This is a genomic window from Arthrobacter sp. efr-133-TYG-104, from assembly GCF_030208915.1.
In the GTDB taxonomy this organism is placed as follows: Bacteria; Actinomycetota; Actinomycetes; order Actinomycetales; family Micrococcaceae; genus Arthrobacter.
Genome location: NZ_JARVTA010000005.1, coordinates 1 through 56,961, shown reverse-complemented (window position 1 = coordinate 56,961; position 56,961 = coordinate 1). Strand labels below are relative to the sequence as shown.

51 protein-coding genes and 1 pseudogene (1 of these 52 only partly in view) are annotated in these 56,961 nt (G+C 62.7%); 28 read left to right on the top strand and 24 right to left on the bottom strand.

Annotation, left to right across the window (positions count from 1 at the left end; genetic code table 11):
• The 14 genes from mpaM to QRN04_RS05250 form a co-directional block, all read left to right on the top strand.
• Positions 1-811 carry the 3' portion of a daptide-type RiPP biosynthesis methyltransferase gene (gene mpaM / locus QRN04_RS05315; protein WP_284975117.1) on the top strand. Its footprint begins 17 nt before the window's first position, so only the last 811 of its 828 coding nucleotides appear in the window; the start codon falls outside the window, past its left edge; the stop codon is at positions 809-811.
• Entirely contained in the window at positions 811-1,956 is a 1,146-nt protein-coding gene (locus tag QRN04_RS05310) for a YcaO-like family protein (protein WP_284975116.1), read from the top strand. Before mpaM ends, QRN04_RS05310 begins: the two co-directional genes overlap by 1 nt.
• Positions 1,953-3,638, top strand: coding sequence for a daptide biosynthesis intramembrane metalloprotease (gene mpaP / locus QRN04_RS05305; protein WP_284975115.1), 1,686 nt, complete (start codon positions 1,953-1,955; stop codon positions 3,636-3,638). The genes QRN04_RS05310 and mpaP overlap by 4 nt, the downstream gene beginning before the upstream one ends.
• The gene (locus QRN04_RS05300; RefSeq protein ID WP_284975114.1) at positions 3,635-4,345 is read left to right on the top strand and encodes an ABC transporter ATP-binding protein; all 711 of its coding nucleotides are present in this window, start codon (positions 3,635-3,637) and stop codon (positions 4,343-4,345) included. Before mpaP ends, QRN04_RS05300 begins: the two co-directional genes overlap by 4 nt.
• Positions 4,342-5,118 carry a hypothetical protein gene (locus tag QRN04_RS05295; protein ID WP_284975113.1) on the top strand — a complete coding sequence of 259 codons (777 nt, stop codon included), beginning with the start codon at positions 4,342-4,344 and terminating at the stop codon, positions 5,116-5,118. The genes QRN04_RS05300 and QRN04_RS05295 overlap by 4 nt, the downstream gene beginning before the upstream one ends.
• On the top strand, positions 5,119-5,823 hold the full coding sequence (locus QRN04_RS05290) for a DUF1129 domain-containing protein (protein WP_284975112.1): 705 nt from the start codon (positions 5,119-5,121) through the stop codon (positions 5,821-5,823).
• A gap of 30 nt (positions 5,824-5,853) precedes the next feature.
• Positions 5,854-6,039 (top strand): hypothetical protein, encoded by a 186-nt coding sequence (locus tag QRN04_RS05285; protein WP_284975111.1) that lies wholly within the window; start codon positions 5,854-5,856, stop codon positions 6,037-6,039.
• 422 nt (positions 6,040-6,461) lie between these two features.
• Positions 6,462-6,620: a hypothetical protein gene (locus tag QRN04_RS05280; protein WP_284975110.1), complete on the top strand. Its 159-nt coding sequence runs from the start codon at positions 6,462-6,464 to the stop codon at positions 6,618-6,620.
• Positions 6,617-6,880 (top strand): hypothetical protein, encoded by a 264-nt coding sequence (locus tag QRN04_RS05275; RefSeq protein ID WP_284975109.1) that lies wholly within the window; start codon positions 6,617-6,619, stop codon positions 6,878-6,880. The genes QRN04_RS05280 and QRN04_RS05275 overlap by 4 nt, the downstream gene beginning before the upstream one ends.
• 127 nt (positions 6,881-7,007) lie before the next feature.
• The gene (locus QRN04_RS05270) at positions 7,008-7,358 is read left to right on the top strand and encodes a hypothetical protein (protein WP_284975108.1); all 351 of its coding nucleotides are present in this window, start codon (positions 7,008-7,010) and stop codon (positions 7,356-7,358) included.
• Positions 7,359-7,492: 134 nt separating this feature from the next.
• Positions 7,493-8,113, top strand: coding sequence for an SRPBCC family protein (locus QRN04_RS05265; protein ID WP_284975107.1), 621 nt, complete (start codon positions 7,493-7,495; stop codon positions 8,111-8,113).
• Positions 8,114-8,255: 142 nt separating this feature from the next.
• Positions 8,256-9,812 (top strand): CYTH and CHAD domain-containing protein, encoded by a 1,557-nt coding sequence (locus QRN04_RS05260; RefSeq protein WP_284975106.1) that lies wholly within the window; start codon positions 8,256-8,258, stop codon positions 9,810-9,812.
• A gap of 97 nt (positions 9,813-9,909) precedes the next feature.
• Positions 9,910-11,646 carry an ABC transporter ATP-binding protein gene (locus tag QRN04_RS05255; protein ID WP_284975105.1) on the top strand — a complete coding sequence of 579 codons (1,737 nt, stop codon included), beginning with the start codon at positions 9,910-9,912 and terminating at the stop codon, positions 11,644-11,646.
• Positions 11,643-13,613: an ABC transporter ATP-binding protein gene (locus QRN04_RS05250; protein ID WP_284975104.1), complete on the top strand. Its 1,971-nt coding sequence runs from the start codon at positions 11,643-11,645 to the stop codon at positions 13,611-13,613. Before QRN04_RS05255 ends, QRN04_RS05250 begins: the two co-directional genes overlap by 4 nt.
• A gap of 56 nt (positions 13,614-13,669) precedes the next feature.
• Here QRN04_RS05250 and QRN04_RS05245 read toward each other — a convergent pair whose 3' ends face one another.
• Together QRN04_RS05245 and QRN04_RS05240 are read right to left on the bottom strand one after the other, a co-directional pair.
• Positions 13,670-14,242 (bottom strand): MOSC domain-containing protein, encoded by a 573-nt coding sequence (locus QRN04_RS05245; protein ID WP_284975103.1) that lies wholly within the window; start codon positions 14,240-14,242, stop codon positions 13,670-13,672.
• Between the two features lie 81 nt (positions 14,243-14,323).
• The gene (locus QRN04_RS05240) at positions 14,324-14,806 is read right to left on the bottom strand and encodes an NUDIX hydrolase (protein ID WP_284975190.1); all 483 of its coding nucleotides are present in this window, start codon (positions 14,804-14,806) and stop codon (positions 14,324-14,326) included.
• Positions 14,807-15,044: 238 nt separating this feature from the next.
• Between QRN04_RS05240 and QRN04_RS05235 the strand changes: the two genes are divergently transcribed.
• Positions 15,045-16,415 (top strand): hypothetical protein, encoded by a 1,371-nt coding sequence (locus QRN04_RS05235; RefSeq protein ID WP_284975102.1) that lies wholly within the window; start codon positions 15,045-15,047, stop codon positions 16,413-16,415.
• Between the two features lie 6 nt (positions 16,416-16,421).
• On the opposite strand, the gene QRN04_RS05230 is transcribed toward QRN04_RS05235, so the two are convergent.
• The 5 genes from QRN04_RS05230 to QRN04_RS05210 all read right to left on the bottom strand — a co-directional run bounded on the left by QRN04_RS05230 (position 16,422) and on the right by QRN04_RS05210 (position 20,729).
• Complete coding sequence (locus QRN04_RS05230) at positions 16,422-16,592, bottom strand: hypothetical protein (RefSeq protein WP_284975101.1); 171 nt, start codon at positions 16,590-16,592, stop codon at positions 16,422-16,424.
• Positions 16,593-16,599: 7 nt separating this feature from the next.
• The gene (locus QRN04_RS05225) at positions 16,600-17,766 is read right to left on the bottom strand and encodes a glycosyltransferase family 2 protein (protein ID WP_284975100.1); all 1,167 of its coding nucleotides are present in this window, start codon (positions 17,764-17,766) and stop codon (positions 16,600-16,602) included.
• A gap of 149 nt (positions 17,767-17,915) precedes the next feature.
• Entirely contained in the window at positions 17,916-18,086 is a 171-nt protein-coding gene (locus QRN04_RS05220; RefSeq protein ID WP_198318270.1) for a hypothetical protein, read from the bottom strand.
• A gap of 201 nt (positions 18,087-18,287) precedes the next feature.
• On the bottom strand, positions 18,288-20,264 hold the full coding sequence (locus tag QRN04_RS05215) for an APC family permease (RefSeq protein ID WP_284975099.1): 1,977 nt from the start codon (positions 20,262-20,264) through the stop codon (positions 18,288-18,290).
• A 216-nt stretch (positions 20,265-20,480) separates the two neighbouring features.
• A complete protein-coding gene (locus QRN04_RS05210; RefSeq protein WP_284975098.1) occupies positions 20,481-20,729 on the bottom strand; it encodes a hypothetical protein in 249 nt (82 codons plus the stop codon).
• A 182-nt stretch (positions 20,730-20,911) separates the two neighbouring features.
• On the opposite strand from QRN04_RS05210, the gene QRN04_RS05205 reads away from it, so the two are divergent.
• Positions 20,912-21,508, top strand: a complete 597-nt coding sequence (locus tag QRN04_RS05205) for a DnaJ family domain-containing protein (protein WP_284975097.1) — start codon at positions 20,912-20,914, stop codon at positions 21,506-21,508.
• Between the two features lie 27 nt (positions 21,509-21,535).
• Here QRN04_RS05205 and QRN04_RS05200 read toward each other — a convergent pair whose 3' ends face one another.
• Together QRN04_RS05200 and QRN04_RS05195 are read right to left on the bottom strand one after the other, a co-directional pair.
• A complete protein-coding gene (locus QRN04_RS05200) occupies positions 21,536-22,873 on the bottom strand; it encodes an ammonium transporter (protein WP_284975096.1) in 1,338 nt (445 codons plus the stop codon).
• Between the two features lie 171 nt (positions 22,874-23,044).
• On the bottom strand, positions 23,045-24,325 hold the full coding sequence (locus QRN04_RS05195) for an MFS transporter (RefSeq protein ID WP_284975095.1): 1,281 nt from the start codon (positions 24,323-24,325) through the stop codon (positions 23,045-23,047).
• A gap of 148 nt (positions 24,326-24,473) precedes the next feature.
• On the opposite strand from QRN04_RS05195, the gene QRN04_RS05190 reads away from it, so the two are divergent.
• Positions 24,474-25,205 carry a glutamine amidotransferase gene (locus QRN04_RS05190; protein ID WP_284975094.1) on the top strand — a complete coding sequence of 244 codons (732 nt, stop codon included), beginning with the start codon at positions 24,474-24,476 and terminating at the stop codon, positions 25,203-25,205.
• 66 nt (positions 25,206-25,271) lie between these two features.
• Here the strand turns inward: QRN04_RS05190 and QRN04_RS05185 are convergent, their stop codons facing one another.
• The 7 genes from QRN04_RS05185 to QRN04_RS05155 all read right to left on the bottom strand — a co-directional run bounded on the left by QRN04_RS05185 (position 25,272) and on the right by QRN04_RS05155 (position 33,781).
• A complete protein-coding gene (locus QRN04_RS05185; RefSeq protein ID WP_284975093.1) occupies positions 25,272-27,461 on the bottom strand; it encodes a transglycosylase domain-containing protein in 2,190 nt (729 codons plus the stop codon).
• 105 nt (positions 27,462-27,566) lie between these two features.
• Complete coding sequence (locus tag QRN04_RS05180) at positions 27,567-28,067, bottom strand: sensor histidine kinase (protein ID WP_284975092.1); 501 nt, start codon at positions 28,065-28,067, stop codon at positions 27,567-27,569.
• A 139-nt stretch (positions 28,068-28,206) separates the two neighbouring features.
• On the bottom strand, positions 28,207-28,527 hold the full coding sequence (locus tag QRN04_RS05175) for a hypothetical protein (protein ID WP_284975091.1): 321 nt from the start codon (positions 28,525-28,527) through the stop codon (positions 28,207-28,209).
• 118 nt (positions 28,528-28,645) lie between these two features.
• A complete protein-coding gene (locus tag QRN04_RS05170) occupies positions 28,646-29,458 on the bottom strand; it encodes a bifunctional allantoicase/(S)-ureidoglycine aminohydrolase (RefSeq protein WP_284975090.1) in 813 nt (270 codons plus the stop codon).
• Positions 29,459-29,472: 14 nt separating this feature from the next.
• Positions 29,473-30,735: a DUF6986 family protein gene (locus QRN04_RS05165; RefSeq protein ID WP_284975089.1), complete on the bottom strand. Its 1,263-nt coding sequence runs from the start codon at positions 30,733-30,735 to the stop codon at positions 29,473-29,475.
• Positions 30,735-32,348, bottom strand: coding sequence for a malate synthase A (gene aceB, locus QRN04_RS05160; RefSeq protein ID WP_284975088.1), 1,614 nt, complete (start codon positions 32,346-32,348; stop codon positions 30,735-30,737). The genes QRN04_RS05165 and aceB overlap by 1 nt, the downstream gene beginning before the upstream one ends.
• A gap of 32 nt (positions 32,349-32,380) precedes the next feature.
• Entirely contained in the window at positions 32,381-33,781 is a 1,401-nt protein-coding gene (locus tag QRN04_RS05155; RefSeq protein WP_284975087.1) for an NAD-dependent malic enzyme, read from the bottom strand.
• 220 nt (positions 33,782-34,001) lie between these two features.
• Between QRN04_RS05155 and QRN04_RS05150 the strand changes: the two genes are divergently transcribed.
• Complete coding sequence (locus QRN04_RS05150; protein WP_284975086.1) at positions 34,002-34,757, top strand: IclR family transcriptional regulator; 756 nt, start codon at positions 34,002-34,004, stop codon at positions 34,755-34,757.
• 128 nt (positions 34,758-34,885) lie between these two features.
• Here the strand turns inward: QRN04_RS05150 and QRN04_RS05145 are convergent, their stop codons facing one another.
• Together QRN04_RS05145 and pucL are read right to left on the bottom strand one after the other, a co-directional pair.
• A complete protein-coding gene (locus QRN04_RS05145) occupies positions 34,886-36,394 on the bottom strand; it encodes a nucleobase:cation symporter-2 family protein (protein WP_284975085.1) in 1,509 nt (502 codons plus the stop codon).
• A gap of 180 nt (positions 36,395-36,574) precedes the next feature.
• Entirely contained in the window at positions 36,575-37,489 is a 915-nt protein-coding gene (pucL, locus tag QRN04_RS05140; RefSeq protein WP_284975084.1) for a factor-independent urate hydroxylase, read from the bottom strand.
• A 362-nt stretch (positions 37,490-37,851) separates the two neighbouring features.
• On the opposite strand from pucL, the gene QRN04_RS05135 reads away from it, so the two are divergent.
• On the top strand, positions 37,852-38,052 hold the full coding sequence (locus QRN04_RS05135; protein ID WP_284975194.1) for a hypothetical protein: 201 nt from the start codon (positions 37,852-37,854) through the stop codon (positions 38,050-38,052).
• Positions 38,053-38,226: 174 nt separating this feature from the next.
• Here the strand turns inward: QRN04_RS05135 and QRN04_RS05130 are convergent.
• A pseudogene (locus tag QRN04_RS05130) lies at positions 38,227-39,191 on the bottom strand (type IV toxin-antitoxin system AbiEi family antitoxin domain-containing protein).
• 385 nt (positions 39,192-39,576) lie between these two features.
• Between QRN04_RS05130 and QRN04_RS05125 the strand changes: the two are divergent.
• Positions 39,577-41,028, top strand: coding sequence for a hypothetical protein (locus QRN04_RS05125; protein WP_284975083.1), 1,452 nt, complete (start codon positions 39,577-39,579; stop codon positions 41,026-41,028).
• A gap of 94 nt (positions 41,029-41,122) precedes the next feature.
• Here the strand turns inward: QRN04_RS05125 and QRN04_RS05120 are convergent, their stop codons facing one another.
• Positions 41,123-42,460, bottom strand: coding sequence for an 8-oxoguanine deaminase (locus QRN04_RS05120; RefSeq protein ID WP_284975082.1), 1,338 nt, complete (start codon positions 42,458-42,460; stop codon positions 41,123-41,125).
• 409 nt (positions 42,461-42,869) lie between these two features.
• Here QRN04_RS05120 and QRN04_RS05115 point away from each other — a divergent pair, with 409 nt between their 5' ends.
• From QRN04_RS05115 to QRN04_RS05095, 5 genes are all read left to right on the top strand, one after another.
• Positions 42,870-43,364, top strand: coding sequence for a nucleoside deaminase (locus QRN04_RS05115; RefSeq protein WP_284975081.1), 495 nt, complete (start codon positions 42,870-42,872; stop codon positions 43,362-43,364).
• 15 nt (positions 43,365-43,379) lie between these two features.
• A complete protein-coding gene (locus QRN04_RS05110; RefSeq protein WP_284975189.1) occupies positions 43,380-44,888 on the top strand; it encodes an NCS2 family permease in 1,509 nt (502 codons plus the stop codon).
• Positions 44,889-45,221: 333 nt separating this feature from the next.
• Positions 45,222-46,469, top strand: a complete 1,248-nt coding sequence (locus QRN04_RS05105) for an XdhC family protein (RefSeq protein ID WP_284975080.1) — start codon at positions 45,222-45,224, stop codon at positions 46,467-46,469.
• On the top strand, positions 46,460-47,395 hold the full coding sequence (locus QRN04_RS05100; RefSeq protein WP_284975079.1) for an FAD binding domain-containing protein: 936 nt from the start codon (positions 46,460-46,462) through the stop codon (positions 47,393-47,395). Before QRN04_RS05105 ends, QRN04_RS05100 begins: the two co-directional genes overlap by 10 nt.
• Positions 47,385-50,192, top strand: coding sequence for a molybdopterin-dependent oxidoreductase (locus QRN04_RS05095; RefSeq protein ID WP_284975078.1), 2,808 nt, complete (start codon positions 47,385-47,387; stop codon positions 50,190-50,192). The genes QRN04_RS05100 and QRN04_RS05095 overlap by 11 nt, the downstream gene beginning before the upstream one ends.
• Before the next feature lie 18 nt (positions 50,193-50,210).
• On the opposite strand, the gene nboR is transcribed toward QRN04_RS05095, so the two are convergent.
• Positions 50,211-50,822 (bottom strand): nicotine blue oxidoreductase, encoded by a 612-nt coding sequence (gene nboR / locus QRN04_RS05090; protein WP_284975077.1) that lies wholly within the window; start codon positions 50,820-50,822, stop codon positions 50,211-50,213.
• Positions 50,823-51,021: 199 nt separating this feature from the next.
• Here nboR and QRN04_RS05085 point away from each other — a divergent pair, with 199 nt between their 5' ends.
• Positions 51,022-51,216: a YegP family protein gene (locus QRN04_RS05085; RefSeq protein WP_284975076.1), complete on the top strand. Its 195-nt coding sequence runs from the start codon at positions 51,022-51,024 to the stop codon at positions 51,214-51,216.
• Positions 51,217-51,295: 79 nt separating this feature from the next.
• On the opposite strand, the gene QRN04_RS05080 is transcribed toward QRN04_RS05085, so the two are convergent.
• The 3 genes from QRN04_RS05080 to QRN04_RS05070 form a co-directional block, all read right to left on the bottom strand.
• Positions 51,296-52,408, bottom strand: a complete 1,113-nt coding sequence (locus QRN04_RS05080; RefSeq protein WP_284975075.1) for an ABC transporter substrate-binding protein — start codon at positions 52,406-52,408, stop codon at positions 51,296-51,298.
• Positions 52,409-52,495: 87 nt separating this feature from the next.
• The gene (locus QRN04_RS05075; RefSeq protein ID WP_284975074.1) at positions 52,496-53,380 is read right to left on the bottom strand and encodes an ABC transporter permease; all 885 of its coding nucleotides are present in this window, start codon (positions 53,378-53,380) and stop codon (positions 52,496-52,498) included.
• On the bottom strand, positions 53,377-54,231 hold the full coding sequence (locus QRN04_RS05070) for an ABC transporter ATP-binding protein (protein WP_284975073.1): 855 nt from the start codon (positions 54,229-54,231) through the stop codon (positions 53,377-53,379). Before QRN04_RS05070 ends, QRN04_RS05075 begins: the two co-directional genes overlap by 4 nt.
• Before the next feature lie 188 nt (positions 54,232-54,419).
• Here QRN04_RS05070 and QRN04_RS05065 point away from each other — a divergent pair, with 188 nt between their 5' ends.
• Together QRN04_RS05065 and QRN04_RS05060 are read left to right on the top strand one after the other, a co-directional pair.
• On the top strand, positions 54,420-56,048 hold the full coding sequence (locus QRN04_RS05065) for an ATP-binding protein (RefSeq protein WP_284975072.1): 1,629 nt from the start codon (positions 54,420-54,422) through the stop codon (positions 56,046-56,048).
• A complete protein-coding gene (locus QRN04_RS05060; protein WP_284975071.1) occupies positions 56,041-56,709 on the top strand; it encodes a response regulator in 669 nt (222 codons plus the stop codon). The genes QRN04_RS05065 and QRN04_RS05060 overlap by 8 nt, the downstream gene beginning before the upstream one ends.
• The last annotated feature ends 252 nt before the right edge of the window (positions 56,710-56,961 follow it).

Sequence of the window (56,961 nt, the reverse complement as noted above, 5' to 3'; positions counted from 1 at the left end):
TAAGACCGCCGACGCCATCCTGCGGGTCCTGGGCCACGTCGATCCGCCCGAGGACCTGTACAGCGTCTCAGGATCACGCCTCTACGACCAAGTCACAGCCAACGACCTCACCGAACTCCCCGAGATACTCGCCGCCGCGCAAAGAACCAGTGGCCCCATCCTCGAACTGGCTGCGGGCTCGGGCCGGATCACTCGTCCGTTGCTGGCGCTGGGGCGCCCCGTGACCGCCGTCGACTCTTCGCCGGAGATGCTCTCCTTGTTGCGCGAAAGAGGAGCTACGCGCGCCTTCAATCCGCGCGCTGCGGCAGTTCGACTGGTTGAGGCCGACATGTCCCGCTTCGAGCCCGACGACGCCTACGGTTGCGTCGTTCTCGGCGCCAGTTCCATCACGCTCCTGGATCCCGTCGGGCGGCATGAACTCTTCCACCGCGTCCGGAAATGCCTGACGCCGGAGGGTCGCTTCCTGCTGACAGTACTTAACGCGGACGGCAATGAAGGCTACGGCGAGGACGGCGGATGGAACGACGGAGGGACCACCGTTTCGACCATCGGCGAGGACTCATTCCTGATCACCGTGGAGAACCGGGATCCGGTCAACGGCGCGCGCAGGGTGACCATGATCCACGTGTGCTTCAACGTGGGAGGCACGTACCGGTCCTCGGCATATACCAGCGAGGTTGCCTTTGTCAGCAATGAACTCATCGAGGAGGAGATCGCCTCCGCGGGGCTCAGGATTTTTGAACGGCGGCCGGTGCGGATCACCAGCCGTGTACCCGGTCAGTACGACGTCGAACTGTGGGTGTGTGGCTGATGAACGCTGATCCTCTCCCCACCCTCGATCCTCTCCGCACTCTTGATCCTGCGCTGGGCCTCGTGTCCGAGTCCACGGTTTACCTTCCCAATGACGTGGGCCTGTGGCGAACGGTTGGGCTGCTCGCAAATACTGAGTCCCGCAGTCTCGCGTCCGCCGTCGGCGCTTTCGACGTCAACCGGCGAGCCTCCCTGACCAGGGGAGCCGGGGAAGCAGTGGAGCGGTTCGCGCTGGTGCCGACGCGGGGGGACTCCGCCCCGTTGGCGGCGTCCGACGGTGTCCCTTGGTATTCGGCTATCGACTTAATCACCGGGGAAACGTCGCGGGTTCCGGCGCCAATGGTGGACTATGCGCCCGCAGCAACTGAGCAGACCACTTGGGGTGCGTCCTTCGATCCCTCGCCGAACGGCGCTGCGTCGGGCCCGTCACAGACGTTCGCGCAAATATCGGGGCTCTCGGAAGTATTGGAGCGGGACGCCTTCCTTGGAGCTTGGCATCAGCAATGCTCACTGAACCGCGTAGACGTTGCGGTCATTCGCGCGGAAGCTCGGCAGGAACCCGGTGCACGAACTCTTGTGTCGTTGCTGGACGCGGCGAACCGGGCCGGCGTCGAACCGATCCTGGCCTTCGTTCCGAATAGCGGGCGTCCGCTGGAAACGGCCGTGTGCATCATCATCGGGGAAGCCGATCACGGACGCTTTGGCGCCGTGGGCATCAAAGCATCGTCGGACCCGATCGCCGCGCTGCGCGGCGCCTTGCAGGAGGGGCTCCAGATCCGCGAATTGTTCCTGGCAAGGAAACAGCCACCAGCTCCCGTCTCCGCAGTGTCCGACGACGAATCACGCGCCGCCTTCTGGACCACCGAGCCGGCGATTGAGCACTTGCGTGGTTGGGCGGAATCGTTCCGGTCGGCGTCGCTTCCGAAAGGTGGCACCGCGCCCGACGTCGAAACGCTGGTGAGCTACCTTACGTCCAGAAAGATTCGCCCGCAGTGGGTGGACCTGACGCACAGGCTTCCGGTGCAGATCCAGCGACTCGGCTGGATTACAGGAAAGGCCGTGTGCTCCGGGGCCATTCCCCTGACTATGGACGAGTCCAAACGTCCGGACCAACCCATCCGCTCCATGCCTCATCCGCTGATATGAAGGCGGCAAAGAATGGTCGCACCGGGGAGAGGGCGAAGCTCGGTGCTGCGCAGTGGCCGGTGCAATTGGCTTCCGCTGCCTCCATTGATGAGCCCCTCCAGGACGGCGGTCCCTGGATAGTTTCCATCAATAGCGTGCCGAAAGCCCGCGTCTCAGCCGACGTCGCGGCCGTTCTGAAGGCCGTGGACGGACGCAAAGATCCCGCACACGTGGCCCAACAGTTGGGCCAGCCGTGGACAGCGGCTGACGTCATGGGTGTGGTTCGCCACTTGGCACACACCGGAATTTTCGACGTCGGCGCTCACCAAGGGACCACGCGGCGGCTCCAGTTCAAAGCACCCTTGACGCTACAGCTGACACTCTTCAACCCTGCTCCCTTTCTGCATTTCCTCCGACCCGGGGCCGCAGCTCTGATTCGCCCGAGTTCAGCAGTCCTCCTCGTAGCGCTCCTGTGTGGCGGCGTCGTCGGAGCTGCAGGTGCAAGCCAGAACATCTGGCGCGTTCTCTCCGAACCGCTTCCCCTTGAGGCGTACATGATGGTGGCCGTGGCAATGTTCGTCTCCACGCTCCTTCACGAACTCGGCCACGGCATGGCTCTCACGTACTTCGGTGGGACCCCGCGGCGCATCGGAATCATGCTGTTCTACTTCTCGCCGGCCTTCTTCTGCGATGTCACTGACGGATGGCGGCTGCGTTCCCGGAGGCAGCGAGTCCTCGTTGCCTTGGCCGGACCTTTTGTCCATCTCTTGCTGGGGAGCGTCGCGCTCGCAGCCCAAGCCCTCCTTGCAGCGTCTTCCGTCAAGGACGCCACCATCCTGTACGGAGTGATCTGTTACGCCGTGGCCATCCTCAACCTGTTCCCGTTCATCAAGCTGGACGGATATGTGGCCCTCATGTCGGCCGTGGACATCCCCCACCTCCGGCAAAAGTCCGTAGAGGCACTCGCTGAACTGGTCAGCCACCGGGTCTTGGGTTCAGCCCCGAGCTTCCGGAGCAAGGGAATCCTTCCGTGGTTCGGGCTGGCAAGTTTCATCTCCGGGATCGCCTTCATGGTTGTTGGCTTCCAACGGCTCGTACCGATCTTCCTCCAACTGGGACTTGCCGGGTATGTGGCCGTGTTCTTGGCCCTGGGCCTGATGGTGGTGCTGGTAGTGAAAGCTGCTGCCCGGTTCTTCCTCTCGGCGGCCAGGCAAGGCAGTCCTCGGTGGCGGCGCTGGGGCGTTCTGGCAGGCACTTTAGCCGTCGGGGCGCTGTTGCTCTTGATCCCTGTCAAACCGGAAACCGTTGCCGGATACACCCTGGTGCATGGCGAACTCCGGATCGTGGTGCCGCTGGAAGCAAGCAATCAGCAGTTAGCTCCCGGGGACCATGTGACCCTGCAATCCCAAGGGATGATCATCCACCGCAACCTCGGCACGGCCACCGTTGGCGACCAGCCGCCGTCGAACTCTACGGCCCCGCTGGAGACGGTGGTGCCCGTCCACTTCGGCAGGACGAGCCTGGCCGTGGCGGCGTACCCGGGCATCCTCACAAATGCTGCGAATCTTCCTGCGTCCGGACGGGCGGTAGTGGCGAACCAGCGGCAAACCACCTTGGCTCAATGGCTCTGGGAGACCGCGGCGGATTCGCCACTGTGGCCGCGCACCGGACAGACGCACCAACCGACGAAAGGGCAGCCATGACCTTCCATGCCACATTCGAGGGGTTCAGTAAGAAGAGAGGGGGACGGTTCGCCGTCGAAAACCTGACCTTCGATGTACTGGCCGGGCAAGTGGTGGGGCTTATCGGCCCCAATGGTGCCGGGAAAAGTACCGCACTCGCGGGTCTGACGGGGCTGCTTGAGGCTACTTCAGGGAGCGCAACCGTTTTTGGAAGCCCATACGGGGCACTCCGCCGGCCGGCCACTAAGGTAGGCGTCAACCTCGACGGAATGGATATTGAGCCAGGGCTTACGGGCCGCCGGCACCTGCGCGTCTGCCAGCTTGCTGCCGGTGTGGACCGAGGAAATGTTGACCGCGTGTTGGAGCAGGTGGGCCTGACGCGCCAAGCACATAAGAAGGTCAAGAATTATTCACTGGGTATGCGCCAGCGGCTCGGAATTGCTTCGGCCATCATTGGTGATCCGCAGCTTTTGGTCCTCGACGAACCCGCCAACGGCCTTGATCCGGAGGGTATCCAGTGGCTCCGGACCTTCCTGAAATCCTTTGCCGCAGCGGGAGGGAGCGTGTTGGTTTCCAGCCACCAACTCATGGAACTTGAGCAGATCGCTGACCACGTGGTCATCCTCAAGCAGAAAACCCTCTTCATGGGATCGCTGGAAGAAGCCGAACTGCTCGGGGGCGGCAGCTTGGAATCCGCATACTTCAAGATCTTGGCGGCCGCCCAGTGAACGCGGACAGTTCATCCCTGTCCGGAGGTGTCCTGACCGAGGGTGTCCTGTCCCGGGGTGTCCGTTCAGAGCTCCTCCGTTATGTCAGCGGGTATTCGGTCCTCGGGGTCCTGGCCTTCAGCGGCTTGGTTCCGTGGTTCGTGGCCAATCTCCTGGGTTGGCCGGACAACTCGGGGGCACTCTCAAGCGCGACCAACGTCCAGACATTCTGGGCGTTGGCGGCGAGTAACGCACCTGTGGCAGGTTTCGCCGGAAGCTACCTGGTGGCGCGGGAGGCTTATTACGGGACCCTCCGGCGGAGCGTGGTGATGTCCGGACTGACACAAGTGTTCGTTGCGAAATACGCTGCCGCGGCGGTGGTAGGACTGACCACGGCCGCAACAGGAGTTCTCCTCTGGGGTGGGAGCATCTTCTTGGCCGTGCCCAGCGAAACGAGCGCCCAGCTCCTGTCTTCCGAGTCTTTGAGTGCAGTGCCCGGATTGCTGGTGGCCTCGCTTTTGAGCTCACTGTGGGGGTGCTCGCTGGGCTGGATCGTCCGGAACTACTACGCGACGGCGTTACTCACCTTGGTGGTTCCGTTCGCCCTTGAGTTGCCGCTGATCGTGAACGAGCCGGGCATTGGCCGGTGGCTCCCCTCCGGGGCGCTGGCGGGCATCTTGTCGCTGCCGCTGGACCACTTGCTGCCGCCGTTCCCGGCTCTCCTGGTTTCTGTTGCCTGGGTGGCCGTTTTGGCAACCTGCGCGGCCCTGGTTGTGAAGGGCAGGGAGGGCTGAATGGGTACAGGAGCCTCGGCCCTTCTTTCGGACCTGCAACGGCCGTGGTTGTGGAAAAGCTCCGTTCTCGGGGTCCTTGTGGTGGCCGCGTTCATGGCACTGCTGGTTGTTGCCTCCGGTTTCGAGGCGAATAATCCGACGCCGGGAACGGTGACGATCCTGCTCGACTCAGCGTTCTCACTCACACTGACCGGAGCCGCCGTCGTAGGCTCTTTCTCCTTTACCCGGGATTTCGGTGCCGGGTGCATCGCCCGGCGGGTGCTCCTGTTTCAACGTGGCGCGGTGTTCACCGGGCGGGCAGCCACAGCAACGCTCGCAACAGGGCTCGGCGGCGGAGCAATTGGTGGCGGTGTTTGGCTGTTCCTATCGGCCACGTCCAAACCAACAGGGCAGGGGATGGGCACCGTGCTGGCGTTCGTATCGATCGCCTGCATCGGCGGCCTCTGGGGATTCTCCTTCGGGTCACTCATTCGCAACCACCTTGTAAGCCTGTTCGTGGTACCGGCCACGCTGGTGCTTCCGGGTTTGCTGCCGGACTCGCTGGAACAGATCCGGCCACTGCTTTTCCCGGTCGAGTCCCTTGCCTGGGCGAAGCAACTGGCCCTCCACATACCGGCGTCGGGGTCTTTGCTGGGAGCTGTGGATTGGCTTCTAATGATCACCACGGCGGCTTGTCTCGTGTTTTCCAAGCGCGACCTCACCTGACAAACTGCCCAACAAATAAAGGAAGTAACTGTGAATCGTAAACCCTTGGTATGGCTTCTGCTGGCGCTGATTTTCGTTTTCTATGCGGCCTACCTGTTTCTCTCAAACACCAACGGGTCACTCTGGTCCACCGTCTCGGGGATTATCTGCATTGTTGCGGCCATTGTTGTGTTTTGGAAATACCTCGTTGAGCAAAAGGCCGATCGAAGTGAGTAGTGGTGGGCCTCGCGTTGCCCAACCGGGAGGCGCAGCGCTACATGTCAGACGGCGGCAATCATGTTAAACCCGGCTGCTCCCGGCCCAGATACGGTTCACTCATGTCGCCGCTCTCCCGCATCGCCCCATGCGGGTTGCCAGGTCTCCTCGAGTTCGATGGGGTCTTGGGAGCCTATTCCGCCAAGGCCACCTAAAATTACTGTCAAATAGGGCTGTGCTACGTTCGAACGCGCTCTTATCATGAAGCTGTGAACGTATTTTTTCCGAAAATGGGAGGTTTGAACCTTATTCGGAGGGGTACGTAAGCAATATGGAGAATAATTTCTCCGATCGGTGCCCGTTGGCATGGGTGGCGCTCCGTGAGGGGTACCAGCGGACGCCTTCCTGAATAGGCAAAATTCAATGAAGGGATGCGTGGCTCAATGAACACACTACTGGTGATTGCCGGTGTCATTGCAATCGTCCTCTTGCTTGTTGGCGGACTCAACCAAGCCCTGAGTTTCCTGCTGTGGGTAGGAATCATCCTGCTTGTGCTGGCCCTCCTTGGCTGGGTTCTGGGACGGGGCCGGTCGCGCGTATGACAACTGATCCAGGCGAGTTAGCTGGCACCGACCAAGTGCACGACGGTATCAAGACGCCGGGACACCCCCTTACGAGGGACTCGGCGACGCCCGAGGTTGGCGGTCAGGTGCCGCCGGTGGGCGGATCCGACGACGACAATTCGGACGCCGTTGACGCCGGACAGAGCACGTCGGCCAGCCCGCCTGGGCCTGCCGAAGAAAAAGACGAACAGACCACGGATGATCGTGGATTGACCACCGAAACCAATCCCACGGATTGACGGTGGGCGGGGAGGCCGCGGCGGGAATTTCCCGGCCGCGGCCTTGCTCTTTGGTGAAACGCCAGTTTGTCAGTATGCTTACTAATATCCATATACACGTTCACCACTTTTGGAAGGGACAGGTCACATGGACGAGAAAAATTCCACACCCGAAGAGGAAGTGGGAGGCTACGGCACCCCCACAGCTGAACAGGAATCAGGCGGGGGCCAAGCACAGCCACGTGTTGAGGAGGATCTCTCCGAAGCAGGCCTGAGCCAAGACAGCCCCGACGGCGAAACCTACCAAACGGGGGCGCCGAACCTGAGCCACCTGGATCCGGAAGACGCTGACAGCGCAGGAGAGCCGGGGGCAGGACGCTTGGGCGGTATTGACGAGCAGACCCAGAGCGAACAAGCATCGCTGCCGGACGGCAGCGGCAACGACCTTCCCGAGGAAAAATCGCCTAACGATGACGGCGAGGATTTCGACGCAGGATAAGGCTGAAAAGCCCTTCGCACCGGCGCGCCACCGGTTAAGCAGCCAGCCGCCTGGCGGGCCCCTTAGAAGCACTGCCGCCAAGAGCAGTGCCGCTAGATATCAGCACCCGAGACTCGATCGAAGGAGCACCCAATATGGCTACGGTCAATAAGTCAATCGAAGTAGACGTCCCTGTATCTGTCGCCTACAACCAGTGGACGCAGTTCGAAACCTTCCCTGAGTTCATGAACGGCGTTGAGTCCGTGGAGCAGATCGATGAGACTGCACTGCATTTCTCAACCAACGTGGGCGGCGTGAAGCGCGAGTACAACGCCCAGATCGTTGAGCAGGTCCCGGACTCCTTGGTGAGTTGGGCAAGCGTGGACGGCCCTCGAAACGGTGGCACCGTGAGCTTCGAACCCCTGGACGGGGGTAGGACGCGGGTCAACGTGGAGATCATTTGGGAGCCTGAGACGCTCACCGAAAAGGCCGGTTCCGCTCTCGGCGTCGACGGCATGCGCGTGGGCGCCGACCTCGATAAGTTCAAGAAGTTCATTGAGGTACAAGGCCGCGAAACCGGTGCTTGGCGCGGCACGGTGTCCGGCGGCGACGTCGAAGATACCGGCGTGGAGGTCAACCACATGCAGGCTGTCGACGGCGACTTCGGCCCCAGCGGCGTGCCCACCGCCATTGGGATGCCTTCGACGGATCCGGACCTCGCCGCGCCTGCAGCCGAGGACGGATTCGTAGACCCTGCCCGGCCCCACGACTTGTAAGGTCTTGCAGACCTGATCGCAGTGATTCACCGAGGTAGACGTCAGGGCCGGCCACCACTATTGGGGGCTGGCCCTGACTGCTTTAACAGAGGAAATTAACAGGTAGACAACTGCAGTACTGCACCAAGGAGGGCCCACTGCCATGGCAACGTCCAGCCACGTGGAAACTGAGCAGAAGTTCGACGTCGACGCGGCTACGCCGCTTCCGGCGCTTGGAAGGATCGACGGCGTCGAGCGAGTGGGTGATCCGGCCGTCCACACCTTGGAAGCGATCTACTTTGACACGCGGGACATGGCGCTTGCCCGACGCCGGATCACGCTGCGGCGGCGCACCGGCGGGCCCGACTCCGGTTGGCACCTCAAGCTCCCGTTACCTTCAGGGGATCGTCGGGAAGTCCACGCCCCATTAGGCCGCGCGGACGCCGTGCCGGAAGAACTTGCCCATCGGGTCCTCGCATACACGCGGGGCAAGGAGTTGGCGCCGATTGCAACCCTCACCACACAACGCACCACCTATGCCCTGTACGGAGCCGACGGCCACCGCGTTGCCGACTTTATGGACGACCACGTCCGCGCAGGCGTTCCCAATGGCGCTCACGATCACCAACCCGGAGCTAAGATTTCCTGGCGGGAATGGGAAGTCGAGCTGGCCGCCGACGGCACGGGCAAGAAGGCCGCCCGGGCATTCCTCGACGCCGTTACCGGACCCCTCGCCGAGGCGGGCGCGATTCCAAGTGCCAGAACGTCCAAGCTCGCAACCACATTGGGACAGTCATGGCCCCGGCCACAAGGCGCGGGGCGGGAGGTTCCCAGCCCGGCCGGTCCCGCGGTCGTTCCCGTCCTCCACTACCTGGAAGCCCAAGTTGCGCAGCTGCTCACCCAGGACGTGGACGTACGGCAGGGCCGCGACGACTCCGTGCACCAGATGCGATCGCTGACCCGGCGCATTCGCTCGGTCCTTCAAACGTACAACAAGCTTTTCCTCCCTTCCCCGGTGAGCGATCTCGAGGCCGAGCTGAAGTCCCTGGCTAAAGTCCTGGGCCGTTTCCGCGACGCGGAGGTACTCCACGAGCGGTTCCAGCGGGACATCGACGCACTTCCAGGCGAGCTGCTGCTGGGCCCGGTGCGGGATGACCTGAATGAGCGCATGGCCGTCCGAACTGACACGGCCATGGCGGGAATCCGCGCACGCTTGGACAGCCACCGCTACTTCAAGCTTTTGGATGACCTTGACGCGTTCCTGGATACGCCGCCGGTTGCTCCCAAAGGCGCGACGCCGGCCCGCAAGACTACTGCGGCGCGCGTCAACAAGGCCGCCAAACGGCTTGCTAAACGGCACCGGGCAGCGGTGGGGGCCGCCGTCGGGCCTGAACGCGATAAGGCCTTCCACAACGTCCGCAAGGCGGCGAAAAAGCTGAGGTTTGCCGCTGCCGCCGCTGAAAGCGTTCATGGAAAACGTGCAGGGAAAATGGCCAAGACTGCGCACACTGTCCAGTCGATCCTGGGCCAACACCAAGACAGCGCGATGTTGCGGGCCGAACTGCTCGCGCTGGGTTCGGCACCAGACGCCGGGGCCAGTGCATTCACCTACGGTGTGCTTCACGGCGTCGAACGCAGGGCCGCTGATGCCGCCCAACAGGACTACTTGCGCCGTGGAAAGAAAGCTCGGAAACTCAGGTTGAAGAAGTCCAAAGGCTAGCTGGCAAGGTTCAATCTCCCGTTGGGCAACTTCCCTAGTTGCCCACAGCAACCAGACGTAAACTGGCCTTCGGTCCACACACGCTATGGGAGATCCGATGCTTTGGAATGTTCTTGTCCGCTTCCTCAGGCCACACCAACGGCTCCTGATCGCGGTGGTCGTTTTCCAGTTGGCGCAGTCGATCGCGTCCCTGTACTTGCCCACGCTTAATGCCGACATCATCGATCACGGCGTTGCCACCGGAGACACGGACTACATCCTCCGCACAGGTGGCCTCATGCTGCTCATCACGTTGCTTCAGGTTGCCTGCGCTGTGGTGGCTGTTTACTTCGGAGCGAAGGCCGCCATGGGGATGGGCCGCGATCTCCGGGACGCCATCTTTACCCGGGTAGGCGAGTTCTCCGAGCAGGAGGTCACCAAGTTCGGGGCCGCATCCCTGATAACCCGCTCCACCAACGATGTTCAGCAAGTCCAGCAGCTCGTGCTGATGTCCTGCACCTTGATGGTCGCCGCCCCGATGCTCAGCATTGGCGGGGTCATCATGGCGGTCCGGCAGGACGCCCAACTGTCGTGGCTTATTGCGGTATGCGTACCGGTCCTTTTGGTTGCGGTGGGGCTGATCGTCACCCGGATGGTCCCCCTCTTCCGCAAAATGCAGGTCAGGATCGACGCCGTGAACCGCGTCCTGCGCGAGCAACTGACCGGTATCCGCGTGGTCCGGGCGTTCGTCCGGGAAGACATGGAAACTGAACGCTTCGCCGGCGCCAACCGTGACGTCACCGACGTCGCCTTGCGGGCCGGGCGGTTGATGTCATTGATGTTCCCGGTGGTCATGTTGGTGATGAACGTTTCCAGCGTGGCGGTGATTTGGTTCGGTTCCTTCCGGATCGAGGACGGCTCCATGCAAGTGGGCACCCTGATCGCGTTCCTGAGCTACCTGATGCAGATCCTTATGTCGGTCATGATGGCAACGTTCATGGCCGTCATGATCCCGCGCGCATCCGTGTCCGCCGACCGCATCGGCGAGGTGCTCAACACCAGCTCCAGCGTGCAACCGCCGTCGAACCCCGTTATCTTCCCCGGCGCCCGGCGTGGCGAACTGCGGATGCACGACGTCGGTTTCGCCTACCCGGGGGCCGAGCAGCCGGTGCTCAGCGGGGTGTCCTTCACCGCCGCCGCCGGCCAGACGACGGCGATCATCGGCAGCACCGGAGCGGGCAAAACAACCCTCGTGAACCTGATGCCACGCTTATTCGACGCCACGTCAGGCTCGGTACAGATGGACGGTGTGGATATCCGTGAACTGAAGCCTGACTTGCTGTGGGGGCACATCGGGTTGGTCCCGCAAAAGCCCTACCTCTTCTCCGGAACGGTGCGGAGCAACCTTCAGTACGGCAAGCCCGACGCCACTGAGGACGAGCTTTGGCAAGCACTGCGGGTAGCCCAGGCCGAAGATTTCGTGCGGGAAATGGAGGGCGGCCTGGATGCCCCCATCGCCCAAGGCGGCACCAACGTCTCGGGAGGCCAGCGGCAACGGTTGGCGATCGCGCGGGCGTTGGTAAAGCGGCCTGAGCTCTACATCTTCGACGACTCGTTCTCGTCCTTGGACACCGCGACGGACGCACGGCTCCGCCAAGCCCTCAAACACCACATCAACGGTGCCACCATGGTGATCATCGCCCAGCGCGTCTCCAGTATTGCGGACGCCGACCAGATATTAGTGCTCGACGGCGGCAGGATCGTTGGGCAAGGAACGCACGACGAGTTGCTGGATACGTCAGGGACGTACCGGGAAATCGTCTCCTCACAACTTGCAGCGGAGGAAGCAGCATGAGCGGCGTTGCAGCAGGTTCCCGGGGCCCCGGCCGGCCGCCAATGGGTCCGGGCCGCGGCGGACCATTTGCCGGTATGAACATCCCGGCGGAGAAGGCCTCGAACTTCGGCGCGTCCGCCCGTAGGTTGCTCGGCACGTTGCGGCCCGAGCGCATGTGGTTGACCTTGGTGCTCCTCTTTGCCCTGGTCAGTGTGACGCTGTCCGTGATAGGGCCACGGATGCTCGGCCAAGGCACCAACCTGATCTTCGCCGGCATTGTGTCCAAGCAACTGCCCGCCGGTGTCACCAAAGAACAAGTGGTGGCGGGACTTCGCGCATCCGGGGACAACAGCAAGGCCGATATGTTGAACGCCATGACGCTGACCCCCGGCGCCGGCATCGATTTTGGTGCTTTGTCCTCGGTGCTTCTGTGGGTGTTGTGCCTGTACATTCTGGCCGCAGCGTTCGGTTGGCTGCAGGCATACGTGCTCAACGGCGTCGTGCAGCGGACCGTCTACCGCCTGCGTGAGCGGATCGAAGCGAAGATCCACCGCCTCCCGTTGCGTTACTTCGACTCCATCCAGCGCGGTGAGCTGTTGAGCCGCGTCACCAATGATGTGGACAACATTTCGCAAAGCCTCCAGCAATCAATCAGCCAGGCGGTTTCGTCGCTGCTGACGGTGCTCGGGGTGTTGGTGATGATGCTGGTGCTATCGCCCTTGCTGGCTGTGATCGCTTTGGTCACCATTCCCTTGACCCTGGGCACCACGTTGCTGATTGCCAAGCGCTCCCAGAAAATGTTCGTTGCGCAATGGAAAAACACCGGGCAACTCAACGGGCAAATTGAAGAAACATATACCGGGCATGCCCTCGTGAAGGTTTTTGGCCGCCAAAATGAGGTGCAGGAAAAGTTCCGGACCAAGAACGAAGAACTGTACCAAGCGAGCTTCGGGGCGCAATTCGTCAGCGGGCTGATTATGCCCGCCATGACATTCATCGGGAACCTGGTTTATGTCGGAATCGCGGTGGTGGGCGGCCTGCAAGTGGCCTCCGGCGCGATGCAGTTGGGTGATGTCCAAGCTTTCATCCAGTACTCGCGGCAATTCACCCAGCCGTTGGCGCAGCTCGGCTCCATGGCTAACATGCTGCAGTCCGGGGTTGCCTCGGCCGAGCGCGTCTTTGAACTGCTCGACGAGGAAGAAGAATCCACCGAGCCGGCCCCGGTACAGCGTTCGGGTGCGGCGCGTGGACGGCTGGTCTTTGAGAACGTGTCATTCCGGTACTCGCCGGACAAGCCCCTGATCTCGGACCTCAGCTTGGTCGCCGAGCCAGGGCAGAGCATTGCGATCGTGGGCCCTACCGGTGCCGGCAAGACCACCCTGGTGAATCTCATGATGCGTTTTTACGATCTGGACGGCGGCCGGATAACGCTCGACGGCGTGGATATCGCCACGATGTCCCGGCAGGAGTTGCGTTCCCGGATGGGCATGGTCCTGCAGGACACCTGGCTCTTCGGCGGGACTATCCGCGACAACATTGCGTACGGTCGTCCCACCGCGTCCGGGGCGGAGATCCTCGAGGCCGCAGAGGCCACGTACGTTGACCGTTTTGTGCGGTCCCTTCCCGAAGGCTACGACACAGTGCTCGACGACGAGGGCGGGAACGTCTCTGCGGGCGAGAAGCAGTTGCTTACCATTGCCCGGGCGTTCCTGTCCCAGCCGTCCGTGTTGATCCTGGACGAGGCGACCAGCTCGGTGGACACCCGGACGGAGGTCTTGGTGCAGAAAGCCATGAACGCGTTGCGCTCGGACAGGACCAGCTTCGTCATCGCGCACCGGCTCTCCACCATCCGGGACGCCGATCTCATCCTGGTCATTGAGGCGGGGCAGATCGTTGAGCAGGGGACCCACTCGGAGTTGCTGGCAGCGGGCGGGGCGTACTCCCGGCTGTACGAGGCCCAGTTCGCGGCGCCGGCTGCGGAGGTCTGAGCAGGTCCTAGCGGGTGAGCAGGTCTGAGCAGGCTTTAGTGTGCCCGCAGGATCCGCTAGGGGAGCCGCGAGGGCCTTAGCACCTTCGCCTCGCCAGCTTTCCCGGGGTCCAGGGGGACCGGGCTGACCAACACAGCGGGTCCCCGATGGAGCAGCCCGCCGGAAACCACTTGGCAGCGCACGCCTCCACGCCCACGCATCGCCTTGTGGGCGCCCGGTGCGAGCATCTGGTCCATCCATGCGCAAGGATGGGCCGGGCGTCCTGCTTTGAGCCGCACGACGTCCCCGCCGCACTCCAGTGTGAACTCAAGCCCCAGCAGTGGGGTCAGCTCGGCACCTCGCAGGACCACATTGCGGCGCGTTATTAGCGGATCGAAAGGGCCAGCCCCGAGCTCAGCGGCAAGGGCTTCGAGCGATTCGACGGCGAACACTGTCACCGCTGCGTCCATGTGAGCGGCTTTCCCGAAGAACCGGTCACCAACGATCCCCTTGCCTGAGACCAATTGCGCGCTTTCGGCATCAGTGGTGGGGACGTTGGCCGCCCCTTTCTTGGCGCGTCCAAAGTAAGCGTGTGCCGGGGAGACCAGGAGGTGCAGCACCTCGACGTCGTACCTGTAGTCAGTGGTCATCCTTCAACGCTAGCCCCCAGCAGCCCGGTGCCGGTACCGGTGGCCCGTCCTATTAGGAACCTTAGCGTCCTGTTAGGAACCTTAGCCAGACGATCCTTCACCGAGGCGTCGGATCAGGGCGTCCACAATGGGCAGTTGGCCTTTGACGAGCTTGGTCCGTGCCACACTCTCTTCAACCCATCTGGCGTCGTCGATCTCGGGGAAGTCCTTAATGGCCCCGGATCCCTTGGGCCATTCCATAGGGAAAGTGTTGCTGACGATCTTTTGCGGTTGGAAGTCTCCGGCTTCAGCCGCGAACGCAGTAATGAGCTTTCCTGAGGGCTGCCGGAAAACACCCAGCAACTCGTAGTTGGCCGGTGGGGGAGGAGAGCCTATTTCTTCCGTGAATTCGCGGTGCGCGGCAGCCAACGCGTCTTCGTCCTCAGTAAATTCACCTTTGGGGATGGACCAGGCATGGTCATCCTTACGGGCCCAGAAAGGGCCGCCCATGTGGGCTATCCAGAGCTCCAATTGCCCGGACGCATTGTGCCGGAACAGGAGTATGCCAGCGCTGCGAATAGTGATGTGCCCTCCCGGATAAAAGTGTGTCGTGCGCCAGAGCCTGCACACGTCAAGGCTACTCCCGGGCAGGGGGCCGTTATCGAATTGATGATGTAAAAGTGAGTTTCCTTTCTCATTTTGCTTCCGGCGGCTCCCTGCCTCATTCATAATCGAGGGGTTGTACGTTCTGTGGGGGGGAACGTCGTTGCGGACTCCGGCAACTGCTGGGGACGTTTCCGGGCACGTCAGCAGGAGGACAGCTATGGCGTTATCAGTGGGCCGCCATTCACGTGGTGGAAGAAAAGCCATGGGTCTGGCCGTCATGATGGCCGTAGGTTTATCAATGTTCGCAGGGATAGCCCCGTCGAACGCTGCGGGCAACCTCCCTATGGTTCAAGATCCCGGCCCAGTAGGTAGCTTCGCCTGGAAAGGGTTCAACTGGCAGAAGCGTTTTTGGGGCGGGGCGCCCATGTACAACGGCAGCTGGGATGCAAACAACGTCACCGCTCCGGATTCCAATGGGTACGTGAAGCTCGGCATCAGCAACCCCACCGGAAATGCCCCGGTAGGGGCGGAGCTCCAGTCCACGCGTCAGGGCTTCGGCTACGGCACGTACAGCACAACGGTGGAGAAGGACATCAGCTCGCTTCAGAAGGAGGCGGTCTGGGGTTGCCTGTTTACCTACGATCCGGCAGCCGCGCCCGGATATACCGAGATCGACCTTTGCGAAGCCTCCGCATGGGGTGGCGGAGCTGCCTACGGGCAGAGCTGGCCGGTCACCCAAGGCCACGGATATTGGTTCGATGCCACGCTGCCCCCGGGGCAGGGAAACAACACCGTGACGTTTGGTGTTACCAGCGCTCCGATCCTGACGCACCGGATGGTGTGGGAACCGGGCAAGCTGACCTTCGAGACCTATGCCGGCGAGGGCTATAGCGGACCGCTTCTGAAAAGGACTGTCCTCGAAGGCTCCACGGTTCCGGTTCCGGCCAAGGAACAGATCCACTTCAACCTATGGGTAACCGGTGGTGGCGGGGGAGACCCGGCCCACGTTGCTCCTGAGTCGGTCACCGTCCGTGATTTCTCCTTTGTTCCCGGCATTCCGTTGACCGCGCCGAACCCCACCGTTTCCGGAACGGCCGCCGTCGGATCGACCCTGACGGCGACACCAGGGACCTGGACCTCCGGAACCACCCTGAGCTACCAGTGGTTCCGGAACGGCACCGCTATTTCCGGAGCCACCGCCTCCACTCGCGTCCTGGCTGCCGCGGACCAAGGCGCTACCCTCACCGTCCAGGTGACCGGCACCCAAACGGGCTACGCAACCACCACCAAGGAATCGAGTCCGACTGCCACTATCGCAGCAGGCACCCTGGTGGCGCCCGTTCCAACCATCACCGGAACACCCACCGTAGGATCGACGCTCACAGCCAACCCGGGCACGTGGACCTCCGGTGCCGCGCTGACCTATCAGTGGTACCGGTCCGGAGTGGCCATCACCGGGGCAACAGCAAAGACGTACACGCTGGTGGCCGCCGATCAGGCAAACGCCATGAGCGTCAGAGTGACGGGCACCAAAGCCGGGTACACGACAGTTTCAAGGACATCGGCGAGCACGGGGCCCGTCTCGTAGCCGCGGTTAGTCTCTCCGGGCCCGGACGGGAACAATGCGCTTGATGGCAAGGCCAAGGGCCAGCATGGCGAAGGCTGCGAGGGCCAACCAGAAGAGGCTTCCTGCCCCGGTCATGGCGAGTGTGCCGGTTCCGGCGGCGATGGTTGCTGAGAAGGGGGCTACTGGATTGCTGTACATGAATCGATTACCAGGTTTTCTTTCGGTTGAGTGCTGAGTCCAGGTACGCCTTGGCGTGGACTGCTTGGAGAAAAGTGTCGATGACGGTTTCGAACATGGTGGCGGCCAGCAGCATGTACCTCCAGCCGCGGAGCCGCACGGTGACGATGCGTTCCACGATGAAGACGCCGGTGACTGCCATCCAGAAGGGCCGGAGGTTCAATCCCATTCCGGTCACCAAGGCAAAGATGATGGAACCGAAATAGGCCAACGTCACCAGGACGCCGATCATGGAGAGGAACTGCCGCCCCCAGTAGGGCCGGGTGACTTTGGTCCATCCGTACTGCACGCAGTTCTCCACCGCGCCGCGCTTCCAACGGAGCCGTTGGGCCCACAGTTCACGCCAGGTGGGCATGACCTCGGTGACGAGCGTGCAGTTGGAAGGTGACGCAATCCTGTACCCCAGGGTCAGCAGGGCGAAGGATAGTTCGTTGTCTTCGGTCAGTACGGAGGTGTCGTAAACGCCGCCCTTGCCGTTGCCCGGGGGGAGTGTTCCCGCCAACCGGGCGGCAACGACGGCGCGCAGGGTCTTAACCCGGAAGAGGGCCGCGGTTCCGGTCACTACCAAGCACCTGCCGTGGAGGCGCTTGACGTCGCGTGCGTAGCGGGCGTACTCGTTGCGTTGCAGGTGGCCTACGAAACCGCCGCCGGGACCGCCGCTGAATACCCCGCCCACTGCGCCAAGCAGGTCGTCGGCGAGCAGGTGGGCGGTTGCGTTGTGGATGAAGTCGACGGCGAGCTGGGAGTCGGCGTCCTGTACCAGGATCAACTCTTCGGGGTCGGCGTCGGGTAGCAAGGCGCTGAGGGCGAAGTTCAAGGCGCCGGCCTTCTTATCCTTGTTGCCGACGGTGCGGATGACCTCAGCGCCCTGCGCAACGGCCAGCTCCTCGGTGTCGTCCGTGCAGTTGTCCGCCACCACGATGACCCTGTCCGGGCGCCGGGTTTGGTTGTTCAAGGAAACGAGTGTCTCGGTGATACCCGCGGATTCATTGTGTGCCGGGACCAGGACTGTGACTACTCCGCCGGGGGCACAGTGGGATCCCCGGGGCACTGCGGACGTGTCGGAGTCCGGTGGCTGCGGCGTGATGAGCGCGGAGATCGGATCCTCCCTTCGAGTCTTGAAGTGTTGTCTCACTTAGACTCGCAACGCGACCGCAAGGAATACGCGAGGAAACCGTCAAGGAACACTCAAGGTTGGCTCAGGACTGGAGGAATGCCGCTTAACTGCAAGAGGACGACGCCGGTTGGTTACGGCGTCGTCCTCTTGGGTGTGGTCTGGGCTGCTTAGCGGCTCAAGCTGACCGTGAAGGTCTTCGGCCCGCTGAGGGTCACTGCGATGCCGCAGTTTTCCGCCGCTGCGCGGTGGGATAGGGACTGGACGGCGGCATCGATGGTGTGGTCGATGGCAGACTTGTCCCAGATTTTTAGCGTGATGGAGTCAGTATGTGTCGTCATTGTCAGTACTTTCACTCAGGCCGTTATCAGCCCCAAGCTTCTTTGCAGGGGCTGCATCCTCGTCGGTGAGGACTGCTGATTCAGCTTGTACGGGAACAAGTTCCCTCATTCATGGTTCATGCTGCCCACCATCATTGACAAGCCAAATCGGTCAAGTGTGACCTATTGCACGCTCCTGGTTACTCCATGTAACCCATCGAACTAGCCCACGTGGACCCACGGACGCCGGCTGAGTTCCGGTTCGGCTTCCCGCAGGACCTCGCGGGTCACCGGCGCAATCTCGCCCTCGCCCAGGAAAAGGAACCGGAGGAGATTGGTGATGGGATTCCCTTCAGTCCAACGGAAGTAGACGTGCGGCATCAAGCCGGTGACGTCCCTGATATGCAACAGGACCGAGGCGATGGTGTTCGGTATGACAGGACCGTGGACTTCCAAGATGCGATAGCCGTGGCGCTCGATGCCGCGCACCTGGAGCTCGGTTTCAAAGTCCGAAGTGTCATCAAGCACCACCTCGAGGAACAGAGCCCGGTAGTTCAAGGGCAGATGGCTGACCTCGATCGCTGAGGTGAGCTTCTCCCGGTAGGCCTCTGCCGTCAGCCGGCGCGGTTCGTGGGCGATGATGCGGATGGGACCGTCGTCGTCGTCGAACATGAACTCAAGGGCCGCACTGTCCATGTGCACGTGCGTGGCGTGAAGTTCGAACGAACGCCGCACCCGCGAAAGCAGGGAAATGGCGATAATGCCTGCGATGAAGATGGCCGCGATCCTGATCCCCTCGGGCCGCTCGATGATGTTCGCAACCGTGGTGTAGCCGAACACAGCCGTAATGACGCCGAAGGCGACAGCGCGCTTCTGCTGGTGGTGACGCCGCGCCGAGAGCGTGACGGCCAGCGCTGCGGAGGTCATGAGCACCAGCACGCCCGTTGCGTAGGCGCCACCTTGGGCGTCGACGTCGGCATTGAACAGGAACGTGATGGTGAAGCCAACCAAAGTGAAGACCAACACCAGGGGCCGTACTGCCCTGGCCCACGCCGGAGCCATCCCGTAACGGGGAAGGTACCGGGGGACGAGGTTGAGCAGGCCTGCCATCGCTGAGGCACCTGCAAACCAGAGGATGCCAATGGAACTGATATCGTATGCCGTGCCGAACCCGAGTCCCAGATACTGATGGGCGAGGAACGCAAGAGCCCTGCCGTTGGCCTGGCCGCCGGCCTCGAACTCCTGCTGGGGGATCAGCACCACTGTGGTGAAGCTGGACGTGATCAGGAAGCTGCTCATGATGACCGCAGCCGTGGTCAGCATGCGCCGCGTCCCTTTGATGCGACCGGTGGGGCGTTCTTCGGTGTCGTCATCCGCGCCGCGCACCTGCGGCATCACGGCAACACCTGTCTCGAAACCGGAGAGGCCCAACGCCAGCTTGGGGAAAACGAGGAGGGCAATCGCCACAGCCATTAACGGGTTGCCGTGGGAGGTCCACAAGAGTTGCCACCAGTTTGCCACCGCGATGGGATGCCCGATGACTTCCAGTAGGGCCGTGCCCACCACCACAACGTTCAAGCTGAGGTAGAGGACCACCAGGACCACGGCCACGCCCATGGCTTCTTTGAATCCGCGCAGGAACACCGCGGCCAATAGCGCTAGGAGGATCAGGGTGACGGTGACGTTTTGCCCCTGCATCCACGAGGGCATGACCGGATTCTGGATCAGGTGGGCGGTGGCGTCGGCGGCCGACAGCGTCATGGTGATCATGAAATCGGTGGCCGCGAAACCGAGGAGGACGAGCACCAGCAGCTTGCCGCCCCAGCGGGGAAGCAGCCGCTCGAGCATGGCGATGGAACCCTCGCCGCGGGGGGACTCCCCGGCCACACGGCGATACACAGGCAAAGCCCCAAGGAGGGTGACGGCGACTAGCACGATCGTGGCCAGCGGGGAGATCACCCCGGCTGCCAGTGCCGCGATGGCAGGTTGATAACCAAGGGTTGAAAAGTAGTCCACGCCGGTCAGGCACATCACCTGCCACCAGGCGTGCTTCTTCTCATGGGTGGCGCTGACACCACCTGGTCCTTGATGGCGGCCTTTGCTGTCCTGGAGGCCGAAGAGCAGCCACGTCCGGAAGGAACTTGATCCCTTGGGCTTGGGGGCCGACGGGTCTGCCGGCGTTCTGCTGAGGGTGGTCATGGCGTCCTCCTTGGATGAGGCTCATCACTGTGAGCTGAACATAGCACCGGCGCCGCTGTTGGCAGCCTGCCTCGGGCAATTTTTGACGATTCCTTTACGCGGTCTGAGGGTCGACGGCGGTGCGGCGGGGTTGGGCTGGGCGGTGAGGCGGGGTTAGTGCGGGGCAGACGAGAGCCGTCCGGCCCCGGTGGGGCCGGACGGAAGATGTTGCGTGACTTAGTGCTGCCCGAGAGTGCCGCCCAAAGGAGGTATCGCACCCGAAGCCGGCTTGTCGCCGTCGCGCTCGGCTGCACTCTTGGTATCGCTCTCAGCTGTCTCGTCCGAATCGCCCTCGACATCTGCCAGCCCGTTCGTTTGATCGAACAAGTGGCTGACCGGGTCCACGAGCGGTGTTTCCGTCGACTGGTCCGTCGCGTTGTCTGGCTGCCGGTGCCGGCCCTCTGACTCGTTGGCTTCCGTGCTCACGATGCCCTCCTTCTCTGGTGTAATAATCAGGATACTTACATTATTGAGGGTAAAGGGGCGCAAGGGTAGGCCTAGGCTGCCGCTTCTTAACTTGGGAAGGACCGTCCGAGTCAAAGTGCGAAATACTGGTGCCAGGACCCGATCCTGTGAGTTGAGACTGCCCTCCGAGGAGGTGATGGGGCATGGATCCGGACAACAATGCCTTTAGGCGCAAATTGGAGCGAAGCGCTGAATTGCGTGCCGTGCGGTCTTGGGGAGGAAGTGCCCAGGAGGACGCGGAGATCGAAGCCGCGGATGCGCAGGAGCGCGAAAAACGTCGGAAGGTGGACGACGCGGCCCGGGTTGAGTACTTGGTCCGCGACGCAATGGCCCAAGGCAAGTTCGACAACTTGAAGTATGCCGGCAAGCCAATACCTGGACTCGGGGAGCGCTACGACCCTGACTGGTGGGTCAAGGGGCTCATCCAGCGTGAACAACTGAGTGGGATCGGGCCACCGGCCATTCTGTTGCGCATCGAGGATGCTGAACTTGACGCGAAGCTGGACCAGCAATACACCGAGGGGCAAGTCAGGGAGACGCTGGAAGATTTCAACAAGCGCGTCATCGAGGCCCGCAGGCAGCTGCAGGGTGGTCCCCCGGTGATCACCAAGCTCCGCGATGTTGACGCCGAGCTTGAAAGATGGCGGGAGCGCAGGGCCGCGTCAGCCCCGCCGGAGCCGGATCTTCCAACGGAAACCAAACGAACGTGGTGGCACCGCCTCTGGAACGGGTTGGGCTAGGGCACTCGCGGCACTAGGGGACTCGCGTCATCGGGCGAAGCTGTCTTCTTTGACCTTGACGGTCGACGGCTCCTCGTGCTCCGGCTTTCGGCGGAGGAGCGAATAGAGATGTGCATGCTGCTGCCGGAAGTGGCCGTGGGCGGTGAGGCCGAATTCGTAGGCCGATTCGGCATGTTGCGTGAGGTCAACCCCGGTGACTTCGTGCTCGTGGGTGACTCGGAAGCCGATGGTCTTGTGGATGGCCAGCCCGATCACGAGCGTGCCCAGTCCGGACAGTGCCATGGTGATGAGGACTGCAACCGTCTGTGCCACGAGTTGCTGGGGGCCGCCGCCGTAGAGGATGCCACCGCCGTGGCCGCCTTGCGGAAGTGCGATGAAACCGAGCGAAAGCGTCCCGATGATGCCCGCACCGAAGTGCACTCCCACAACATCAAGGGAATCATCGAAGCCGAACTTGAACTTCAGATCCACAAATACGGCGCAGGCGGCACCAGCCACGAGACCGAGAGCCAGCGCGGCCAGGGGGCTGATATTGGCACACGAGGGGGTGATCGCCACCAATCCCGCGACCACACCCGACGCTGCACCGAGGGAAGTGGGGTGCCCGTGGCGGATCTTCTCGGTGACGAGCCAGCTCAGCATGGCAGCAGCCGGTGCCACCAGTGTGTTGACCCAGATCAGGCCTGCCTGCTCAACGGTGGTTGCCGCGCCGCCGTTGAAGCCGAACCATCCGAACCAGAGAATGGCGGCCCCGATCATGATGAAAGGGATGTTGTGGGGCCGGTGGTTGGGATCCTTGGCGAACCCGTGGCGCTTTCCCACGATCAAGGCGAGGACAAAAGCGGCTGTTCCGGAGCTCACTTCAACAACTGCGCCACCTGCGAAGTCGATGACCTGGCCGAAGACGCGACTTACAGCGCCACCAGCACTCATGAGGCCACCGCCCCAAATCATGTAAGCAAGGGGGCAGTAGACCACCGTCACCCAGATGGGCACGAAGAGAGCCCAAGCACTGAACTTGGTGCGGTCCGCGATCGCGCCGCTGATGAGGGCAACGGTGATAATCGCGAAGGTTGCGGCGAAAACTACTTTGAGGAGATCCGGGGAGCCGATGAGGTCCTGGAGGCCAAAGTGCGTGAAGGGGTTGCCGAACAAGCCTAGGAAGCCGTCTCCGGTGGTCATCGAGTAGCCCCAGAGGACCCACATCACTCCAACAATGCCTGCCGAGATGAAGCTCATCATGATCATGTTCAGGGCTGCCTTGGCGCGGGTCATGCCGCCATAGAAAAGGCCCAGTCCGGGTGTCATGAATAGCACCATCGCCGATGACAACATCAGCCAGACTTGTTGCGCAGAGATCTCCACCTGCGTTCCCTCCTGATCGGCCTGTCCAAAAGGGCCTCAGTTACCGGCCCGCGCTACCCCCGGGTTCAATACTCGGTGAGCTTTGTTTCCGGCTCAGGAGGGCTAAGTTGCGGGTACGTTACAGAAATCGCGCTTGCGTGAAGTTCGCGTAACCGTCGTGTTTCGAAATTGTTAACGGCGCTTCTCGTGAGGGCCGGCAGGGTAGCCTCCGCGTCGGCTGGCAACGATGATCGCCAAGGAGACGGCGGTGGGGACGGCAGCAGCCAACGGCACCAGTTGCGCTCCAAGGGTAGTAAGGGCGAAGGCGCCGTATCCTGCGCCCACGGCGATGCCCAACTGGATGGTGACCACGGTGAGGCCGTTGGCCGCATCCTTGTGTTCCCCGCCGGCACGCAAGATAGCCGCTTGGTTATAGATACCTATTGCCCCGAACGCGATTCCCCACACCGTCATCAGCCCGAACGCGCCCACCCAGGTCCCGCCAAGCACGGGCAACACTGCGAAGGCAAGCAAAAGAAGCACGACGGCGGCAATCACCGAGGTTCTGGGGCGGGAATCAGCAGTCATGCCGGCGATCCAAATGCCCACCAAGCTGGCTACTCCCACCACGGACAAAGAGATGCTGGTGGCCGACTCAGGCAAGCCCGAGGCCAGGAGGAATGGCGCAACGTAGGTGAAGAGGGTGAAGTGGGCCAGCAGCAGGAGTGGCCAGGCGGTAGCTACCGCCACCACTCCGGGCAATTTCAACGCAGCCCGGAGCGAAGGAGCCTTGGTGTTATGTGCGTCGTGGGCGGCTGGCAGGAGCCAGAACGCCAGGAATGCCAAAAGGGCGCCAACTCCGGCGAGAACAAGGAACGAGGTCCGCCAGGTCAGGACATTTCCCATGAGCGTCCCGATGGGTGCGCCTACGGCCAGAGCGATGCTGTTTCCGCTAAAGACGACCGCCCTGGCCTTTCCCACGGAGTGGGCTGGAACTATGCGTGCAACGTACGGGGCCATGCTGGACCACAGCATTCCGTGTGCAACCCCACCCAAGAGCCTTGCGCCAACGGCCCAACCCAGCGAGGGACTGAACGCCAACAGGATGTTACTGACGGCGAAGGCCAGAACCGTGACAATCAGGAGTGTCTTCCGTGGAACGCGGCCAGCCAGGAGCCGGGACAGTGGGAGGGCGGTGAAAACGATGATTGCTGCGTAGGCGGCGGTGAGTGACCCCACCGCTGATTCCTCCACGCCGAGGTCGCGGCTGATTTGGGGCAGCAGGCCGGAGGGAAGCAGTTCGGTAGTGACCGCTGTGAACCCTGCGGCCGCGAGTACCAGCAGGCCGGGCCACGGAATCTTCTGGGGACCACGCCGGGGAACTGCTGTTGATCCGTAGGTGGCTCGTTCTTCTTTCGCCAGGGGCTGGGCTTCGGGTAGGGTCGCTCCGATGACGGAAGGGTCCTGCTTCAAAGGTGGCTCCTCATGGATGGTTGGGGCGGTGCTCAGCGGGGAATCTCCAACGCTACGCATCCTTAGCGTTATGAGGGAGGCCCTGTCAGACACCCCTTCGCGCCAACGCACTTTGTCACCCGGGCATTCCTTGGCGCAGACTTGGCCTGTGAAGCCCTTCCTGTTGCTGGCCACCCGGGCCGAAGACGCCGCAGCCGACGACGAGTACAGGGCTTTCCTCCAGTATTGTGGTCTGGCTTCGGAGGAATTGGTCCGTATCCGGATGGAATCCGTCCCCCTTCCTCCCCTCCAACTGGCCGACTATTCCGGCGTCATTGTCGGAGGCAGCCCGTACACTTCCAGCGATCCTGTAGGCGAAAAGAGCGCAGCCCAGGTCAGGGTCGAGGCGGAGCTGTCGGGTCTTTTGGACTGCATTGTGGCCGACGATTTCCCCTTCCTGGGTGCTTGCTACGGGGTAGGCACGTTAGGTACGCATCAGGGCGCCGTCATTGATCGGAAGTTCGGCGAGCCGGTGGGGTCCGCGGAGATCGAACTGACCGCGGAGGGCGAGCGTGATCCCCTTCTTAAGGGCGTTCCGCATCGGTTTGAGGCGTTCGTCGGTCATAAGGAGGCGTGCAGCCAGTTGCCTCTGGGTGCGGTGCTGCTGGCCAGCTCCGCAGCCTGCCCGGTCCACATGTTCCGGGTGAAAAACAACCTCTACGCCACACAGTTCCATCCCGAATTGGACGCAGACGGGCTCATCACACGCATCGACATCTATAAGGACGCGGGATACTTCCCGCCGCACGCTGCCGACGAGCTCATCCAACGGGCACGTCAGGCATCGGTGACCGAGCCCATGAGGATCCTCAAGAACTTCACTGAGCGCTACGCCCGCTAGTTGTGGGGCCTGCTTTGCAGAGTTGGAATGGCGGGGAGCGGGTAGAGCGTGCCCCGCAACGCGGGGTCAGTGGCCTGTCAGCCTCGGCGCTGACGGGGCGGGGGTTGCCGGAGCCGGCGGAGGGGCGGGGGCTGGGAATGGACCGCTCGGGTAGAGGGCGGTAGCTTGCATCATGTAGTTTGCCCACTGTGGGCCCGCGATCATGTACCCATCCAGGGACGGGTAGAACGTACCGTTGATGGTGACGTTTTGCCCGGCCCGCTGCTGGCCCGCCGTCGTATCTCCAAAGAACGACGCCGTCGCCAGTGCGGTGGTGTAACCGGCCACCCAGGTGGCTCCATTGTTGTTCGACGTCCCTGTCTTGGCTGCTACGGGCACCTGGTTTTGGACTTTGGGGTTGATGTAGATGCCGGAGCCGAGCTTGAGGACGTCCTGGAGGACCGCGTTGACACCCCGGGCGACTTCCGGTTTGACGGCGCTGCGACACTGTGGCGACTGGGCTTGGTACTTGCGGCCTTGGAAATCGCTGACCTGGGTGATGGCGATCGGCTTGCAGTACGTCCCGTCGTCGGCGAAGGTGGCGTACGCGCTTGCCAGTACCAGCGGTGAGACGCCGATTGAGCCCAACAAGTTGCCGATTTGGTGCATGTTGACCGGCGCGTTATCCACTCCGCTGTGCAGTCCCACCGCGTCAACCATCCGTTGGATACCGCAAAAATCCAGCTGCGCGGCGGTGGCAAACGTTGCCGTGTTGATGGAGTTGTACAGGCCGTAGTTGATGGGCATGGGGCGGTAGTAGCCGGGCTCGTTGTTTTGCAGGTCGTCGTCGGCACCGAGGTTGGCGTTCTTCTGCGCCGTGCTGTATCCGCCCAGTACCGGGCCACACGTTGAGTGCCACGGGAAACCAACGGGGTAGACCCGGCGGGAGGCATCGACGACGGCGGTAGGAGACTTCCCTTCGTTCAGCCACTCGGCGAAGATGAACGGCTTCATAGTGGATCCAGGCTGGAAACCACCCGCGCCGTTGAGGTCTTCTCCGTTCTCGTCCTTGGCGTCGACACTGAAATTGAGTTGGGTGTCGAACTTGCCATCTTGCGGCACGAACACCGTATTTTGCGCCATCGCCAGGATTTTCCCCGTGCCTGGCTGCACCGTGGTCATTGCTGCGCCCCACTTGTCCGGGTTCGCGCCCGCCGAGGCATCCACCTGGGTCTGTGCCACTGACTGCAAGCGGCTATCCAAGGTGGTGGTGATGGTCAGCCCACCGCGGTAAAGCAGCCGGGCCCGGTCATCGGCCGTAGCTCCATAAGCGGGGTCGTTGAGAATGAGATGTGAGACGTAATCGCAGAAATAGATGGCGATGGAGGCTCCGGCGCATCCTTGCAAGGACGGGCTGATGTTCAGGCCCACGGGAGCAGCCACGGCCGCGTCATGCTCGGTATGGGTGATTTTGCCCTGCTCCAGCATCCGGTCCAGCACCAGGTTCCGCCGGCCGATCGATGCTTTTGGGTCCACTATGGGGTCATAGACGCTGGGCCCGTTCACCAGTCCGGCCAGCAGGGCGGCCTGTGGCAGGGTCAGTTTCTTCGCAGTGGTGCTGAAGAAATAGTGTGATGCGGCCTCGATGCCGTAGGCGTTTCGGTTGAAGAAGACGATGTTCAAGTAGCCTTCGAGGATCTGGTCCTTGGTGAAGCGCTTCTCCAGTTCCAGCGCTAACTTCATTTCACGGAGTTTGTCCCCCAACGTCTTATCGCCGCTCAACACCACATCTTCCGGACGGCCCTCGGTGAGCCGGGATTCGTTCAGGACGTTGGTGACGTACTGCTGGGTGAGGGTCGAAGCCCCCTGATGGGTGCCCTTTGTCAGGTTTGACGTCAAAGCGCGGAGAATTCCCTGGGCATCCACACCGGGATGTTGATAGAACCGGCTGTCCTCGACGGCCACGATCGCGTCCCGAATGAACGGCGACATGTCCTGCAACGCCACCTTCACCCGGTTCTCCGCGAAGAACGTGGCGATGTGTTGGCCGTCAGCGGTCACGACGTTGCTGGAGAGCGACGGCGAATTGACGTCGAGTTCGCTGGGCAGGCTCTCGTAGAAGCCGATGGATCCGCCAAGCGTAGTGCTGGTGAAGGCCGCAGCCGGGACCATCAGGCCGGACAACAGGACTCCGCATAAGCCGCTCACCAGGAAGAAGCTAAGGACCCTCAGGAGGACCCAGCCAAGACCTGAACGTGCACCGGTATTCCGTGCCATGCTGTGCCATCCCATCGAGATGCCAGGCTGAAAAGTAGCTACAGAATACGTCCGAGTCCGCACATGATCCATGGATTCGAGGCCGGATCAGGTCCCAACTCGGCCTCAATCCAGCGGGAGTGTCACCCGTACGCTGGTGCCCTGCCCAACGGCAGAGTCGATCTTGACTGTTCCGCCGGCGTCGTGAACTGCTATGGACATCAGAAGCAGGCCGAAGCCGTGCCGCCGCCCGCTGGGGGAGGCGTGGATTTCGAAGCCTTTGCCGTCGTCCGTAACGGTGAGTTGGATGCCGTGGTAGACGGCGTTCAGCCGGATGCTCAGTGTGCTGGCGTCCGCGTAGTTGAGGGTGTTGCTGAAGGTTTCCTGGGCAACGTGGTACAGGAGGCCGGCTGCGGCAGAAGAGATCTCGATGCCGTGGTGCGGCGTGTCCCAATGGATTCTCACACCCTCCCGGCGCAGCGGTTCGGCGAGCCTGTCAATGCTGCCTGCGACTCCCAGGGCGTAAAAGTCCACTGGGTGCTGATCCTGGATGATGCCCTTGACGGCCACCACCTCGCTGAGCGCTGATGCTTGTTCCATTGGGTCCCCCACATCGTTGTGCTTCATGATGGAAATTCGTAGCCGGGGGCCCTTGGTATGGGTCCTTCGCCTGCTTCCAGCGTGGCGCCGCAACATCAAGGAACGTTTTCGATTGGCTCAATTTCGCATCAAGGTTGGTGTGGCCGGTTGCGTGGGTGTGTGGGGTTTAGTATCGCTGCAGGTCGGCCGTCCGGGCTGCTTCCTCGATGCGGTACCGGTAGGCTGCCCATTCTTCTGAGTTCCGCGCTGGCATGTTCGGATCATTGGCCTTCATCCCGGCCGTACCGTCGATGAGCTCACGGATAATATCTGCGTGCCTTGCATGCCGGGCCGAGTAGTGGTGGAACTCGATGATCTCTTGGCGGGATTCGTTTGCCGGGACCCACATGTCCGAGTCCGGCCCATACTCACTGAGGTTCTCAACCTTTCCCAGCAGTTCGGCCCTCCGCAGGCGCCAGTAATTGTGCAGCGTCGTCTTGTGGTCCATGTGCTGCACTTACAGACCCCCACGAGGCCGGAAACGGGTTCGCTGGCGACACGCGAAAATCGCCGGGACCCTCCCAGCGAATGGGAGGGTCCCGGCGATCTCGATGGCGTAGCCAAGGCTAGGTGAGCTTCACCTGGCGGTTCATGTCCTTGTACAGCAGGTAACGGAACTCGCCCGGACCACCGGCATAGCAAGCTTGCGGGCAGAACGCGCGGAGCCACATGAAGTCGCCGGCCTCAACCTCAACCCAGTCGTTGTTGAGCAAGTACATAGCCTTGCCCTCAAGGACGTACAGGCCATGCTCCATGACGTGGGTTTCCGGGAAGGGGATCACGCCACCGGGCTGGAAGGTGACGATGTTGACCTGCATGTCGTGCGCGAGGTCGCTGGAATCAGTGAAGCGGGTGGTCTTCCAGACGTCGTTCGTGTCCGGCATGGAGGTGGGCTCCACGTCCTTCTCGTTGGTGACGAACGACTTCGCTTCGAACCCTTCGAGCCGCTCGTAGGCTTTGCGGATCCAGTGGAAGGAGACGATGTCGTCGGACACGTTTTCCAGTCCCCATTCGGCTCCGGCTGCGAGGTAGGCGTAGCCGCCCTCATCGAGGTGGTGCAGTTCGCCGTCGAGCGTCAGGTTGACCTCACCCTTGGTGACAAAGATGACGCCTTCGACGCCGGATTCGAACTCGGCCTTCGGCGCACCGCCGCCCGGGGCGATCTCGACGATCAGCTGGGAGAACGTGGTGGCGAATCCGGAGATCGGCCGCGCGATGATCCACGAACGCGTGTTGGAGAACCCTGGCAGGTTGCTGGTGACGATGTCCGTCATGACGCCCTTGGGGATCACCGTGTACGCCTCGGTGACGATCGCCCGTTCCGTGGTGAGGTGGGTCTGCGGCGGCAATCCGCCTTGTGGGTAGTAGTACTTTCCCATGCGAAATGCTCCTATCAGTGGGACGTCGGTTGTGCGAGCCGCGGGTGCGCCAGCGCTGTCAGCTGTGAAAGTTCGACGCCGGCATGCGCCTTGACCTCATCGGTTCCCACTGCGCCGCATTGGACGCCGCGGAGCACGAAGCCGGCAAGGGCGCGGGCCGTCGCGGGTTCATCCATGACGCCGCCTTCGGTGCGTTCCACATAGTTGCGCAGTCGCAAGGCCGCGGCAGGGAGGCCTTCGCGGTAGAAAGCGTACGACGCCGAAAAACGGCTGGGGAGCTGGGCGGTGTGGAGATCCCAGCCCTGGTAATAGCCGTTTTCCAGTGATCTGCGAACCAGGCGGCCATGCAGTTTCCATGCATCTTCCACGGTGTCGCCCACGGGGATGATGTTGGTGGAACCGTCGGAGAGGCGGATGCCTGTACCGGCAACAGCGAGCTGCATGACTTCCTTGGCGAAGTCGGCCACAGGGTGCTCCATGGACTGATACTCGGCGGATATTCCCAGGGAGGCGCTGTAGTCGTACGTTCCGTAGTGGAGGGCGCTGATGCGGCCGGGCACCACGTGCGGCAACTGTGCCACTGGCGAGGTACCGTCAGCGCCGATGATGAGCTGCGGCGTTTCCACCTGCACCTCAAAACGGAGCCGGCCAGCGGGGAGCCCAAGGACTTCCTCCAGGCGCGACACCGCGAAGTCCATGGCTTGCACCTGGGCAACGGTGGTGACCTTGGGCAGGGTGAGGATCAGTCCGGCGGGAAGCTCCCCGGCCGCTGCGAGCGTGGACACGAACAGGTCCAAGGTGCGCAGGCCGCGGGCCCGGGTGGGCGCTTCGAAGCACTTGAAACGGATGCCGATGAACGGTGGAGCTGTCCCGGCCGCAACCGCAGCCGCAACAGCGTTGGCGGCAGCAACGGCGTCGGCGTCTTCTGCTTCATCGCCGCGATCGCCGTAACCGTCTTCGAAGTCCAAACGGAGGTCCTCGATCGGTTCGGCGGACAGCTTGGCTGCTACCCGTGAAGCAACCGCGGCAGCGAGCTCTGGCTCCTGGCCCAGCAACTGCCCGAGCTTTTCGAGGCCGCCGTGGGCTTCCGCCGTCGCGAGCGCCTGGGATCCCCAGTCCGCCACGAAGGTGGGCGTGAAGCGGTCGGCCGGGACGTAGACGGTGTGGATGGGCTGGCGTGAGCCGTCGTCGCCGGGGTAGTTGCGGTCAAGCAACTCATCGGTGGCCGAGAGCTGCGCCTCGATATGCGCGAGGTCAGCGGAGGTGAACGAACTCATCAGCCCACCAGCTCATACGCAGGCGTGGTGAGGAAGTCCGTGTAGTCATCGGACAAACAGATGTCCTCGATCAGCTTGGACGCGGGCTCGTAGTACTTGGTGAAGTTCTCGTCGCCGAACTCGATGCGCAGGCGCTCGGTCTCTTCGCCGAGGATGCGGGTAACGAGCTCACGGGTCACGGTGTTGCCGGTGTCGGCAAGGATGGACTTGTTGCGGAGCTGCTGCCACACCTGCGAGCGGGAGATTTCCGCCGTCGCAGCATCTTCCATGAGGTTGTGGATGGCCACGGCGCCACTGCCGGAGATCCAAACGCCGGTGTAGGCGACGGCGACGTACAGGTTCAGCCGCAGCCCGGCTTCCGTGACGGTGCCGCCGGCGGAGGCGACGTCGATGAGCTGCTCAGCGGTGACGTTGACCTCGGCGCGCTGCTTGTCCAACTGGTTGGGCCGGCCCCCCTTGGCGGGATCGCCCAGCACGGAGTCGAACACTTCGCGGCAGGTGGGCACGAGGTCCGGGTGCGCTACCCAGGAGCCGTCAAAGCCATCGTTTGCCTCGCGGGTCTTGTCGGCGCGGACCTTGTCGAAGGCTGCGGCGGTGACGTCGGGCTGCTTGCGGTTGGGGATGACGGCGGCCATGCCGCCCATGGCGAACGCGCCGCGCTTGTGGCAGGTCTTCACCAGGAGCTCGGTGTAGGCACGCATGAAGGGAGCCGTCATGGCCACCGTGGCGCGGTCCGGGAGGACAAACTCTTCGCCGGCATCACGGAAGTACTTGATGATGCTGAAGAGGTAGTCCCACCGGCCGGCGTTCAGGCCGGACGCGTGGTCGCGCAGTTCGTAGAGGATTTCGTCCATTTCGAAGGCTGCCGGGATGGTTTCGATCAGCACGGTGGCGCGGATGCTGCCCTGCGGGACGCCGAGGAAGTCCTGGGCGAACACGAAGACGTCATTCCAGAGGCGGGCCTCAAGGTGGCTCTCCATCTTGGGCAGGTAGTAATACGGGCCCTGGCCGTTGAGGAGCAGCTGCTTGGCGATGTGGAAGAAGTGCAAACCGAAGTCCACCAGCGCGCCAACGGCGGGTTCGCCGTCGAGCAGCAGGTGGTTCTCCTCCATGTGCCACCCGCGCGGGCGGGCGACGACGACGGCGAGCGGCGCGTCGGTCCGGAGCCGGTATTCCTTGCCCTCGGGCGAGGTGTAGCTCAGGGTTCCCTTGGCGGCATCGCGGAGGTTGAGGATAGCGTCGATGACGTTGTGCCACGTGGGGGTGGACGCGTCTTCAAGGTCGGCGAGCCATACCTTGGCGCCGGAGTTCAGTGCGTTGATGGCCATCTTGGCCGGAGTTGCCGGGCCGGTCATCTCGACGCGGCGATCCTGCAAGGCTGCCGGTGCTTCGGCGACTTTCCAGTCGCCGTCGCGGATTTCCCGGGTCTCCGGGAGGAAGTCCAGGCGGCCGGTCTCCGCAACCTTCTGGCGCTTGACCTTCCGGGCCTGCAAAAGCTCGTTGCGGGTGCCGGCGAAGCGTTGGTGCAGTTCCTCGATGAAGCCCAGTGCCTCAGGGGTGAGGATTTCCTCGGCGCGATCTACCGGCCGGGGATCAGTGACTGTGATAGCCATGGTGACGTGTCCTTTTCTAGAGTGCGCTGGTGCTAGAGGGCGCTGGCGGCGTTGGCGTGCGCAGCATTCGCTACAGCGGCAGCCACATCGGCGGCAACATGGGGATCGAAGACGCTGGGGACAATGTAACTCGCGTTCAGCTCATCGTCAGCCACGCGGTTGGCAATTGCCTCGGCCGCGGCCACCAGCATGTTCGGCGTGATGTCAGAGGCCCCTGCATCCAAGAGCCCGCGGAAGAAGCCGGGGAAGGCCAGCACGTTGTTGATCTGGTTCGGGAAGTCGCTGCGGCCGGTGGCTACGACGGCTGCGTGCTTCGAAGCGATGACGGGATCGATCTCCGGCGTCGGGTTGGCCATGGCGAACACGATTGCGTTCTCGGCCATGGAAGCGACCTGCTCTTCGCCGATCACATGCGGGGCGCTGACGCCGATGAACACGTCCGCGCCGTTGAGGGCGTCGTGCAGGGTTCCGGAGAAGCCTTCTTCGTTGGTGTTTTCGGCAATCCAGCTGCGGTGTTCGTCGTCGTACTTCCCGCCTGAGTGGATGGCGCCGGAGCGGCCTGCGGCGATGATGTGCTGCGCGCCCTGGGCCTTGAGGAGCTGGATGATGGCGGAGCCGGCAGCGCCGACGCCGGAAACCACGATCTTGACCTCGGACAGCTTCTTGTCCACTACGCGGAGGGCGTTGACCAAAGCGGCCAAGGTAACGATCGCCGTGCCGTGTTGGTCATCATGGAAGACCGGAATGTCGAGCTCTTCACGGAGGCGGTTCTCGATTTCGAAGCAGCGCGGGGCAGCGATGTCCTCGAGGTTGATGCCGCCGTAGACCGGTGCCATGGCCTTGGCGATCATGATGATTTCCTCGGTGTCCTGGGTGTCCAGGCACACTGGCCAGGCGTCGACGTTGGCGAACTGCTTGAATAGCGCAGCTTTGCCTTCCATGACGGGCAGGGCAGCTGCGGGGCCGATGTTGCCCAAGCCGAGAACAGCTGATCCGTCAGTAAGGACGGCGATCGTGTTGCGCTTGACGGTCAGGTTCCGGGCCGCGGCCGGGTCTTCTGCGATGGCCAGGCAAACACGGGCGACGCCGGGAGTGTAGGCACGCGAGAGGTCGTCGCGGTTGCGTAGGGCTACTTTGGGGACCACCTCGAGTTTGCCGCCGAGATGCATGAGGAAGGTGCGGTCCGAGACGTGCTGGACGGTGACGCCGTCGAGCGCGTTCAGGGCGTCCTTCACGCGGGCGGCGTGGTCGTCATCGGTGGTGTTGCAGGTGACGTCGACGACGATCTTCTCGTGGTGGGATTCCGTGACGTCCAAGGCAGTGATTGCTGCGCCGGCTGCACCAACGGCAGCGGCAAGTTCGCTGGTAGCGGTGAAGCTCGACGGTGCGGCGACGCGCAGGGTGATCGAGTTTCCGGGGCTCGGATTCGCCATTGAAATTCCTCCTGTAAGGCCCGTTCCCGGGCCGCCGTTCCTACTAAATGTTTTCGTATTATGGATATTATTATCTACAAAGTGGAAACACAACCCCTAACTTGGTCATGTTCGGTGTCATCGCGCACTGGGCACGCGTGCTGTATGTTGGGTGTTCTAAGCAATTCTTTTCACGATGCGGATAAGAGTTGTCGGAATTTGAGTCATTGGAGACAAGGGAATGGCTGAAAAAGCCTCCGGAGGCGTGCAGTCCGTTGAGCGCGTCTTTGAACTGCTGGAACTGATCACGGACGCGGGCGGCGACGTCACACTGAGCGAGCTCTCCTCGTCCACTGACCTCCCTTTGCCCACTATCCATCGCCTCTTGCGGACGTTGGTGGCCCTCGGCTATATCCGCCAGCTGCCCAACCGCCGCTACGCCCTGGGCCCGCGGCTCATCCGGCTCGGCGAAGGTGCCAGCAAGCAACTCGGCGCCGTCGCCCGCCCCCAGCTCAAGACGCTCGTGGAACGCCTCGGTGAAACCTCCAACATGGCCGTCCTCGATTCCGACATGGTCATCTACGTCGCCCAGGTGCCGTCCATGCACTCCATGCGCATGTTCACCGAAGTTGGCCGCCGGGCGCACACGCACGATACCGGCGTCGGCAAGGCGATCCTGGCCCAGCTCGACGACGAAGTGGTCCGCGGCATCGTGGCCCGCACCGGAATGCCTACCCCCACGGCCAAGAGCATCGGGGACATCGACTCCCTGCTCGCGGACCTGGCACTGATCCGTGAACGTGGCTACTCCATTGACGAGGAAGAGCAGGAGCTCGGCGTTCGCTGCTTCGCCATGGCTGTCCCCAACGCCCCGACTCCCACGGCGATCTCCGTGTCCGGCCCGATCACCCGCGTGGACCAGAGCTTCGCCGACCGTGCCGTCCCTATGCTGCGCGAAGCCGCCCAAGCGATCTCCGCGGAGCTCAACCAAAACTAGCGCCGACTTGGCATGTGATGGCAATGTTTCCCGGAAACATTGCCATCTTTTGCTATGTCGGCGAAGCAAAGAAGGGCGGCAATGCTCCCCTGGGGGAACGCTGCCGCCCTTCATCTTCTGCTGACCCTCTAGTGCTCGGACGCGCTCGAGGTTTTGAGCGGGACCTCGTTGCCGTCGGCGTCGATGAGCTTGCCGTTTTCGAAACGGTCTCCCTCGGTGAGGCACTTGATATCCGCTTCGCTGACAATTCGGTCAGTTCCGGCGACGAACACCGATTGGTTATCGGAGTTACCGGCCTTGAAGTGGTTGAACAGGATGTTCAGCAGGATAGCCATGACAGCGGCTGAGCTGATGCCGGAGTGGAAGATCGTGGAGAACCAGGACGGGAACTGGTTGTAGAACGTCGGAGCCACGATCGGGATGAGGCCGAAGCCGATCGAGGTCGCCACGATGATCAGGTTCATGTTGTTCTTGTACTCCACCTTGGCGAGGGTGCGGATACCGCTGGCGGCCACCGTACCGAAAAGGACGACGCCGGCGCCGCCCAGGACGGGCGTCGGAACCGCTGCGACCACGCGACCAAGGACCGGCAGGAGGCCGAGGACCACCAGGATCAGGCCCCCGGCGCTGACGACGAAGCGGCTCTTGATGCCCGTGATGGCAACCAGGCCCACGTTCTGCGCGAAAGCACTTTGCGTGAAGGAGTTGAACAACGGGGAGATCGCGCTGGAGAGCATGTCTGCCCGGAGGCCGTCGCCGACTCGACGTGAATCAACCTTGGTGCCAACGATTTCGCCTACCGCAAGGATGTCTGCAGAGGTTTCGGTCAGCGTCACCAGGATCACGATCAGCATGGAGACAATGGAGGCGATTTGGAAGGTCGGAGCGCCGAAAGCGAAGGGAGTGGGGAAGGCGACGATGTCGCCTTGGCCTATCTTCGAGAAGTCCGCCATTCCGGTGACGAGTGCCACGACTGTGCCGATGATCATGGCCAGCAGGATGGAGAGCCTGGAGATAGCGGCGTTTCCCACCTTGCTCAGGAGAAGAACCACTGCCGTGGTGACTGCCGCCAAGCCGATGTTGGCCACGCTGCCGTAGTTGCTGGCTTTGGCGTTGCCACCCATAGCCCACTCTGCAGCCACCGGCATCAGCGTCAGGCCGATGGTGGTGATGACGGTACCTGTGACCACCGGTGGGAAGAACCTGATGATCTTGGAGAACAAAGGCGTGATCAGAAGGCCGATCAGCGAGGCTGCGATCACCGAGCCAAAGACCGCCTGGATGCCTCCGCCGCCCTGGACAATGGCCACCATGGTGGAGACCCCGGCGAACGAAACGCCCTGAACCAGCGGCAACTGGGAACCAAACCATGGAATGCCCACAGTTTGGAGGATCGTGGCAAGGCCGCCGACGAAGAGGCAAGCGGCAATCAGCAAGCCAATGTCTTGGGATGACATGCCAGCCGCAGCACCGATGATCAGCGGCGGTGCAATGATTCCGCCGTACATGGTGAGTACGTGCTGGAAACCGTAAGCGAAGGTGCTTCCGATGGAAAGTCGCTGATCCTCGGGACGTGCGGCCCGCCGTGTGCGGGACGCGGTGGTATTTGCGGGGCGGGACTTCTTATTGGTGTTCATGGCAGACTCTCTGGGTTCATGGCAGACGTCTTCGTCTGGCTAACTGTGTCTGGCTAACAAATCGCGGATATTGAGGGTTTTTTGGGGTCGGGTCTGCATGCGGGCCACGCTGACGGCGGGGCGCTGTTGGGCGCGGCCCGCACTCAAACCCAGGTAAAAAACGAGGTAAAACGTTGGTGCTTAGCAGAAGCCGGCGATGCCGCTCCATGCGACAGGTGCAGCAGCGGTGTTCTCACGCTGGACCGTTGCTTCAATCAAGCCGTACGGGCGATCTGCCGCGTAGAAGACCTCGTTGGGGTTGTCCAAACCGAACGGACTCAGGTCAACCAGGAAGTGGTGCTTGTTGGGCATGGAGAACTTGATCTCTGCCACTTCGCTGTGTGCTTCCAGGACCTTCTTGCCCATGTCGAACAGCGTCTGCTGCAGGGCGTGGGAGTAGTTCTCGGTGAAGCCTTCCAGCAGGAGTGCCTTGATGTCTTCGTAGCTCTTGTTGAAATCGGTCGCGGCAACATCGAGGTTGGTGTTGTAGCGCCACCGGGCGGAAACGTCGGTGGCCAGGATGCGGTCCGTCGTCTCCTGCAAGGTGGTGTACTTGTCACGCGGGAAGCCGACAAAGCCGGACTCCGTGGTCTTGAGGACGGTCAGGTCCTTGAGGCCCGAGACAACGTGGGTGGTTGCGCCATCCCGGACGACGACGGCGGTGCGCACCTCTTGGCCGTTGCGGACAAAGCTGTGGTTGTGCTCGGAACCGTGGGCCTGGATCCGATCCCAGGAGTAGGCCTCGGCTTCCCAGCGGCCACCGGTGACCCAGTCGAATTCGCCGGTGAAGTGATCTGCAAGGCGGAGGAGGAACGACTCAGGGGAGCCGACACCTTCGCGGGCAAAGGCGTAGACCGTGTTCTTTTGGGTGTCGGTGGCAACGACGTGGCCGTTGTCTCCTTCCAGGTGGGCGGCTTGGAAATCACCGCGCAACTGGGAAGTCACGTTCAAGTCTTCGATGTGGTGGCGGTCAGTATCCCGGGTGACTTTGACGACGCGTACTTCTGCTTTGCCGTACTGGTTTTCGCCAAGGACGATGTTGTTGCTCATGGTCATATCCCAACTTCTGTGAGGTGGAACCTAGGTTCCATCAATGAAATTAAGCGCGTGTTTCCACCGCGTTTCTGGTGGAGTCGACCCAACAAAAAAGAGCCGACATCCATTGATGCCAGCTCATTACGACCCTGCCTGCTGCTCCCAGGTTACGTGACCTGCGCCACGAACTCATTCGAGAGTAGCGCATGATTTCGGCTTGTGTACATGACTTCCGGAGGATCGTTATGAACCTTCCAAATGTGACCGGAGCAACTCCGCTTGCCCCGATGTGGGTCTTGACGGCTACTTTCCGCGGTGCGTACACTTTCCACATAACAATAAAAGTTTTCCAGAATATGGAAGTGTGAAAAGTTCGAGAGCTAGTGAGCGAGAAAGAGGAGGAACAGATGGACGCGAAGGATACGAACACGGTCGTGGAATTCCCGGCGCCGGGTCAGGAACTGTACCTGCCTTTCGGTGCCACGGATCCGGACTTCTATATTCCGGCCGACTGCGACCGCAAGGCCAACGGGTTTTCCCGCTGGCTCCGCGCGCTCCCGGTGTTCGGCCGGCAGCGCCCCTAAGATCACCTGCGTCGCGGGGGCGCGGACTCTGCGCAACAGAGCCAAGAGGCGGGCGGTACCTGGGGAGGTGCCGCCCGCCTTTCTGCTGCCGGTTCCCCTTCCCGCCGATTCGATGGCTCCCTGCGCAACGTGCCGTGCGCACGGCATGTCCTGCAGCGAGCCCCCGAATCGGAGCTAGCCCCTGCCGTCCAAGGACCGCAGAACGCGCATTTTGAACTCGTGTTCTTGAAACAACTGCTGCCAGTTAACGCGAATAAACTTCCAGCCGAGCTCCATCAGAGCCTTTTCGCGTTGCCGTTCTTGAAAGATGACCTCGTCTGTGGGCGCATAGTCGAAGTACTTGACCCTTCCATCGAACTCCAATGCCACCTTCTTTTCCGCCAGGCGAAGTCCAGTCGGTGGCGACCGGCCGGCGACGTTACCTCCACCTGCAGCTCGGGCAGTTCAATTCGCAACCGCTGGAGTAGCTCGCGGGTCAGGGTTTCGCCCGGTGATTCGGACCGCGCGTCTGCCTGCTCGAGGGCCCTCCGCAGTGACAGAACACCATTTCGTCCAGCCAAGGATGCGCACATTTGTCGCAACGTTGCGGTGTTGGCACCCATGCGCAGGCCATGATCCATCAGCACCAGCGATCTCTTGAAGTTCATCATGAGGCAGCAGTCCACGATTGTTCTCTCCAGGGAGGTGCACGGCATGCCCTGCCGAAACACGACGTCGGTGGACGTGAGTTTGCGTGCATGGGCCACCACATCCTTGCCGTGCGAAGTGCGCGACGGCGTCGAGTCCGTGGTGACGTGGACCCGATCATCCACGCCCCACAGGAACAAGCCGTGCAGGCGTGCTGCCGAGGTGTGGCTATAGACCAAGCCGCCAGCCGACGTCGACAATGTCCCATGGGCGTGCGCGGAGATCAGCTGCTTGCTCCGTACCCACGGTTTTTGGGCTGCCCAAGTGCTCCCTCTTATGTAACAACCACGGCGGAGCCTCACCAAGTGGCCGGATCGCACCAGCAGGGCGATTTTCCTGTCATTGAACCCCAGCTCGTGGAGTTCGTCGGTACGCCATAGATCCATTCCTGCGGGTAGGCCGCCGGCGTTGTGCGTGGTCACAGTCCAAGCTTTCGGCCTTCCGCACGCCATCTACATCCGGAATTGGGCCTATGTGGAAAACCCCGTTTCGATGGTCCGCTGCAAACAATGCTGAGCGCACGGCCTGTGGTGCAGGGAACCATCGCATCGGCCACGGCATGGCGGAAAACGGGCTGACGTATGCTGGGTTGACGGCCACCACTGGTGATACGTGGTCGTGGCGGCCCTGATCGGACACGGGCCGCGCAGTCCCGCACGGTGGCGCCGTCTACAGGCAGAGCGCCAGAACTGGCGGGAATCCGGCGTTAATCTCTGCGCCGCGCCGGGTAACGCCCGGCTGACAATCCCTGCCTCTAGCAGGTAGCGGTAAGAGCCGGCGGGGGAGCCGGCACGGAAGCAGCTGTGCCCTGGCTGCCATCCCAAAGGAATACACGTCATGAATCTCAAGGTCTCATTACTCGTGGCGGCGATCGTGGTAGCCGTCAGTGTCTCCGCAGTCCCGACATCTCCGCCAAGGCCGGTTGCGTCGGCTGCCCCGACTGCCGCGCCTCCCGTGCTGCTTCTGGGTGCTACAACTCAAAGCCCGACGCCGACGTCGACTCCCGCCCCTCCGGCGGTCTCACTCAGCGCCTACATTCCGATGCGTCGCCCGCGCCCGCGGCCGCGCCCGACCCCGACCCCGACCCCGGCCCCCACCCCGACGCCCACCCCGACTCCCAGTACCCCACCGCCTACAGGCAGCCTCGCCAACCTGGCCCAGGTTCCTTGGGACGGGGGGCCGGCCTATTGGGCACAGTTCCCCGGCGCGGCGAAACTGGACAACCCGAACCTGTTCCCCGTGAGTGTCTTCTACGGCAAACCGGAGCACGCGGCCCAGTTGAAGGACATCGGCGTGAACGTGTACCAGAACGCGGAGCACGACGGGTCATCGATGGCTTCCATCACTGATACCGGCATGCTCGTGATTGCCGGCGACGAGTGGACCCGAGCGGAAGTTGGCAACAACGCAGGCGTGGTCGGATGGTCCACCTACGATGAGTGCGACATGGGCTTGGGCTGCAGCGGCTCCACCACACAACAGAACCTCGCCCAGATGCAGCAATTGGCAGCGACCCTCCGCGGTTACAAGGACGGGCGCGCGGTCATGGCCAATTACAGCAAGGGCATCTTGGGCACGTGGTGGGCCTCTGGCACCATGAGTGGCTTCATGTCCGCCGTCGACTTCGCAAGCGCAGACAACTATGCCTACACCAGCCCTCCCGTCGATGATGCCATCACCGCGTCGCCGGCTTGGCCTGCAGCGGCCAGCGCGGCAACGAGCGCAGCGTACGGTTGGCAGGTGGATCGGATGCGTTCCTACCAAGCCACTCCTGGCGTGAAACCGAACTGGGTGTTCGTGGAATCAGCTCGCCCGTACTTGACCGAGTCGAACGCCAAGACGATTACACCGGAGCAGATGGAGGGTGCCATGTGGTCCGGCATCATCCACGAGGCCCGTGGCATCAGTATCTTCCAGCACAACAACGACCCCGCGTTAGGGAACTACTCGCTGGTGGACATCCCCGCTGACCGGAAGGCAAAGATCAAGGCCGCACTGGCCGGTATCCAGGCCCTGGCGCCGGTCTTGAACACGCAAAGCTATGTCTGGAACGCAGGAGCTGCCGGGACGGACACCATGCTGAAATCCAAGGATGGCAGCGCGTACCTGTTTGCGGGCATCGGCCTGAAAGGCAGCACCGGTTCCAAAACATTCACCCTGCCAGCCGGGATCACTGGCTCGCAGGTGCAGGTTGTGGGCGAAAACCGGACCATCGCCGTGCAGAACGGTAAGTTCACAGACTCGTTCGCTAACGAGTACACGCACCACATCTACAAGATCACCATCTAGGCTCAGGCCGTTTCGATGGTTCGCTGCATACCGTGCCGCGGGAACGGCACTCTGCGCAGGGAACCATCGAAACGGGCCGGCCGGACCCCAAAACCTACCCCGCCACCAACTTCCGCGCCGCGGCCGAGTGCTCAGCGATGAGCCCGGCAACGTCCAGGCCCGGAATCGCCCCGTCCACCACGCGCCACGAGCCACCCACCATCACCCGGTCTGCACGGTCCGCCCCGCAGAGCAACAAAGCAGCCACCGGATCATGGCTTCCCGAGAACCGCAGCTCGTCCGGCTTGAACAAGGCGAGGTCCGCCTGCAGCCCGGGAGCCAACTGGCCAATATCGGCGCGCCCCAACACCGCGGCGGACCCACGCGTTGCCCAACCAAGGGCCCTCTCCACGGGAACGGAGGCGCCGTACCTCAGCCGCTGCAAATACAGGGCCTGCCGGGCTTCGAGGATCATATTGGACGCGTCATTGGAGGCCGATCCATCCACGCCGAGCCCCACTGGAACACCCGCGGCCTCAAGTTCGAGCACCCGGGCGGTACCCGAAGCCAGCCGCATGTTGGACGTTGGGCAGTGCGCGACGGCGGTGCCTGCGGCTCCCAGCCGGGCGATCTCGGCGTCGTTGAAATGGATGCCGTGTCCAAGCCACGTGCGTGAGCCCAGCCAGCCCACCGATTCCAGGTAATCCACGGTGCGCAGGCCGAACATGGACCGGCAGAACTCTTCCTCGTCGATCGTCTCGGCCAGATGGGTGTGCAGCCGAACGTCAAAGTGCTCAGCCATGGCCGCCGACTCGGCCATGATTTCCTTGGTCACAGAGAAGGGCGAGCAGGGTGCCAACGCGATCTGCACCACGGCTCCCTCACCGGTCTCGTGATACCTCCGGATCAGCCGTTCGCTGTCGGCAAGGATTGCCTCGGGGGACTGGACCGTCGTCCTGGGCGGCAGGCCGCCGTCGTCCTCTCCCAACGTCATGGAGCCGCGAGTCAAGGTGGCCCGCATCCCCATGGCGCGGACGGCGGCGACTTCGATGTCGATGGCATCCTCCATGCCGTCCGGGAACAGGTAATGGTGATCCGCGGCCGTGGTGCACCCTGAGAGGAGCAGCTCAGCGAGGGCCACGTGCACGGCCAGTTCCAGGCTCCGCGGAGTCAAGCGCGCCCATACCGGGTAGAGGTTCTGCAGCCACGGGAACAGTGGGGCGTTGGCCACCGGACCCCATGCACGGGTGAGTGTTTGGTAGAAGTGGTGGTGCGTGTTGATGAGCCCTGGCAGGACGACGTGCCCGGAGGCGTCGAAAACGGAGGTGTAGGAGGCAGGCTGTCCGCCCACGGGCACGAGCTCCACGATTTTCCCGCCATCAACAACCAAGCCGTTGCCGGCGTCGAGGTCGTTTGCGGTGAAGATGCCCAGCGGGTTTTTGATCCACAGCATAAAAGGGTTCCTTGTCTGGTCGGCATATATGCGTTCCAGCTCAGTTAGGCCTGTCTGCTGATCCAGGTTTGCCGGCGCCCAGGAGCGGCCGGTTCGAAAAGCGTAAAAGGCCCGACGGCGGCAGTCAACGCCCGCGGGCACGGAACAGTCACATTCGGACGGCACCGGACCAGAATAAGTAATTTCGCATGACGAAATTAAGTTTTCAAAAAACTATGGCGCTGCTCACAACGCCGGTGCTACGCTCTAACTGCCAAAGGCGGGCACCCGGACCTCGGGAAGCTATCTACCAGGCGCAACTTAACCTTCATCGCACATGCTGAAGCCTGGTAACCACGCTAACCGGACCTCTCTTTGAGGTGCCCCCCGACAGGTCACCTGGCTTCCTCGGCACTAAGGAAGTCGCAACATGAGTACAACCGTCACGGCCGAGCAATTCCTGGCCACCTCCATTGAGCTGGCAACAGCCAATGTCCTCAACAGTGGTGGCCCGTTCGGCGCCGTCATTGTCACCGCGGACGGACGAGCCTTCGAAGGCGTCAACCGCGTGACCGCCACGAACGATCCCACCGCACATGCAGAAGTCACGGCCATCCGTAACGCCTGCCGCGAACTGGAAACGTTCGATCTGAGCGGAGCAACCCTCTATACCAGCTGCGAGCCCTGCCCCATGTGCCTGGCCTCAGCCCTTTGGGCACGCGTTGACCGCGTGTTCTTTGCCGCAGACCGCCACGATGCCGCATCCGTCGGCTTCGATGACGCCGTCTTCTACGAGTACTTCGAGAACGACAACCGGGACGCGCTGATGCCGGTAGCCAAGCTGGAACTGGGCGACCCCCAGGCTCCGGCGGCCCTCCAGCCGTTCACCACATGGAACACGCTCGATTCCAGGATTGACTACTAGGGCCCGGTGGCTGACATGACAATCCTGGATCCCGCAGAAATGCACACAGAAACCGGACCCGCCCAGCACACCACTGGCGGCAAGCCTCCGGTCCCACACTCCTTCCTGGATAAGTTCTTCCAGATCTCCCAGCGTGGCTCCACGCTGGCGCGCGAATTCCGCGGCGGCTTGGTCACGTTCTTCACCATGGCCTACATCGTGATCCTCAACCCACTGATCCTCGGTGGATTCTCCGCGCAAAACGCACCCACCGACGTCGCCGGCGGCTGGCTCTCAGCGGCGCAGGTAGGCGCCGTTACCGGACTCACGGCCGGCGTTATGACCATTATCTTCGGCCTGATCGCCAACCTTCCGTTCGGGCTGGCCGCCGGCCTTGGCATCAACTCGTTCCTTGCAGTGGCCGTCATTCATGAAGTCACCTGGCCCGAGGCCATGGGCCTGGTGGTCATCAACGGGATCCTGATCGTCCTGTTCGGCGTTACCGGTGCCCGGACGGCCATCTTCAAAGCCGTGCCCAAGGAGCTGAAGGCCGCCATCACCGTTGGCATCGGTCTGTTCATCGCCTTCATCGGCTTTGTGGACTCCGGATTTGTCCGTCCGACCGCGGGCGGCCCACCGGTGCAGCTCGGCAACGGCGGCTCCATCACCTCCATCCCTACCCTTGTCTTTATTATCGGATTGCTGGCCATGGGTATCCTGGTGGCCCGTAAAATCCAGGGCGGCTTGCTCATCGGCATCGTGGCCACCACAGTCCTTGCCGCCGTCGTTGAGGCTGTCTTCCGTATCGGCCCCAGCAGTGCCAGCAACCCTGGTGGCTGGCATTTGAACACGCCGGTCCTTTCGGGCCAGCTGGTCTCTGCCCCGGACCTGAGCCTCGTGGGCCACTTCGACCTGTTCGGTTCGTTCGCCAGGATCGGTGGATTGGCCGCAACCATGCTGGTCTTTACGTTGGTGTTCACCAACTTCTTCGATGCCATGGGCACCATGACCGGATTGGCCAAGAGCGCCGGTGTGGCACACAAGGACGGTACGTTCCCCAGGCTCAAGTCGGCCTTCATCGTCGAAGGCTTCGGCGCAGTGGCGGGCGGCGCGACGTCGGGCTCGTCCAACACTGTGTACATCGACTCCGCCGCCGGTATCGGGGAGGGCGCCCGCACGGGATTGGCCTCGGTGGTGACCGGGGTGCTGTTCCTGGGTTCCATGTTCTTCACCCCGCTCACGTCGGTGGTGCCCCTGGAAGTCGCCGCCGCAGCTTTGGTGGTGGTGGGCGCGATGATGATGGCGCAGATCCGCGAGATCAAGTTCACCAAGTTCTCCATCGCATTGCCGGCCTTCCTGACCATCGTGACCATGCCGTTGACGTACTCCATTGCCAACGGCATCGGCGTCGGGTTCATCTCCTTCGCTGTGATCAGCGGGGCGTCCGGCAGGGCCAGGAAAGTGCATCCCCTCATGTGGGTGGTTACCGCGGGCTTCATCATCTACTTTGCCCGGGGACCCATCAACGCCCTGATGGGTATCTAGCCACCCCACCCGCCGGGTCACCACCCGGCGTTCCGATCGGCGGTCCGTCGGAACCCACCGCACGAATAGGCGTCCGCCGTCGTCGCCCTTCTGGAGCACCACCAAAGAAGGGCACGACGGCGGGCGGCGGCCCTGTTGATTCAGGAACGGTTCTGATGCTCCGCTATGGCGCGGGGGCAGGGAGATGAAGCCCTTGCCCCCGCACCTAATAACTCTTACCGATAAGCCGCGACTACCCCTGAACATCCTCCGGGAGTGAGACCATGGGGCAAGATCGCGCACTGCTCCGGCCGGGCCACGTGGCCGGGACACCTGGATAAAGGACGTGTTGCCATGCTGGATCTGATGCCTTCACTGGGCAGTTGGCGGCCTGCGATCTCTGGCCAGCGATGCGCTGTGGCCACGATCGTGGGAACCGGTGGCTCCGTGCCGCGCCCCGCCGGGACCTCGATGATGATCTCCGAACATGGCGAAATACTGGGCAGTTTGTCCGGCGGCTGCGTGGAAGGCGCCGTCGTGGAGGCCGCCCTGGAAGCACTGCGCGACGGCGGAGCTCGCCTTGAGTCGTTCGGTTACAGTGCCGCGGATGCGTTCGCCGTCGGGCTCACCTGTGGAGGGGAACTCGAAGTCCACATCCAGCCTTTGACGGGCGGGATGCCGGAACTTTCCGGTGTTGTGGACGCCGAGCAGCCAGCTGCCATCATTCGCCGCCTTGATACAGGTGGGGGAGTTGTCATGGTGAATGATCCTGTCCGCTTCCGAGCCATGGAATCACCTGCATTCGCCCATCTCGTCGGAGACCATCCCGCCACAGTTTTCGCAGCCGCTGCCCAGATAGAGCCGCTGCTCCAAGGAGGCCGCGCGGGCTTGGTGCGGCTTGCACCACCTGCAGGCTGCATCGACGGCTGGGTCACAACCGAGAGGTTGGCGGCTCCGCCCAGGGAGGAAGCGGAACCGCAGCCCATTACGTTGTTCGTCGAAACCCGCTTACCGTCGGCGCGCATGGTGATTTTCGGCGCGAATGACTTCGGAGCAGCCTTGCTCCCCGCCGGGAAACTGCTCGGCTATGACGTCACCATGTGTGATGCTCGTCCGGCTTTTGCAGGGCAAAGCCGCTTCAGCGAGGCTGATTCGGTGGTGACCGACTGGCCACACCGATACCTCCAAGCAGAAACGGCAGCCGGGCGCATCGATTCCCGCACCGTGATCTGCGTCCTGACCCATGACCCCAAATTCGACATCCCCTTGCTCGAGACCGCGCTTCGCCTCAACGTGGCCTATGTGGGCGCGATGGGATCCCGCCGCAGCCACCGACAGCGGGTCGACGCCCTGCTTGAAGCGGGCACGCCTCCCGAGGCCCTGGTACAGCTGCATTCGCCCATAGGCCTGGACCTCGGCGCGGTCACACCCGCCGAGGTAGCCGTCTCCATCACGGCTGAAATCATCGCCGAGCGCGGGGCCGGAACCCGGCGGGCAACCGTGGAAGCACCCGGGTTCGCGTCCCTCAAGGACAGCACAGGTCCCATCCACCCTGCGCCTCCAGCCCCAACTACCCCTACCCAGGAGGACTCATGGACATGAACACCATCGAGGCCGTAGTCCCCACCACCGATCCGGCCCAGTGGCGCGACGGCGACGCCTGGCTTGCCGGTGGCACGGTCCTTTTCTCCTACGGCAGCACCGTCCTTAAACGCCTCCTCGATCTGGGCCAAGCCGAGTGGCCGGCTGTCACCGTGACCGATGAGGGAATCGAACTCGCTGCCACCTGCACCGTCGCCGAGCTCTACGCCTTTCCTGTTTCATCAGTGGCCGCAGCCCGCGAATGGCCGGGATTGGGCTTGATCCGCCCGTGCTGTGACTCGTTCGTGGCATCCTTCAAGATCTGGAACATGTCCACGGTGGGCGGCAACATCTGCACCGGGTTGCCCGCCGGACCCATGACGTCATTGTGCGCAGGACTCGACGGCGTTGCCGCCATCCTCAGCCCGGACGGCGGCAGTCGCACCGTCCCGGTGGCCGACGTCGTGATCGGGGACATGCAGACAATCCTGGCCCCGGGGGAGTTGCTCCGCAGCGTCCGCTTGCCAGCCACGGCCCTGTCCGCCAGGGTGGCGTTCCGGCGTTTATCACTCAGCAACCTCGGCCGTTCCGGGGTCCTGCTCATCGGCCGCCTCGACGCGGACAACACCTTGGTGATCACAGTGACCGCTTCCACCAAAAGGCCAGTACAGCTGAGGTTCCCCGCCGGGCAGGTTCCCGACGCCGGGACGCTGGCTGACGCCGTCGGCGAATCCATCCCTTGGCCGCTGTACCACGATGACATCCACGGGCTCCCGGCCTGGCGCCGCGACATGACGTTCAAACTCGCCGAGGAGATCCGCGCCGAATTGCTGGGCGAGTCGATGACCGTATCCGGCGATTTCTGGCCTCCGCATGCCACCTCGCCGCAGCCATCCACCCAACCCCAAGCTTCAGGCACCCAGAAGGAGGCCCACCATGGCAATTGAGATCAACGGCGCGCCCTCGCAGGCCACACCCCGCCCCGGTCAATGCCTCCGCACCTTCCTCCGCGAAGAGGGCAACTTCGGCGTCAAAAAGGGCTGTGACGGGGGCGATTGCGGTGCCTGCACCGTCCACGTCGATGGCAAACCCGTGCACAGTTGCATCTACCCCGCCGTCCGGGCCAAGGGCAAGGCGGTTACCACCATCGAGGGATTGTCCCAAGGCGGGGAACTCCACCCCGTGCAGGAACAGTTTCTCGAAAGCCAAGGCTTCCAATGCGGTTTCTGTACCGCCGGGATGATGATGACCGCGGCCACGTTCGACCACGAACAACGCGCCAACCTGCCCCGCAACCTCAAGGGCAACCTTTGCCGCTGCACCGGATATCGCTCCATCGCCGACGCCGTCTGCGGTCACGGTGTCGATCACCAGCACGACGCCGGAGCTGACGTTTCCAGGGCACAGTCGCCTACCGGTGTGGAGGCTACGCGTGGCCAACTCGGAGACAACGTCCCTGCACCCGCTGGCCAGGCCATAGTCACGGGCACGGCCCGCTACACCTTGGACGTCCCCGCTGAGCAGCTCCCGGGATTGCTGCACATGAAGCTAGCCCGGTCACCATACCCGCACGCCCGGATCCTCTCCATTGACAAGGCGCCGGCTTTGGCAGTCCCCGGCGTCGTTGCAGTGTTCACGCATGAGGACGCGCCGCAACTGTTGTTCTCCACGGCCCAGCACGAGAACTTCACCGACGATCCCGATGACACCCGTGTCCTGGATAACGTGGTGCGCTTCATCGGACAGCGGGTGGCCGCCGTCGTCGCGGAATCCGTTGCTGCCGCCGAGGCCGGAACCCGCGCGCTGGCTGTGCAGTACGAACTCCTGGAGCCGGTTTTCACCCCCCAGGAGGCCATCCTTCCCGGCGCCCCGGCGATTCATGGCGATAAAGACGGAGTTTCCTCGCGCATCTCCAGGCCGCTGAACAATGTGGTGGCCGAGGTCCACGCGGAGCTGGGCAGCGTCGCTGACGGCTTTGAAGCCGCCGACTTCATCCATGAGCACACCTACAGCACCCAGCGTGTCCAGCACGTGGCGATGGAAACCCATGCTTCAATCGCCTCGATTGATGAGGAAGGCCGTTTGATGGTCCGCTCGTCCACGCAGGTGCCGTTCTTGGTGAAGCGGACCTTGAGCCGGGTGTTCAACCTCGCGCCGGAGACCATTCGCGTGGTCGCAGGCAGGGTTGGTGGCGGGTTCGGGGGTAAGCAGGAAGTCCTCACGGAGGATGTGGTGGCCCTCGCGGCCTTGGCCCTGAAGCGTCCCGTGCAACTTGAGTTCACCAGGACCGAACAGTTCACGGCCACCACCACCCGGCACCCGTTCACCATCCACCTCAAGGCCGGCGCGAGCCGGGACGGGCAGCTGACAGCCCTCCAGCTCGACGTCCTCACCAACACCGGGGCTTACGGTAACCATGCTCCCGGCGTGATGTTCCACGGCTGCGGTGAATCATTGGCCGTCTACAAGTGTGTGAACAAGAAAGTGGATGCCCACGCCGTCTACACCAATACGGTTCCCGCCGGGGCGTTCCGGGGCTACGGACTGAGCCAGATGATCTTCGCGATCGAGTCGGCCATTGACGAACTGGCCATCGGAATCGGCATGGACCCCTTGGAATTCCGGCTCAAGAACATGGTCAGGCCCGGTGACCACATGCTCTCCACGACGCCCGAACCTGAGGAAGATGTCCACTACGGCAGTTACGGGCTGGACCAATGCGTGGCGTTGGTCCGCGACGCTTTGGACCGCGGCACGGAACGGTACCGCGCTGCCGGACTGGAGGACCTCGGCCCGGAATGGGTGATCGGCGAAGGCTCCGCGCTCTCCATGATCGACACCGTTCCGCCGCGGGGCCACTTTGCCCACACCCGGGTGAGTTTGGAAGCGGACGGGCGGTTCGCCGTCGACGTCGGAACTGCGGAATTCGGGAACGGCACCACCACTGTCCATGCGCAACTGGCTGCCACGGCGCTCGCAACATCGGCAGACCGCGTGACCGTGCGCCAGTCCGATACCGATCTGGTGGAGCACGACACCGGCGCCTTCGGCTCGGCAGGGACCGTGGTGGCCGGGAAGGCGACGCTGGGGGCCGCGCTCGAGCTGGCCACACGCATCCAGACGGTGGCGGCGTCCCTCACCGGAGTCTCGTTAACGGATTGCCGGTTGGTGGACGGCGCTGTTGACTGCGGCGGCCGAACGGTGCCGCTGAAGGAAATCCACGACGCCGCCCACCTTCAAGGCGTCCGCCTCGCCACCGACGGCAACTGGGGAGGAACGCCCCGGTCCGTCGCGTTCAACGTCCATGGCTTCCGCGTGGCTGTTAATACCGGCACGGGTGAGCTGCGGATCCTGCAGAGCGTGCAAGCGGCTGATGCCGGCGTCGTGGTGAATCCGCGGCAGTGCCGCGGGCAGATCGAAGGCGGTATTGCGCAGGCGCTCGGCGCCGTGCTGTACGAGGAAGTGAAAGTGGACGACGCCGGCAGGGTCACCACGGACATCCTGCGGCAGTATCACATTCCGTCGTTCGCGGACGTGCCCCGGAGTGAGGTGTATTTCGCCAGGACCAACGACTCCACCGGGCCCCTCGGCGCCAAGTCCATGAGCGAGAGTCCGTTCAACCCGGTGGCACCAGCGCTGGCCAACGCGATCCGGAACGCGACGGGCATCCGCTTTGCTGAGCTGCCCATTGCCCGGGACAGGATCTACCTGGCACTCCGCGACCGCACCCTCATACGCAACTAGTTGGGTACGTCCGCAAATCTACCCGTCCAGCAGGTACAGCTGGTCCTTGGTGTCCAAGTCCGCGCCTGAGCAGACGTTGCTGCAATCCACCAGGTCCACCAAACCCGGATGGGCCTTGAGGAAGGATCGCGCGCCCGTGTCACCCGCCGCTGCTTCCGCAGCTTGCTCGCGGAGTCCGACGTCGAAAATCACCGGGTGCCGACGCTTGAGGTGGCCTGACTCGTCCGGATACGCAGCGGCAGTCACCCGCCCTGGTCCGTGACTGCCTAGCAGCCTGCTCACTGCCGTAGCGGTCAATCCGGGCTGGTCCACTAAGGCCACCATGATGTTGTTACCCCGTGTTGCGGCGTCGATGCCTGAACGGAAGGACCCGGCCATCCCCTTGGCCCAGTCTTGATTCTCAACCACCACATACCTGGAGAGGTCGGTGGAGCCACGGACGGCAGCAGCTTCGGCACCGAGGACCACCACCACCTCCGAACAGCCGCCCTCGGAAAGTATGCCGGCGATTACCTCCACGAGAGTGCGGGAATGGAAGGGAAGCAGCGCTTTGGGACCGAGTCCCAGCCGGGTTCCAGCACCCGCTGCAAGCAACACTCCCGTGGTGGCATTGGCGCTTCTTTGGGTCATCCCTTCACCATACGCGGGACACGTCGAATGGTCCTTGGATTCCCCTGATGCGCAGAATATCTACCAATATCGGTTTCGTATTACCGATCAGTAGGGCTACACGTGGCCTGGATTGGCCGTTATGGTCGATGGAGAGTCAAGAAGAGAGCTCGGGTACGCAACGACGCGTAGACAACCAACGCATAAGGAACAGGGGACGATGGCGGGCAGTTTCGAGATACTCCAAGCAGGACCAAGTGCATTCCGTTTCCGGCTGACGGCCGAGGACGGCACTGTTGTGGCAGAGTCGCCGCAGTTTCCAACCCTGAAGGCAGTCGTGGCAGGGATCAACGCTGTCAGGGAAAATGCCGCCACGGGGTTCGTGGTGGATCGCCGCCCGCTCGCGGCGAGATAAAAACAGGATTCGTTACTAAACAACAGCGGCAGTGCTCGGAAGCACTGCCGCTGTTGTTATTCCTGGCTAGGAGTACCGGTTAGCCGTCCGCGCCGGCGGGCGTGGTGGTGGGGGTGTAGCCCTCAAGCTTGAGCGCCGCCTGAGCGTACTTCTGCGTGAAGGTGTCGGGGATGTTGACCTTGGACGTGTCGACGCCGATGGTCTTCTCTTCGGCGAAGATCGTCTTGGGTCCGCCTGCGGGCATCAAGCCGTCCGGCAGGAACTGGCCCTTGTCCTGGTCCAGTGCGGACACATACTGGTCCTTGCTGATGGTGCTGTTCTGCACGAATGACTGCGGCAGTTTGTCGGCGATATCCTTTGCGGAGTGCGTGCTGATCCAGTGCATGGTGTCAACGAGGGCGTTGACAACCTTCTGGGCCGCGTCTTCGTGGGACTTGACCCAGTCCGACTGGGCCAGCAGGCCGGCGGAAGGAAGGGTGCCGCCCAGTGCTGCCTTGGCGCCGTCGGAAGTGGCGAGGTCGATGGAAGGAACAGCAAGGTTCTTGCTTTCCAATGCCCCCACTGTGGGCTGGGTGGTCATGACACAATCGGCAGAACCACGCTGGATTGCGGCGATAGCTGTGGAACCGGCTCCGACGGCGATGGTGTGGTAATCGCTCTTGGAGAGGCCGCCCTTGGCGGCGATGAACTGGGTGAGCTCATCGGTTCCGGAGCCGAGGTCCGTGACGCCTACGGTCTTGCCCTTGAGGTCGGCTCCGGTTTTGACGTTGGCCTTGGGGTTGCACATGATGCGTTCGCCTGGAGCTCCGGAGAGTTGCACCAAGTTGATGACGTTCTTGCCCTTGGACTGGAAGTCGACCGTGTGGACGTACCAGGCTCCGGCCATGTCCACCTGTCCGGATGCCATCGCGTCTTCAGCGCCGACGCCGCCTTGGGACTCGGTGGACAGTTCCACCTTGACGCCGTACTTCTGGTAGTAGCCGAGGCTTTCCGCCAGTTGGTAGGGAAGGTAGATCTGCTTGTCGATTCCACCCACCATCATCTTGACGGTCGGCATGGAGCTGGTGTCCGCTGAGGCGCCACCGCTTGCGGAGCTTCCATTGCTGGCGGGGGTGCTGCTGCTGCCGCATCCTGCGAGGCTGAGCGCAACGGCTCCAGCGGCAGCGGCGACAAACATAGTGCGCTTCATCATTGTTTTACGCATCCTTTTTTGATCCCGGACGGGATATGGGTGTTCTAGTGGGGTACTGCAGGGTGAAAACTGGGTGACTGCCGGTAGTTAGATGGCTTGGGCTTCGGAACGGTTTGGCGGCCGCCACTTCAGGAGCCTGTGCTCCAACGCGCCGATGAGGTACTCGGCGGCGAGGGTGACCACTGCGATGATCACCATGCAGGCGAAGACGGTGTTGGGATCAAAAGTTCCTTGTGCCTGGCTGATGATCAAACCGATGCCTTGCTGGGCGCCGAGCACTTCGGCCACCAGGGCGCCGATGATCGCGAAGCCGAATGCTGTGTGGAGGCTGGCGATGATCCACGTCATCGCGGATGGAATGGTTACGTGCATCGCCACTTGGAGCGGCGAAGCGCCGAGCACCCGCACGTTAGCCACCAGGTTCTGGTCCACTTCACGGACGCCTTGGAATGCGTTGAAGAACACCACGAAGAAGACGAGCACTGCCGCGAGCAGGATCTTCGGGAAGACGCCCAGGCCGAAGGCAACGATGAAGATCGAGCCCAGCACGATACGCGGAATCGAGTTGACGATCCGGATGTAGGGGCCCACGACGGCGGACAGGTACTTGTTGGAACCGAGAAGAATGCCGAGCACGACGCCCACGAGCGTTCCGAGGATGAATCCCAGGAAGGCTTCTTGGGCCGTGATCCAGAGGTTCTCCCAAATGGTGCCGAAAGCCGTGCCTTCGGTGAACAGCTTCACGAGGCTGCTCCAGATTTCGGATGGCTGGCCGAAGAAGAACTTATCCACCCAGCCCTCGGTGGTGAACCACTGCCAACCGCCGATGACGATGACGGCCAGCGCGACGCGGCCGATCCAGATCGACATCGTACGACGCCGGGCCTTACGGCGGCCGGCCGCTTTTGCTGCTGCTTCTGGTTCCATGGGTTTCTCGATCTTGCGGGATCCGCTGTGTGTGAGGGTTGTCATGCTGCACCTGCCGTTCGTGCGTAAGCACGGGTCACTTCGTCTTTCAGGGATTCCCAGATGTGGCCCTGGAGTTCGAGGAAGCGCTCCTCGTGGCGGATTTCCTGCACATTCCCGCGGGGCCTGGGAAGGTCGATGTCGAAGACGTCCTTCACCGATCCCGGGCTGGTGGTCATGATGACCACCTTGTCCGAAAGCGCCACAGCCTCGTCCAGGTCGTGGGTGATGAAAAGGACCGATGGCCGCAGTTCTTCCCAGAGCTTGAGCAGTTCGTTCTGCATGATCGCTTTGGTCTGGACATCGAGTGCCCCAAAGGGCTCATCCATGAGGAGGATGCGCGGGTTGTTGATCAGGGCAGCAGCCATGGCCACACGCTTCCGCATACCGCCGGAAAGCTGATGCGGGTAGCGATCTTCGAATCCGGCCAGGCCAACCCGGCGGAGCCAGTCGCGGGCAAGGTCGGTGGCTTCGCGTTTGGGCATGCCCAGGAGGATCGGCCCCATCATGACGTTGCTGAGGACGCTCTTCCAAGGGAACAACGCGTCCGCTTGGAACATGTAGCTCACCCCGTTGGTGATGCCCTCCACCAGGGAGCCGCCGACACTCACAGAGCCTGCGCTGGGCCGCTCCAAGCCGGAGACTTGAGCCAGCGTGGTGGACTTACCGCAGCCGGTGGGCCCGACGATCGAGCAAAATTGGCCGGCCTCGACGTTCACGGTGACGTCCTGGATGGCGGTAAACGTTTCGCCCTTCGGTGTGAGATAGCGCTTGGTCAATCCCGCTATCTCGATCCGGGCCCCCTCTTCGGCTTTATCGGCCGCTCGTGGCGCCCGGTGGGGGTGGTTACTATTCATTGCCAAGACCTCTCTGTCTCAGGTACTTCGGAAGAAGTTAGTGATGTGGATCACTGAAACTATGTAAAGCTTAGGAAGTGATCATTCATGCAAGAAGAGTTCGGTAACATGTGCGCTTTAGCCGCAAAAGTGCACGTTTTGTGCGTTTTCTGCAGTACCGCTAATACGTCGCCAAGGCACGGATTCCGATGACCCGTACGCCCCTTGCAAAGCGGAGCCGTTTCTCCACCCTGACCACGCAGATTCTCCTGGCCTCGCTGTCCTTGCTGTTCCTCACCGTTGTCCTCGGCGGTGTCTTGTTCACGATGATCAGCAACCAGACATTGGACCAGCAGTACCAGCTCCGTGCCTTGGGCATTGCCACCACCACTGCCCAAATGCCGGAGATCAGGTCTGCGCTGGCAGCCGGTGATCCGCAGAAGGTGATCGCGGGTTTGGCGCAGCAGATCACCTCCGCAGCCCAGCCGGACTACGTGGTGGTCAGCGACCGGAACGGTGTGCGCTTCTCCCACCCGGATCCCACCTTGATTGGACGCAGGCTCGAGGAACCCGTGGCTGTTTTGGACGGCCAAACGCATGTTGGTTTCGACCCCGGCAGCCTGGGCACTTCCGCAAATGCCAAGGCCCCCATATTCGGCAGCGACGGATCGGTAATAGGCCAAGTCTCCGTCGGGATCGAAGAGACACATGTCCTGGACAACCAGGTCCGGAACATCTGGCTGATCACCGGGTTCTCGGCGCTGGTCCTTGCCCTGGGTTTCATTGCTTCCCTGCTTCTGTCCCGCCGGATCAAACGCGTCACGTTCGACCTTGAGCCGGCCGAGATCGCCTCACTGTTGCAAGAGCGCGAGGCGCTGCTGCATGGAATCCGGGAGGCCGTCGTCGGGCTTGACGACGACGGCAAGGTGACGGTCATCAACGGGGAGGCAAGGCGTTTGCTGCACGTGGAGGGCGAAGCGCTGGGCAAGCCTGTTGCGGAGCTGATCCCGGACGGCCGGCTTCGCGATCTGTTGACCGGCAAGCTCTCCGGCGCCGATCAAGTGGCGCTCACGGAAGATTCCCTGCTGGTGGTCAATCGAATGCCTGTGGCGACGGCGGGACGGAGCATCGGTTCGGTGGTGACCCTGCGCGACCGAACGGAGATTGAGGGCCTGGTCCGGGACCTCCACTCGATCCAAGGACTCATGGAAGCAATGCGCGCCCTCGAGCACGAGTACGCCAACAGGCTGCACATCGTTGACGGGCTGCTGGAGATGGGGGACGTGGACCAGGCCAAGGCATTCGTTTCGCAGGTGTCCAGCATGTCCCATTCGCTTGGCGAGGGCCTTCGCTCCCGGATCGCGCCGCCTGAATTGGCAGCGCTGCTGCTGGCCAAGGTCGCAGTCGCCGCCGAACAGGACGTCCAAATGACGGTGACGCCCGGCTCCCGGCTTGAACATCCCGAGGTTGACCAGGCCGAGCTGCTGACCATCGTGGGGAACCTCCTCGACAACGCGGTGGACGCGCTCGCGAACACGCCCCGGCCACGCACGGTCTCGGTACACTTTGACGACGCCGACGGCGTGTTTATTGCCGTGCGGGACAACGGCCCGGGAGTCCCAGCGGATAGGGTCGAGCAGGTGCTCGTGGATGGGTACTCCACCAAGGAGCCGCGGCCCGGCATGCGGCGCGGCATTGGCTTGGCTTTGGTGAGCAGGATCGTGCACCGGGCGGGGGGAACCCTGGACGTTTTCCCGGGACCTGGTGGACATTTTGAGGTGTGGCTGCCAGCCAACCCAAACCTAGCGGAGAAGGACAGGAGCGCAGGCGTTGATTAAGACGTTGGTTGTTGACGACGATTTCCGGGTCGCCGGAATCCACGCGTCCCGTGTGGATAGGGTGGATGGCTTCGAATGCGTTGGCCAGGTGTACACAGCGGCATCGGCGCGCGAGGCGATCTCGCGGCTGGCTCCGGACCTGTTGTTGCTGGACATCCATCTCCCGGACGAGGACGGCCTGTCGCTGCTCCGCTCGCTGCAGGCCTCCGGGAACCCGGTGGACTGCATCATCATCACCGCTGCCCAGGATTTGGCGACGGTGAAGTCTGCCATGACCAGCGGCGCCGTCTACTACCTGGTCAAGCCTTTCGGCTTCGAACGGCTCAAGACCCAGTTGGAGTCCTACCGGAAGTGGCGCCAGGAGCTCGAATCTGCGTCCACAGGCAACCAGGCAACCATCGACAGCCTCTACAACGCCCGCTCGGCCGGGATTAAGCCCGCGGCGCCGGCTCCGCGGTTGCAGCCCACCATGCAAAAAGTGTTCGACGCCGTTCGGACAGCGGGCGGCCCCATCAGCGCGGCCGAGATCGCGGACCAGCTCGGTGTCAGCCGTCCAACAGCCCAGCGCTATCTCAGCTCCCTTGAACGCAAGGGGCTTCTGGTCCTGGACCTCACGTATGGGACCACGGGCAGGCCGCTCAACTCCTATACGGTGCCGTAACGACGCGACGCCGTAACGACGCGACAAAGGCCGGCAAGGGCTGGTTTCCCAACCTTTGCCGGCCTTGCGTTGCGCGTGTTTCTTAGGCGTCTCCGCCTGCTCCGCCGGTGGTGCCGGCGTTGACGTCCAGCAACTTGTAGCGGTCAATGGCGTACGACGGCGCGCCCTCCTCGACGTCGCCCCTCGCCGCCAACATCTGGAGTGTTTTGGTGACGATGGAGTGGGTGTCGTTTTTGAAGTAGCGGCGTGCGG

Coding starts and splice junctions, on each gene's coding strand:
- QRN04_RS05180 (WP_284975092.1), bottom strand. CDS start 28,067: ATGAAGCACAACGATGTGGGGGACCCAATGGAACAAGCATCAGCGCTC.
- nboR (WP_284975077.1), bottom strand. CDS start 50,822: ATGACCCAAAGAAGCGCCAATGCCACCACGGGAGTGTTGCTTGCAGCG.
- QRN04_RS05230 (WP_284975101.1), bottom strand. CDS start 16,592: ATGTACAGCAATCCAGTAGCCCCCTTCTCAGCAACCATCGCCGCCGGA.
- QRN04_RS05270 (WP_284975108.1), top strand. CDS start 7,008: ATGGACGAGAAAAATTCCACACCCGAAGAGGAAGTGGGAGGCTACGGC.
- QRN04_RS05075 (WP_284975074.1), bottom strand. CDS start 53,380: ATGACAACCCTCACACACAGCGGATCCCGCAAGATCGAGAAACCCATG.
- QRN04_RS05095 (WP_284975078.1), top strand. CDS start 47,385: ATGGCAATTGAGATCAACGGCGCGCCCTCGCAGGCCACACCCCGCCCC.
- QRN04_RS05245 (WP_284975103.1), bottom strand. CDS start 14,242: ATGACCACTGACTACAGGTACGACGTCGAGGTGCTGCACCTCCTGGTC.
- QRN04_RS05175 (WP_284975091.1), bottom strand. CDS start 28,527: ATGGACCACAAGACGACGCTGCACAATTACTGGCGCCTGCGGAGGGCC.
- QRN04_RS05300 (WP_284975114.1), top strand. CDS start 3,635: ATGACCTTCCATGCCACATTCGAGGGGTTCAGTAAGAAGAGAGGGGGA.
- QRN04_RS05170 (WP_284975090.1), bottom strand. CDS start 29,458: ATGGGAAAGTACTACTACCCACAAGGCGGATTGCCGCCGCAGACCCAC.
- QRN04_RS05165 (WP_284975089.1), bottom strand. CDS start 30,735: ATGAGTTCGTTCACCTCCGCTGACCTCGCGCATATCGAGGCGCAGCTC.
- aceB (WP_284975088.1), bottom strand. CDS start 32,348: ATGGCTATCACAGTCACTGATCCCCGGCCGGTAGATCGCGCCGAGGAA.
- QRN04_RS05310 (WP_284975116.1), top strand. CDS start 811: ATGAACGCTGATCCTCTCCCCACCCTCGATCCTCTCCGCACTCTTGAT.
- QRN04_RS05265 (WP_284975107.1), top strand. CDS start 7,493: ATGGCTACGGTCAATAAGTCAATCGAAGTAGACGTCCCTGTATCTGTC.
- pucL (WP_284975084.1), bottom strand. CDS start 37,489: ATGACCATGAGCAACAACATCGTCCTTGGCGAAAACCAGTACGGCAAA.
- QRN04_RS05290 (WP_284975112.1), top strand. CDS start 5,119: ATGGGTACAGGAGCCTCGGCCCTTCTTTCGGACCTGCAACGGCCGTGG.
- QRN04_RS05255 (WP_284975105.1), top strand. CDS start 9,910: ATGCTTTGGAATGTTCTTGTCCGCTTCCTCAGGCCACACCAACGGCTC.
- QRN04_RS05205 (WP_284975097.1), top strand. CDS start 20,912: ATGGATCCGGACAACAATGCCTTTAGGCGCAAATTGGAGCGAAGCGCT.
- QRN04_RS05120 (WP_284975082.1), bottom strand. CDS start 42,460: ATGCTGTGGATCAAAAACCCGCTGGGCATCTTCACCGCAAACGACCTC.
- QRN04_RS05110 (WP_284975189.1), top strand. CDS start 43,380: ATGACAATCCTGGATCCCGCAGAAATGCACACAGAAACCGGACCCGCC.
- QRN04_RS05280 (WP_284975110.1), top strand. CDS start 6,462: ATGAACACACTACTGGTGATTGCCGGTGTCATTGCAATCGTCCTCTTG.
- QRN04_RS05250 (WP_284975104.1), top strand. CDS start 11,643: ATGAGCGGCGTTGCAGCAGGTTCCCGGGGCCCCGGCCGGCCGCCAATG.
- QRN04_RS05100 (WP_284975079.1), top strand. CDS start 46,460: ATGGACATGAACACCATCGAGGCCGTAGTCCCCACCACCGATCCGGCC.
- QRN04_RS05220 (WP_198318270.1), bottom strand. CDS start 18,086: ATGACGACACATACTGACTCCATCACGCTAAAAATCTGGGACAAGTCT.
- QRN04_RS05235 (WP_284975102.1), top strand. CDS start 15,045: ATGGCGTTATCAGTGGGCCGCCATTCACGTGGTGGAAGAAAAGCCATG.
- QRN04_RS05105 (WP_284975080.1), top strand. CDS start 45,222: ATGCTGGATCTGATGCCTTCACTGGGCAGTTGGCGGCCTGCGATCTCT.
- QRN04_RS05275 (WP_284975109.1), top strand. CDS start 6,617: ATGACAACTGATCCAGGCGAGTTAGCTGGCACCGACCAAGTGCACGAC.
- QRN04_RS05215 (WP_284975099.1), bottom strand. CDS start 20,264: ATGACCACCCTCAGCAGAACGCCGGCAGACCCGTCGGCCCCCAAGCCC.
- QRN04_RS05065 (WP_284975072.1), top strand. CDS start 54,420: ATGACCCGTACGCCCCTTGCAAAGCGGAGCCGTTTCTCCACCCTGACC.
- QRN04_RS05080 (WP_284975075.1), bottom strand. CDS start 52,408: ATGATGAAGCGCACTATGTTTGTCGCCGCTGCCGCTGGAGCCGTTGCG.
- QRN04_RS05155 (WP_284975087.1), bottom strand. CDS start 33,781: ATGGCGAATCCGAGCCCCGGAAACTCGATCACCCTGCGCGTCGCCGCA.
- QRN04_RS05145 (WP_284975085.1), bottom strand. CDS start 36,394: ATGAACACCAATAAGAAGTCCCGCCCCGCAAATACCACCGCGTCCCGC.
- QRN04_RS05115 (WP_284975081.1), top strand. CDS start 42,870: ATGAGTACAACCGTCACGGCCGAGCAATTCCTGGCCACCTCCATTGAG.
- QRN04_RS05260 (WP_284975106.1), top strand. CDS start 8,256: ATGGCAACGTCCAGCCACGTGGAAACTGAGCAGAAGTTCGACGTCGAC.
- QRN04_RS05185 (WP_284975093.1), bottom strand. CDS start 27,461: ATGGCACGGAATACCGGTGCACGTTCAGGTCTTGGCTGGGTCCTCCTG.
- mpaP (WP_284975115.1), top strand. CDS start 1,953: ATGAAGGCGGCAAAGAATGGTCGCACCGGGGAGAGGGCGAAGCTCGGT.
- QRN04_RS05070 (WP_284975073.1), bottom strand. CDS start 54,231: ATGAATAGTAACCACCCCCACCGGGCGCCACGAGCGGCCGATAAAGCC.
- QRN04_RS05150 (WP_284975086.1), top strand. CDS start 34,002: ATGGCTGAAAAAGCCTCCGGAGGCGTGCAGTCCGTTGAGCGCGTCTTT.
- QRN04_RS05085 (WP_284975076.1), top strand. CDS start 51,022: ATGGCGGGCAGTTTCGAGATACTCCAAGCAGGACCAAGTGCATTCCGT.
- QRN04_RS05125 (WP_284975083.1), top strand. CDS start 39,577: ATGAATCTCAAGGTCTCATTACTCGTGGCGGCGATCGTGGTAGCCGTC.